Origin of the sequence: Staphylococcus sp. HGB0015, assembly GCF_000411275.1 — a bacterium.
GTDB classification, from domain to species: domain Bacteria; phylum Bacillota; class Bacilli; order Staphylococcales; family Staphylococcaceae; genus Staphylococcus; species Staphylococcus schleiferi.
In genome coordinates this window covers 1,366,549-1,424,219 of the sequence record NZ_KE150417.1, presented here as the reverse complement: position 1 = coordinate 1,424,219, position 57,671 = coordinate 1,366,549, and the positions used below count along the sequence as shown (strand labels likewise).

57 protein-coding genes and 2 pseudogenes (1 of these 59 running past the window's edge) are annotated in these 57,671 nt (G+C 35.2%); 34 read left to right on the top strand and 25 right to left on the bottom strand.

Features of this window, described 5'->3' with window-relative positions:
• The 5 genes in view from HMPREF1208_RS06710 to ilvD are tightly spaced (at most 28 nt apart) and all read right to left on the bottom strand, a layout consistent with a single transcriptional unit that may run on beyond the window.
• A protein-coding gene (locus HMPREF1208_RS06710; RefSeq protein WP_016425590.1) for a 2-isopropylmalate synthase crosses the window boundary here: on the bottom strand, positions 1–802 show its 5' portion. The gene continues 731 nt to the left of window position 1, outside the view; the window shows 802 of its 1,533 coding nt (coding positions 1–802); its start codon is at positions 800–802; its stop codon lies beyond the left edge, outside the window.
• 19 nt (positions 803–821) lie between these two features.
• Positions 822–1,826: a ketol-acid reductoisomerase gene (ilvC, locus tag HMPREF1208_RS06705; RefSeq protein WP_016425589.1), complete on the bottom strand. Its 1,005-nt coding sequence runs from the start codon at positions 1,824–1,826 to the stop codon at positions 822–824.
• Between the two features lie 28 nt (positions 1,827–1,854).
• On the bottom strand, positions 1,855–2,328 hold the full coding sequence (gene ilvN / locus HMPREF1208_RS06700) for an acetolactate synthase small subunit (protein ID WP_016425588.1): 474 nt from the start codon (positions 2,326–2,328) through the stop codon (positions 1,855–1,857).
• Positions 2,325–4,079, bottom strand: coding sequence for a biosynthetic-type acetolactate synthase large subunit (gene ilvB / locus HMPREF1208_RS06695; RefSeq protein ID WP_016425587.1), 1,755 nt, complete (start codon positions 4,077–4,079; stop codon positions 2,325–2,327). Before ilvB ends, ilvN begins: the two co-directional genes overlap by 4 nt.
• A gap of 19 nt (positions 4,080–4,098) precedes the next feature.
• Positions 4,099–5,787 carry a dihydroxy-acid dehydratase gene (gene ilvD / locus HMPREF1208_RS06690; RefSeq protein WP_016425586.1) on the bottom strand — a complete coding sequence of 563 codons (1,689 nt, stop codon included), beginning with the start codon at positions 5,785–5,787 and terminating at the stop codon, positions 4,099–4,101.
• A 495-nt stretch (positions 5,788–6,282) separates the two neighbouring features.
• Here ilvD and tsaE point away from each other — a divergent pair, with 495 nt between their 5' ends.
• The 4 genes from tsaE to tsaD are packed head-to-tail and all read left to right on the top strand — an operon-like array spanning position 6,283 to position 8,848.
• The gene (gene tsaE, locus HMPREF1208_RS06685; RefSeq protein ID WP_016425585.1) at positions 6,283–6,729 is read left to right on the top strand and encodes a tRNA (adenosine(37)-N6)-threonylcarbamoyltransferase complex ATPase subunit type 1 TsaE; all 447 of its coding nucleotides are present in this window, start codon (positions 6,283–6,285) and stop codon (positions 6,727–6,729) included.
• Positions 6,722–7,378, top strand: a complete 657-nt coding sequence (gene tsaB / locus HMPREF1208_RS06680; RefSeq protein WP_016425584.1) for a tRNA (adenosine(37)-N6)-threonylcarbamoyltransferase complex dimerization subunit type 1 TsaB — start codon at positions 6,722–6,724, stop codon at positions 7,376–7,378. The genes tsaE and tsaB overlap by 8 nt, the downstream gene beginning before the upstream one ends.
• Positions 7,357–7,827 carry a ribosomal protein S18-alanine N-acetyltransferase gene (gene rimI, locus HMPREF1208_RS06675; protein WP_016425583.1) on the top strand — a complete coding sequence of 157 codons (471 nt, stop codon included), beginning with the start codon at positions 7,357–7,359 and terminating at the stop codon, positions 7,825–7,827. The genes tsaB and rimI overlap by 22 nt, the downstream gene beginning before the upstream one ends.
• Positions 7,820–8,848 carry a tRNA (adenosine(37)-N6)-threonylcarbamoyltransferase complex transferase subunit TsaD gene (gene tsaD / locus HMPREF1208_RS06670; protein ID WP_016425582.1) on the top strand — a complete coding sequence of 343 codons (1,029 nt, stop codon included), beginning with the start codon at positions 7,820–7,822 and terminating at the stop codon, positions 8,846–8,848. The genes rimI and tsaD overlap by 8 nt, the downstream gene beginning before the upstream one ends.
• A 445-nt stretch (positions 8,849–9,293) precedes the next feature.
• On the opposite strand, the gene HMPREF1208_RS06665 is transcribed toward tsaD, so the two are convergent.
• Positions 9,294–11,237 carry an ABC-F family ATP-binding cassette domain-containing protein gene (locus tag HMPREF1208_RS06665; protein ID WP_016425581.1) on the bottom strand — a complete coding sequence of 648 codons (1,944 nt, stop codon included), beginning with the start codon at positions 11,235–11,237 and terminating at the stop codon, positions 9,294–9,296.
• A gap of 152 nt (positions 11,238–11,389) precedes the next feature.
• Between HMPREF1208_RS06665 and HMPREF1208_RS06660 the strand changes: the two genes are divergently transcribed.
• From HMPREF1208_RS06660 to HMPREF1208_RS06645, 4 genes and pseudogenes are all read left to right on the top strand, one after another.
• Positions 11,390–12,028: a redox-sensing transcriptional repressor Rex gene (locus HMPREF1208_RS06660; RefSeq protein WP_016425580.1), complete on the top strand. Its 639-nt coding sequence runs from the start codon at positions 11,390–11,392 to the stop codon at positions 12,026–12,028.
• Between the two features lie 295 nt (positions 12,029–12,323).
• Positions 12,324–13,406: pseudogene (locus HMPREF1208_RS06655) on the top strand (YeeE/YedE family protein).
• A 24-nt stretch (positions 13,407–13,430) separates the two neighbouring features.
• Positions 13,431–13,655, top strand: a complete 225-nt coding sequence (locus HMPREF1208_RS06650) for a sulfurtransferase TusA family protein (protein WP_016425578.1) — start codon at positions 13,431–13,433, stop codon at positions 13,653–13,655.
• Positions 13,656–14,053: 398 nt separating this feature from the next.
• Positions 14,054–15,541 carry a sucrose-6-phosphate hydrolase gene (locus tag HMPREF1208_RS06645; RefSeq protein WP_016425577.1) on the top strand — a complete coding sequence of 496 codons (1,488 nt, stop codon included), beginning with the start codon at positions 14,054–14,056 and terminating at the stop codon, positions 15,539–15,541.
• Positions 15,542–15,598: 57 nt separating this feature from the next.
• On the opposite strand, the gene agrA is transcribed toward HMPREF1208_RS06645, so the two are convergent.
• The 4 genes from agrA to HMPREF1208_RS06625 are packed head-to-tail and all read right to left on the bottom strand — an operon-like array spanning position 15,599 to position 18,352.
• Positions 15,599–16,315, bottom strand: coding sequence for a quorum-sensing response regulator AgrA (agrA, locus tag HMPREF1208_RS06640; protein WP_016425576.1), 717 nt, complete (start codon positions 16,313–16,315; stop codon positions 15,599–15,601).
• 14 nt (positions 16,316–16,329) lie between these two features.
• Positions 16,330–17,622: a quorum-sensing sensor histidine kinase AgrC gene (gene agrC, locus HMPREF1208_RS06635; RefSeq protein WP_016425575.1), complete on the bottom strand. Its 1,293-nt coding sequence runs from the start codon at positions 17,620–17,622 to the stop codon at positions 16,330–16,332.
• A gap of 23 nt (positions 17,623–17,645) precedes the next feature.
• Positions 17,646–17,783, bottom strand: coding sequence for a cyclic lactone autoinducer peptide AgrD (gene agrD / locus HMPREF1208_RS06630; RefSeq protein WP_016425574.1), 138 nt, complete (start codon positions 17,781–17,783; stop codon positions 17,646–17,648).
• Between the two features lie 2 nt (positions 17,784–17,785).
• Positions 17,786–18,352, bottom strand: coding sequence for an accessory gene regulator AgrB (locus tag HMPREF1208_RS06625; protein ID WP_016425573.1), 567 nt, complete (start codon positions 18,350–18,352; stop codon positions 17,786–17,788).
• Positions 18,353–18,758: 406 nt separating this feature from the next.
• On the opposite strand from HMPREF1208_RS06625, the gene HMPREF1208_RS12645 reads away from it, so the two are divergent.
• Positions 18,759–18,839, top strand: coding sequence for a delta-lysin family phenol-soluble modulin (locus HMPREF1208_RS12645; protein ID WP_154840309.1), 81 nt, complete (start codon positions 18,759–18,761; stop codon positions 18,837–18,839).
• 241 nt (positions 18,840–19,080) lie between these two features.
• Here the strand turns inward: HMPREF1208_RS12645 and HMPREF1208_RS06620 are convergent, their stop codons facing one another.
• A complete protein-coding gene (locus tag HMPREF1208_RS06620) occupies positions 19,081–19,884 on the bottom strand; it encodes a carbon-nitrogen family hydrolase (RefSeq protein ID WP_016425572.1) in 804 nt (267 codons plus the stop codon).
• Between the two features lie 165 nt (positions 19,885–20,049).
• Here HMPREF1208_RS06620 and HMPREF1208_RS11525 point away from each other — a divergent pair, with 165 nt between their 5' ends.
• Positions 20,050–21,558, top strand: a complete 1,509-nt coding sequence (locus tag HMPREF1208_RS11525; protein ID WP_016425571.1) for an SdrH family protein — start codon at positions 20,050–20,052, stop codon at positions 21,556–21,558.
• A 111-nt stretch (positions 21,559–21,669) separates the two neighbouring features.
• Here HMPREF1208_RS11525 and mroQ read toward each other — a convergent pair whose 3' ends face one another.
• Positions 21,670–22,422 (bottom strand): intramembrane glutamic endopeptidase MroQ, encoded by a 753-nt coding sequence (gene mroQ, locus HMPREF1208_RS06610; RefSeq protein WP_016425570.1) that lies wholly within the window; start codon positions 22,420–22,422, stop codon positions 21,670–21,672.
• 204 nt (positions 22,423–22,626) lie between these two features.
• Here mroQ and groES point away from each other — a divergent pair, with 204 nt between their 5' ends.
• From groES to HMPREF1208_RS06590, 5 genes are all read left to right on the top strand, one after another.
• Positions 22,627–22,911, top strand: coding sequence for a co-chaperone GroES (gene groES, locus HMPREF1208_RS06605; protein WP_016425569.1), 285 nt, complete (start codon positions 22,627–22,629; stop codon positions 22,909–22,911).
• Between the two features lie 45 nt (positions 22,912–22,956).
• A complete protein-coding gene (gene groL, locus HMPREF1208_RS06600; protein WP_016425568.1) occupies positions 22,957–24,576 on the top strand; it encodes a chaperonin GroEL in 1,620 nt (539 codons plus the stop codon).
• Between the two features lie 392 nt (positions 24,577–24,968).
• The gene (locus HMPREF1208_RS12365; RefSeq protein WP_228480303.1) at positions 24,969–25,202 is read left to right on the top strand and encodes a patatin-like phospholipase family protein; all 234 of its coding nucleotides are present in this window, start codon (positions 24,969–24,971) and stop codon (positions 25,200–25,202) included.
• 827 nt (positions 25,203–26,029) lie between these two features.
• Positions 26,030–26,857, top strand: a complete 828-nt coding sequence (locus HMPREF1208_RS06595) for a MetQ/NlpA family ABC transporter substrate-binding protein (RefSeq protein WP_016425567.1) — start codon at positions 26,030–26,032, stop codon at positions 26,855–26,857.
• A 5-nt stretch (positions 26,858–26,862) separates the two neighbouring features.
• Positions 26,863–27,669: a MetQ/NlpA family ABC transporter substrate-binding protein gene (locus tag HMPREF1208_RS06590; RefSeq protein WP_016425566.1), complete on the top strand. Its 807-nt coding sequence runs from the start codon at positions 26,863–26,865 to the stop codon at positions 27,667–27,669.
• A gap of 152 nt (positions 27,670–27,821) precedes the next feature.
• Here HMPREF1208_RS06590 and HMPREF1208_RS06585 read toward each other — a convergent pair whose 3' ends face one another.
• The 4 genes from HMPREF1208_RS06585 to HMPREF1208_RS06570 all read right to left on the bottom strand — a co-directional run bounded on the left by HMPREF1208_RS06585 (position 27,822) and on the right by HMPREF1208_RS06570 (position 31,771).
• Positions 27,822–29,069, bottom strand: coding sequence for an acetylornithine deacetylase (locus HMPREF1208_RS06585; protein WP_016425565.1), 1,248 nt, complete (start codon positions 29,067–29,069; stop codon positions 27,822–27,824).
• Positions 29,062–29,574, bottom strand: coding sequence for a methylated-DNA--[protein]-cysteine S-methyltransferase (locus HMPREF1208_RS06580; RefSeq protein ID WP_016425564.1), 513 nt, complete (start codon positions 29,572–29,574; stop codon positions 29,062–29,064). The genes HMPREF1208_RS06585 and HMPREF1208_RS06580 overlap by 8 nt, the downstream gene beginning before the upstream one ends.
• Positions 29,575–29,597: 23 nt before the next feature.
• Positions 29,598–30,419 (bottom strand): SPL family radical SAM protein, encoded by an 822-nt coding sequence (locus tag HMPREF1208_RS06575; protein ID WP_016425563.1) that lies wholly within the window; start codon positions 30,417–30,419, stop codon positions 29,598–29,600.
• A 65-nt stretch (positions 30,420–30,484) separates the two neighbouring features.
• Entirely contained in the window at positions 30,485–31,771 is a 1,287-nt protein-coding gene (locus tag HMPREF1208_RS06570; RefSeq protein WP_016425562.1) for an aminotransferase class I/II-fold pyridoxal phosphate-dependent enzyme, read from the bottom strand.
• A 219-nt stretch (positions 31,772–31,990) separates the two neighbouring features.
• Between HMPREF1208_RS06570 and HMPREF1208_RS12360 the strand changes: the two are divergent.
• From HMPREF1208_RS12360 to HMPREF1208_RS06540, 7 genes and pseudogenes are all read left to right on the top strand, one after another.
• A pseudogene (locus tag HMPREF1208_RS12360) lies at positions 31,991–32,074 on the top strand (Trp-rich small protein); the annotation flags it as partial.
• A gap of 273 nt (positions 32,075–32,347) precedes the next feature.
• A complete protein-coding gene (locus HMPREF1208_RS12205) occupies positions 32,348–32,524 on the top strand; it encodes an SE1626 family protein (RefSeq protein WP_016425560.1) in 177 nt (58 codons plus the stop codon).
• 703 nt (positions 32,525–33,227) lie between these two features.
• Complete coding sequence (gene pmtC, locus HMPREF1208_RS06560) at positions 33,228–34,103, top strand: phenol-soluble modulin export ABC transporter ATP-binding protein PmtC (protein ID WP_016425559.1); 876 nt, start codon at positions 33,228–33,230, stop codon at positions 34,101–34,103.
• On the top strand, positions 34,100–34,828 hold the full coding sequence (gene pmtD, locus HMPREF1208_RS06555) for a phenol-soluble modulin export ABC transporter permease subunit PmtD (protein ID WP_016425558.1): 729 nt from the start codon (positions 34,100–34,102) through the stop codon (positions 34,826–34,828). Before pmtC ends, pmtD begins: the two co-directional genes overlap by 4 nt.
• A gap of 157 nt (positions 34,829–34,985) precedes the next feature.
• On the top strand, positions 34,986–35,663 hold the full coding sequence (locus tag HMPREF1208_RS06550) for a GntR family transcriptional regulator (RefSeq protein ID WP_016425557.1): 678 nt from the start codon (positions 34,986–34,988) through the stop codon (positions 35,661–35,663).
• 22 nt (positions 35,664–35,685) lie between these two features.
• Positions 35,686–37,230, top strand: a complete 1,545-nt coding sequence (gene gntK / locus HMPREF1208_RS06545; RefSeq protein ID WP_016425556.1) for a gluconokinase — start codon at positions 35,686–35,688, stop codon at positions 37,228–37,230.
• 12 nt (positions 37,231–37,242) lie between these two features.
• Positions 37,243–38,604: a gluconate:H+ symporter gene (locus HMPREF1208_RS06540; RefSeq protein ID WP_016425555.1), complete on the top strand. Its 1,362-nt coding sequence runs from the start codon at positions 37,243–37,245 to the stop codon at positions 38,602–38,604.
• Positions 38,605–38,819: 215 nt separating this feature from the next.
• Here the strand turns inward: HMPREF1208_RS06540 and HMPREF1208_RS06535 are convergent, their stop codons facing one another.
• On the bottom strand, positions 38,820–39,377 hold the full coding sequence (locus HMPREF1208_RS06535) for a thioredoxin family protein (protein WP_016425554.1): 558 nt from the start codon (positions 39,375–39,377) through the stop codon (positions 38,820–38,822).
• A gap of 170 nt (positions 39,378–39,547) precedes the next feature.
• Between HMPREF1208_RS06535 and HMPREF1208_RS06530 the strand changes: the two genes are divergently transcribed.
• Both HMPREF1208_RS06530 and HMPREF1208_RS06525 read left to right on the top strand, forming a co-directional pair.
• A complete protein-coding gene (locus HMPREF1208_RS06530; RefSeq protein ID WP_016425553.1) occupies positions 39,548–40,105 on the top strand; it encodes an HAAS signaling domain-containing protein in 558 nt (185 codons plus the stop codon).
• 2 nt (positions 40,106–40,107) lie between these two features.
• Positions 40,108–40,950, top strand: coding sequence for a DUF4097 family beta strand repeat-containing protein (locus HMPREF1208_RS06525; protein ID WP_016425552.1), 843 nt, complete (start codon positions 40,108–40,110; stop codon positions 40,948–40,950).
• A gap of 66 nt (positions 40,951–41,016) precedes the next feature.
• Here the strand turns inward: HMPREF1208_RS06525 and HMPREF1208_RS06520 are convergent, their stop codons facing one another.
• Positions 41,017–42,060: a C45 family autoproteolytic acyltransferase/hydolase gene (locus tag HMPREF1208_RS06520; protein ID WP_016425551.1), complete on the bottom strand. Its 1,044-nt coding sequence runs from the start codon at positions 42,058–42,060 to the stop codon at positions 41,017–41,019.
• A 335-nt stretch (positions 42,061–42,395) separates the two neighbouring features.
• The gene (locus HMPREF1208_RS06515) at positions 42,396–42,782 is read right to left on the bottom strand and encodes a hypothetical protein (protein ID WP_016425550.1); all 387 of its coding nucleotides are present in this window, start codon (positions 42,780–42,782) and stop codon (positions 42,396–42,398) included.
• Positions 42,783–42,946: 164 nt separating this feature from the next.
• On the opposite strand from HMPREF1208_RS06515, the gene HMPREF1208_RS12200 reads away from it, so the two are divergent.
• From HMPREF1208_RS12200 to pglS, 3 genes are all read left to right on the top strand, one after another.
• Positions 42,947–43,120, top strand: coding sequence for a hypothetical protein (locus tag HMPREF1208_RS12200; RefSeq protein WP_016425549.1), 174 nt, complete (start codon positions 42,947–42,949; stop codon positions 43,118–43,120).
• A 244-nt stretch (positions 43,121–43,364) separates the two neighbouring features.
• Complete coding sequence (locus tag HMPREF1208_RS06510; protein WP_016425548.1) at positions 43,365–43,934, top strand: hypothetical protein; 570 nt, start codon at positions 43,365–43,367, stop codon at positions 43,932–43,934.
• 58 nt (positions 43,935–43,992) lie between these two features.
• Positions 43,993–45,042 carry a 6-phosphogluconolactonase gene (gene pglS / locus HMPREF1208_RS06505; protein WP_016425547.1) on the top strand — a complete coding sequence of 350 codons (1,050 nt, stop codon included), beginning with the start codon at positions 43,993–43,995 and terminating at the stop codon, positions 45,040–45,042.
• Positions 45,043–45,154: 112 nt separating this feature from the next.
• Here the strand turns inward: pglS and HMPREF1208_RS06500 are convergent, their stop codons facing one another.
• From HMPREF1208_RS06500 to HMPREF1208_RS06485, 4 genes are all read right to left on the bottom strand, one after another.
• The gene (locus HMPREF1208_RS06500) at positions 45,155–46,534 is read right to left on the bottom strand and encodes an aldehyde dehydrogenase (RefSeq protein ID WP_016425546.1); all 1,380 of its coding nucleotides are present in this window, start codon (positions 46,532–46,534) and stop codon (positions 45,155–45,157) included.
• A 324-nt stretch (positions 46,535–46,858) separates the two neighbouring features.
• Positions 46,859–47,140, bottom strand: a complete 282-nt coding sequence (locus HMPREF1208_RS06495; RefSeq protein ID WP_016425545.1) for a GNAT family N-acetyltransferase — start codon at positions 47,138–47,140, stop codon at positions 46,859–46,861.
• 32 nt (positions 47,141–47,172) lie between these two features.
• Complete coding sequence (locus tag HMPREF1208_RS06490; protein WP_187364099.1) at positions 47,173–48,099, bottom strand: manganese-dependent inorganic pyrophosphatase; 927 nt, start codon at positions 48,097–48,099, stop codon at positions 47,173–47,175.
• 56 nt (positions 48,100–48,155) lie between these two features.
• A complete protein-coding gene (locus HMPREF1208_RS06485; protein WP_016425543.1) occupies positions 48,156–48,707 on the bottom strand; it encodes a cysteine hydrolase family protein in 552 nt (183 codons plus the stop codon).
• 82 nt (positions 48,708–48,789) lie between these two features.
• On the opposite strand from HMPREF1208_RS06485, the gene HMPREF1208_RS06480 reads away from it, so the two are divergent.
• Positions 48,790–49,896, top strand: coding sequence for a glycosyl hydrolase family 28-related protein (locus HMPREF1208_RS06480; protein WP_016425542.1), 1,107 nt, complete (start codon positions 48,790–48,792; stop codon positions 49,894–49,896).
• 127 nt (positions 49,897–50,023) lie between these two features.
• On the opposite strand, the gene HMPREF1208_RS06475 is transcribed toward HMPREF1208_RS06480, so the two are convergent.
• Positions 50,024–50,830, bottom strand: coding sequence for a prephenate dehydratase (locus tag HMPREF1208_RS06475; protein WP_016425541.1), 807 nt, complete (start codon positions 50,828–50,830; stop codon positions 50,024–50,026).
• 44 nt (positions 50,831–50,874) lie between these two features.
• Complete coding sequence (locus tag HMPREF1208_RS06470; protein ID WP_016425540.1) at positions 50,875–51,945, bottom strand: nitric oxide synthase oxygenase; 1,071 nt, start codon at positions 51,943–51,945, stop codon at positions 50,875–50,877.
• Positions 51,946–52,368: 423 nt separating this feature from the next.
• Here HMPREF1208_RS06470 and HMPREF1208_RS06465 point away from each other — a divergent pair, with 423 nt between their 5' ends.
• The 6 genes from HMPREF1208_RS06465 to HMPREF1208_RS06440 all read left to right on the top strand — a co-directional run bounded on the left by HMPREF1208_RS06465 (position 52,369) and on the right by HMPREF1208_RS06440 (position 57,492).
• Positions 52,369–53,844: a nicotinate phosphoribosyltransferase gene (locus HMPREF1208_RS06465; RefSeq protein ID WP_016425539.1), complete on the top strand. Its 1,476-nt coding sequence runs from the start codon at positions 52,369–52,371 to the stop codon at positions 53,842–53,844.
• Complete coding sequence (nadE, locus tag HMPREF1208_RS06460) at positions 53,837–54,658, top strand: ammonia-dependent NAD(+) synthetase (RefSeq protein ID WP_037559307.1); 822 nt, start codon at positions 53,837–53,839, stop codon at positions 54,656–54,658. The genes HMPREF1208_RS06465 and nadE overlap by 8 nt, the downstream gene beginning before the upstream one ends.
• A gap of 66 nt (positions 54,659–54,724) precedes the next feature.
• Positions 54,725–55,294 (top strand): DUF2179 domain-containing protein, encoded by a 570-nt coding sequence (locus HMPREF1208_RS06455; protein WP_016425537.1) that lies wholly within the window; start codon positions 54,725–54,727, stop codon positions 55,292–55,294.
• The gene (locus HMPREF1208_RS06450; protein WP_016425536.1) at positions 55,284–55,463 is read left to right on the top strand and encodes an NETI motif-containing protein; all 180 of its coding nucleotides are present in this window, start codon (positions 55,284–55,286) and stop codon (positions 55,461–55,463) included. The genes HMPREF1208_RS06455 and HMPREF1208_RS06450 overlap by 11 nt, the downstream gene beginning before the upstream one ends.
• Before the next feature lie 364 nt (positions 55,464–55,827).
• On the top strand, positions 55,828–57,123 hold the full coding sequence (gene purB, locus HMPREF1208_RS06445) for an adenylosuccinate lyase (RefSeq protein ID WP_016425535.1): 1,296 nt from the start codon (positions 55,828–55,830) through the stop codon (positions 57,121–57,123).
• A 66-nt stretch (positions 57,124–57,189) separates the two neighbouring features.
• Entirely contained in the window at positions 57,190–57,492 is a 303-nt protein-coding gene (locus tag HMPREF1208_RS06440) for a YerC/YecD family TrpR-related protein (RefSeq protein ID WP_016425534.1), read from the top strand.
• Positions 57,493–57,671 lie beyond the last annotated feature (179 nt).

The following is a 57,671-nucleotide window of genomic DNA, read 5'->3' as shown; positions in this document are numbered from 1 at the left end:
GCTTTGTCAGTTCAAGATTGATTCGACTTTGAATTTGGTAGTGATCTTGTCGGACATATAAGCCTAGTGCAACTTCTTCGAGTGCAGTATTGCCAGCACGTTCGCCAATACCATTGACGGCACCTTCAATACGTGTAGCGCCATTTTCAATAGCGGCCATGCTATTGGCAACTGCTAAACCAAGGTCATCATGACAGTGCGCACTATAAGTAATAGGTTGCGTAGTCTTTACTTTTTCAATTAATGTTTTGAAAATGTAGCCATATTCAGTTGGAAACGTATAACCGACAGTATCAGGTATATTAATTACAGTAGCACCTGCATCAACAGCGGCTTGTACACTTTGAATTAAGAAAGGTAACGGTGTTCTTGTAGCATCTTCAGGTGAAAATTGGACAACTTCAAAACGTTCTTTTGCATAAGTGACATATTTCGTAATCGCAGCTAATACTTCATCTTCCGTCATTTTTAATTTGTACTTCAAATGGATCGGACTTGTCGCAATAAATACATGTATAGAAGGGGAGACTGCGTCTTTAGTCGCTTCGTATACAGCATCGATATCAGCTTCACGACATCGGGCTAATCCAGTCACAGTTGTCTTTTTTAAGGTTTGTGCAATTGCTTTTACAGAATCAAAACTACCTTGACTTGAAGCGGGAAAGCCTGCTTCAATTACATCGACACCCCATTTTTCGAGTTGTTCTGCTATTTTTAACCGTTCTTCAAATGAAAAACTGACGCCAGGTGTTTGTTCGCCATCTCTAAGTGTTGTATCAAAAATTTGAATATGACTAGACATTTTCAATCACTCCTAACAATTATTTCTGAATGCTTTTCGATTTAATAAATGGCATCATCTCACGCAATGATTGTCCTACTTGTGTAATTTGATGATCTTGTTGTGCTTGTCGCATAGATTTAAAGTCTTTAAATCCATTATGATTATCATCAATGAAACGTTGGCTGAAACGACCATCTTGAATATCTTTAAGTACAGCTTTCATGTTGGCTTTCGTATCCTCTGTGATGACACGTGGTCCAGATACATAATCCCCAAATTCTGCAGTATTTGAAATAGAATAGCGCATATTTTCAAGTCCGCCTTCATACATGAGGTCAACAATTAGTTTCATTTCATGTAAAACTTCAAAATATGCAATTTCAGGTTGGTAACCAGCTTCAACTAAAACTTCGAAACCACTTTGAATGAGGCGTGTCACCCCACCACATAAAACTGCTTGCTCACCGAATAAATCTGTCTCTGTTTCCTCTTTATAAGAGGTTTCTAATACACCTGCACGTGTTGCGCCAATACCTTTTGCATAACTTAAGGCCAAATCTCGAGTTTGTCCTGATGCATCTTGGTGAACAGCAAAGAGGGCAGGGACTGCTGAGCCTTCAACAAATGTACGTCGAACTAAATGACCCGGCCCTTTTGGTGCAACTAAAAACACATCGACATCACTTGGTGGATTAATCACATTGAAATGAATATTAAAGCCGTGTGCAAATGCGAGGGCATTACCCGCTTCTAAATGAGGTTCAATTTCATTTTTATAGACATCACCTTGGATTTCGTCTGGTAATAAAACCATAACGACATCAGATTGTTGAACGGCTTCACCAACTGTGAATACTTCAAAGCCATCTTCTTTTGCTTGATCAAAAGATTTACCCGGTCTGATTCCAATGACCACGTCGTAACCATTATCTTTTAAGTTTTGTGCATGAGCGTGGCCTTGAGAGCCATAACCAATAATTGCGATTTTTTTTCCTTGTAATGCATCATTTTCAACTGAATTGTCATAATATACTTTTGCCATATTAAACGACCTCCATATGTACATATTTTTAGATAATTGCTGCTGTGCCTGTGCGTGCGACTTGATCAATTTGAAATGATGATAGATCGTCAAGAAGTTGATTTAACGTATATTGAGGGCCTGTCGCTTGAATAAACGTATATTGCCCATCTTCTTTTAATACAGAAACTAGCGCATCATAAGGTTCGATAACTTGCATCAAGTCGGATTGTTGAAAAGGCTTTTTTAACTTAATTAAAAGTAATTCTCTGTTAAAGCTGTTGGTACTTGTTATATCTTGAACAAGAAGAGTATTTACTTGCTTTTCTAATTGTTGAATAATTGTTCTTTGTTTTTCATTATCTGGAACTTCCGCGATAAAAGTAATTTCTGAAATACCTTCCTCTAAAGTAGGGGTAGCTGTAATGCTTACGATATTAATTTGGCGTCTAACAAATAGGCTGGTTAATCGGTTCAACGTTCCTGCTTTGTCAAAGACACGTAACTTAAACGTTCGCTTCATAGTAAGCCCTCCATTTCATGATTTGCTTTACCACTTGGAACCATTGGCAATACAGGTTCCGTTGGTGAAATTCTAACTTCAATTAACGCTGGGCCATCATGAAGAAAGGCTGCATCGATTTGCGATTCTAGTTTCTGATTGTCATCGATTAAAAAGCTTTTAACCCCATAGGCTTCACTTAATTTTCTAAAATCAGGTTGATCATTGAATACAGAATGAGAAAAGCGTTGATTAAAGAATTTGTCTTGCCACTGTTTAACCATACCGAGTGTGCCATTATTAATGAGAACAATTTTGATTTTCAAATTAAATTCATTGAGTAAGGCCATTTCCTGATTCGTCATTTGAAAGCCACCATCACCAACAAAAACCACGACTGTGTCAGAAGGTTTCGCAAATTGAGCGCCTATTGCTGCTGGGATACCAAAGCCCATCGTTCCTAAGCCACCACTTGTAATGAGTTGACCATAGGTTTCAAATGGATAAAATTGAGCCACCCACATTTGATGTTGGCCGACATCAGTTGCGACATAAGCTTTTCCTTTTGTAATCTCACCAATGTATTCAATAACCCGTTGCGGTCGGCTGAATTCGCGTTGTTCAGACGGAAGATATTTGAATGGGTGCTTTGATTTATTGGCATTAACAGTATTGAGCCAATCTTGATGATTGGGAACTTCAATACGATACTTTGATAATGCAGCTAATACGGCACCTACATCAGCAACGATACCTAAATCAGTTCTAATAATTTTGTTAATTTCAGATGGATCAATATCAACATGGACAATTTTGGCATGTGGTGCGAATGATTCTGGTTGGCTTGCAAGACGGTCATCAAAACGAGAACCAAAGTTAATGAGTAAATCGCAATCCGTTAGTGCCATATTGCTCGCATAGGAACCATGCATGCCGCCCATCCCAAGAAATAAGGGGTGGGAAAAAGGAATAGCACCTAAGCCATGTAAAGTAGTCACTACAGGAATTTGATATTTTTCAACAAATTGTAGGAGGGCTTCATTTGATTTTGAAAAGTTCACACCGGCACCCGCTAAAACAATTGGTTGTTTGGCTGATTTTAATAATGCAGTCAATTTTTGAATTTCATCAATTTCAGGTTTGTGGTTCACATAATAGCCAGGCGTATTAACTGTTTTGTCGTTTGTCGTTTCAGTAGAGAGGACGCCCATATCTTTAGGAAAGTCGATAACGACAGGTCCCTTTCGACCATAATTGGCAATATGGAATGCTTCTTTTACAATTCTAGGAATATCCTTTACATCATGAACTTGATAGTTATGTTTCGTAATTGGCGTCGTCATTGATAAAATATCAGCTTCTTGAAAAGCGTCCTTACCGATACCGGGTGTTGCAACTTGACCCGTGATGACAACTAAAGGCAAAGAATCACTATAAGCATCTGCAATACCTGTCATCGCATTTGTCGCACCTGGGCCACTTGTTACTACGACAACGCCGGGTTTACCACTCACACGCGCATAGCCTTCTGCAGCATGTGTGGCACCTTGCTCATGACGGTAAAGGATATGCCGAATTTGTCCGTTATAAAAAGTATCATAGAGTGGTAGAACGGCACCGCCTGGATAACCAAAAATATACTCAACTTCTTCTTCTAAAAATGCTTCGACCAATAATTCTGCACCAGTTTTCAACGTGTGTGTCTGTGGTTGCAATGTTGAAGTCAACTGCTCTGTCTGTGCATAATCCGTTGCTTTTTCAGTGTTTGTCATCTTGAATCCCTCCATCTTTTTAAAGTAACTCATCTGGTACTTTCATGATGCCACCTGTGTTAGCACTCGTTACAAGCGCGGTATATCTTGCTAAATAACCTGTTTTTACTTTTGCTTTAAAGGATTGTTGTTGCGCATCTCGTTTTTCAAGTTCGTCTTGTGATACATTTAAGGATAAAGTGCGGTGAGTGAGGTCGATTGTAATTTCATCGCCGTCTTCGATTAAGCGAATAGGGCCACCTGAAGCGGCTTCTGGTGAAATATGACCGACAGCGATACCGCGTGTTGCTCCTGAAAAACGACCATCTGTAATTAATGCCACATCTTTGCCTAAACCTCGTCCTACAATCGATGAAGTAGGGGCTAACATTTCAGGCATTCCTGGACCACCTTTAGGGCCTTCATAACGAATGACAACGACATGTCCTGCACGCACAGTATGATTATCAATAGCTGCGACCGCTTCGTCATGACTATCAAAACAAATCGCTTTTCCTGTAAAGGTTTTGATGGATGGATCTACACCGCCAACTTTAATGACTGCACCATCTGGAGCGATATTGCCATATAAAATAGATAGCCCACCTTGCTGATCATAAGGTGAATCTAAGTGTCGAATGACTTGATCATTCGTGATTTCTTTGTCTTGATTGTTTTCTCGAAGTGTTCGTCCTGTGACAGTTATCCGGTCAGGATGTAAGACACCGTCTTTTTTCATTAATTCATTGATAATTGCCGGTACGCCGCCCGCTTGATGGACATCTTCCATTGAATATGCTGAACTAGGTGCAATTTTAGATAAATACGGTGTTTTTTTAGCGATATTATTAATCCGTTGAAGGTCGTAATCAATGCCTGCTTCATTGGCAATCGCTAACGTATGTAGTACAGTGTTTGTAGATCCACCCATCGCCATATCAAGTGCAAATGCATCATCAATTGCTTCTTTCGTGATAATGTCTTTAGGCTTTAAATCATTTTTGACATTTTCTACCAACTGTTTTGCGGCTTCTTTTATCATCTCTCTTCTTTGATCACTCACTGCTAATGCTGTGCCGTTATATGGTAATGCCAGTCCTAAAATCTCCATTAGACAATTCATTGAATTTGCAGTGAACATTCCTGCACATGAGCCACAAGTCGGACATGCGTTTTGTTCCATTTCTAAAAAGTCTTCTTTACTCATTGAACCTTCTTTAAATGCACCAACTGCTTCAAACATAGATGAGAGTGTCAATGCTTTACCTTGGGAAGACAATCCTGCTTTCATAGGACCGCCAGAACAAAATATAGCTGGGACATTCGTTCTCACTGCTGCAAGTAACATACCAGGAGTGATTTTGTCACAGTTTGGAATGTAAAAGACACCATCGAACCAATGGGCATTGATAACTGTTTCTGCTGCATCTGCGATAATTTCACGGCTTGGTAATGAGTAACGCATCCCAATATGGCCCATCGCAATGCCATCATCGACACCAATTGTATTAAATTCAAATGGAATGCCACCCGCTTCTCTAATCGCTTCTTTGGCGATATCAGCTAATTCTCTTAAATGTACATGACCAGGAACAATATCGATATATGAATTACAAATAGCGATAAAAGGTTTGTTCATGTCAGTAGGGGATTTAATTTGTCCCGTCGCATGTAATAAACTTCTGGCCGGTGCTTGTTGATCTCCTTTTTTAATCATGTCACTTCTCATCTGTATGGCCTCCCTTGATTTTTGAAAATAAAAAAAGATACGCCCCAATTGGTGTTGGGACGTATCTTTAAGTCCCATTCAATTAGAAATAGGACTTAAGCGATTAGTAAAATTTCTACTAATGCTCCAGTCCTGAGCGTAAAATTAAAATGACAATATTATTTTGTTGTGTATGGGTCATACATGGATATGTTTTCATTGTCTAACGCTCCCTTCAAAATCGAATGTGATGTATGTTGAATTATATTGGTTTTATCAATTACGAGAATGAGTAAAATTTAGAATTTAGAGAATTGTCTAAAAAATACGTGTTATAAATTTAACGCATCTTTTCTTCTAAGTCAACAGTAAATGTAAAATTTTCTGAAAATAATCTTAAAACACATTAATTAAGCGTCATTCTTATTTCAAAGTAAATGTCAAGAATCAGATAAGGTCAAATAGAAAAAAATTTGTTACAATAGATAGGAAAATTAAGTCAGGAGTGCGGAAAGTATGAGAATAAAAAATATAGCAGAAATGCAGAGGTTCGCTAATTTACTGACACCACTTCTAAAAGCGCAAGATGTGTTGTTATTAGATGGTGATCTTGGCGCTGGTAAAACAACTTTAAGTCAATTTATCGGAAAAGCGTTGGGGGTCAAACGTCACATCAGTTCACCGACCTTTAACATTATTAAGTCATATAAAGGAGACACTTTAAAATTTCATCATATGGATTGCTACCGACTTGAGAACTCCGATGAAGATTTAGGGTTTGATGAATTTTTTAATGACCACGCAGTTACAGTCGTTGAATGGAGTACGTTTATTAAAGATTATTTACCGGATGTATTTTTAAAAATTAACATTAAAGTGATCAATGAAGATGAACGAGAAATCGAACTCGAGGCAAAAGGTCAACATTTTGAAGAAATCAAGGAGCAAATGACACATGTATAGTTTACTTATTAATAGCGCGAATCAACCTTTATCAGTTGCTGTTTTACAAGATGGCAAAGTTTTAGTCACACATACTACAACGGTTAAACGCAATCATTCTATACAATTAATGCCATTAATCGAGTTTTTACTTGCGCAATGTGAAATTAAAGCAAAAGATTTAGATGAAATTATTGTGGCAGAAGGGCCAGGTTCTTATACAGGATTGCGTATTGGTGTCACTACGGCTAAAACATTAGCGTACACTTTAGGCATACAGTTATATGGTGTCTCTTCATTAAAGGCAATTGCTGCGAATATCGAATATTCAGATGCCTATATTATCCCAATCATTGATGCCCGAAGAGGGAATGTCTTTGCAGGTGTTTATCAATGGCAAGATGAACAGTTAGTCGCTGTTATGGAAGATCAACATATTGCGTTATCTCAATTAATTTCACAATGGTCTAATAATGAGAATATTATCTTTATTGGTGATGATGTCACACATTTCACAAATGAACTCGAAGGATATCAATGTATCGCTGAACCGCCTAGAGCGGATAAAATGTATCGATATAAAGGTGAACCGCGTGAGATTCATACGTTTGTACCGCAATATTTAAAGTTATCGGAGGCAGAACAAAATTGGATGGATCAACAGAAATAAAAGAGAAACTTCAAATAAGACATATGATGCTTGAAGATGTTCCAGCTGTTTTTGACCTTGAACAGATAAGCTTTAAAAAGAGTTCGTGGACGATTGACGCGTTTTATTATGAATTGGAGCAAAATCATTTTGCCCATTATTTTGTTGTAGAGTTCGAAAATAAAATTATCGGATACTTAGGCTTATGGATCGTAGTTGACCAAGCCCAAATTACAACAGTTGCTATTGATCCGGAGTATAGAGATTACGGATTAGGTCAATTATTATTGAAATATGTTATTAATTTTGCATCTTCAATCGCAACGGTTATGAGTTTGGAAGTACGTGAAGATAATCATGTCGCACAGCATGTTTATCAAAAACTTGGTTTTGAATATGGCGGTAAACGAAAAAATTATTATGGTGATGGAGAGGATGCGTTAGTCATGTGGGTGAGTTTAAATGACTGAGAATACAACGATTTTGGCACTTGAAACAAGTTGTGATGAAACAAGTGTCAGTGTAATAGAAAACGGTACAGAAATTTTAAGTAATAGTGTGTTAAGTCAAATTGACAGTCATAAACGATTTGGCGGTGTTGTCCCTGAGGTCGCAAGTCGTCATCATGTTGAAAATATAACATTAATCATTGAAGATGCATTGCAACAAGCAGACAAATCAATGGACCAGATTGATGCAGTTGCTGTAACGCAAGGCCCAGGTCTTATTGGTGCGTTACTGGTGGGTGTCAATGCTGCTAAGTCGCTAGCTTTTGCTAATGATAAACCGCTTATACCGGTCCATCATATAGCGGGGCACGTGTATGCAAACCAACTTGGAACAGGTTTGAAATTCCCATTAATTGCATTAATTGTTTCGGGTGGACATACGGAGCTTGTCTATATGAAAGATCATTTACAATTTGAGATTATTGGTGAAACACGAGATGATGCAGTAGGCGAAGCTTATGATAAAGTCGCACGGACTATTGGCTTACCTTACCCTGGTGGCCCGGCGGTTGATCGATTAGCCGCGCAAGGTGAGGACACATACCAATTTCCTCGTGTATGGCTAGAGCCTGAGAGTTATGACTTTAGCTTTAGTGGTTTGAAAAGTGCAGTGATTAATAAATTGCATAATCTAAAGCAAAAGGGTGAACAAGTGATTCCTGAAAATGTAGCGACAAGTTTTCAAAATAGCGTAGTGGAAGTGCTCGTTGGAAAAGCGATGCGTGCTTGTGAAGATTACAACGTTAAACAGTTGATAGTAGCTGGAGGTGTAGCAAGTAACAAAGGGCTTCGCAAAGCTTTAGAGCAAGCTACGCGTGAAAGAGGCATAGAACTCGCGATTCCAGAACCACGTTTATGTACGGATAATGCTGCGATGATTGGAGCAGCAGCCCATTATATTTACGAAAAAGGAATACGTGGGGATATGGCGTTAAATGGTAAAAGCAGTATGGATATTGAAATGTATTTAGATCATGAATAATGAATGCTTTACGTTTTTAAACTGCAACTTTATTTTGAGGGTGAGACAACGAAATCAAACGATTTCTGTCTCACCTTTTTTATCAAAGAAAAGTGATACATTCTAATCACCATTAAAAATTAGATGCTTGTTTATATAGACATATAACTCTAAATAGCTTAAATTTCACATTTCAAGATCACTTTTCTGATTAAGCAAAAGTCAATAGAGAACATGCGTACTTATGCACAAGTTGTTAAGAACCTGTGTATAACATTGGCGTAAAATTGGGGATAAGTTGTATATAGTTGTGCATAAGGATAGAATATTCTAGCCTTTAACTTGTGGATAATGAGGATAACTTTGTGGATAGTTGGTGTTATGCCATTTCATATGTGGACGAAATGTAAACAGAAGGTGATTAAAAAAATAAACCGAGTAGAAAATTTTACTCGGTTTACTTCACTTAATCTTCATATTCAGTTAACAAAAGTTGTAATTCTTCCCAGTTTGTCATCACTTGTTCTAATGCTTGTTCGATTTTTTGACGTTCTTCAGCTAGAGATTGTGTTTTTTCGAAATCATTAATGACAGCCTCATCTGTCATTTGCAAATCAATCGCCGCAATCTTGTCTTCTAACTCAGAAATTTGGCTTTCATCATTTTCAATTTGGCGCTCTATTTTACGCTTTTCACGACGAAGCGTCTTTTGATCTTGATAAGTCGTTGGCTGAGTGCTTGAATCTACTTCAACCGTCGCTTGATTTTGTTGGTTATCGTAAGCGGCAAGGGCTTGTTGTTGCTCTAGCTTTTCCAAATAGTATTGATAATCCCCTAAATAAAGCGTGCCACCTTTTTCGTTTAAATCAAAAATTCGATTCGCCAATTGGTTGATAAAATAGCGGTCATGCGAAACAAAAATGAGTGTTCCTTGGAAATGTTTTAAAGCTTGCTCTAACATCTCTTTAGAATCAATGTCTAAGTGGTTTGTCGGTTCGTCTAATATGAGCACATTGTTACGTTCTAACATGAGTAATGCCAATTGCAAGTGTGCTTTTTCACCGCCAGATAAATCATTGATGACTTTTAATACGTCATCTTGCGTAAATAAAAAGCGTCCTAAAACGGCACGCACATCTTTTTCAGGCATTTGACGATATTGATCCCACACAAAATTTAAAATTGTTTTGTTTGAACGAAATTCTGCTTGTTTTTGATCATAGTAGCCAATTTTAAGATTTGCACCGTCAATTACTTGTCCTGACAAAGGTGGAAGACGTTTGGCTAAAGTTTTAATTAAAGTAGATTTACCTACCCCGTTAGGTCCGATAATACCGATATGATCCCCTTTGTTGATTTCAAATCGTATAGGTTGCGTAATAGGGGCGACATATCCAATCGTTAAATCTTGAATGTGCATGACATCATTTCCAGTATTGCGATCAAAATCAAATTGAATGTTCGCACTTTTAGCGTCTAACATCGGCTTTTCAAGGCGTTCCATTTTTTCTAAAGTTTTTCTACGGCTTTTAGCCATACCGCTCGTGGAAGCACGTGTAATGTTCTTTTCCACAAAAGTTTCAAGACGTTTAATTTCATTTTGTTGTCGTTCATATTCAGCTAAACGTTTTTGATAATAATGATCTCTTAATTCGATAAATTTAGCGTAATTGCCGACATAATGTTTAACTTCTCCCAATGAAACATCGTAAACTTGAGTCACGATTTTATCTAAAAAGAATCGGTCGTGCGAAATAATAACGATAGCGCCTTTGAAATATTTTAAATAATCTTCTAGCCATTCTGTTGTGGCCATATCTAAATGGTTCGTCGGTTCATCTAAAAGAAGCAGATCAGGTTCGCTTAATAACATTTGTGCTAATGATAGGCGTGTTTTTTGTCCCCCACTAAAATCATTAATCGGACGATGATAATCTGCTTCACTAAAATCTAGTCCATTTAAAACAGTTTTAATTTTACTTTCATATTGATAACCTTCAAGCTGTTCAAATTCATTTGAGAGCTTTTCGTATTGATCAATATGCGTTTTATATTCTACTGACTCATACATATCCGCATGAGTTGCAAGCCAATCGGTTTCATCTTTCATACGCTCTGAGATGGATTGAACATGCGCAAACGGTTTGGCCATTTCTTCGAAGACTGTATTTTGGGTATTTAATGTCATTTGTTGTGTCAAATAGCCTAATTTCAAGCCTTTGATTTTAGAGATATGGCCTGAATCATAGTTTTCAACACCAGCGATGATTTTCATCAATGTTGATTTACCCGCACCGTTACGTCCTACAATGCCAATTCGTTCGCCGGTTTTTACTTCAAAGTTGACGTCTTCAAAAATCTCTTCACCATCAAACGATTTGGTGACGTGACTTAATTGCATTAAAATCATATGGCATGCTCCTTTCATTCTTAATTATTGTACAATAAACCCTATATGTATCAAGTACTTAATGTTTTCATAACCATAAAATTAAGTTATAATTATTATCACATACTATGTATATGAGTGCACGCATAAGAAAGACTACGGAGGACTTTAAAATGGGAAAAGAAAGCAATAAAATTCCTAGAGCGACCTTAAAACGTCTCCCTTTATATTACCGATTTGTCAATATTTTAAAGGCTAAAGGTGAAGATCGTGTGAATTCAAAAGCGATAAGTGAAGGCTTAAATATAGATTCTGCAACAATTCGCCGAGATTTTTCATATTTTGGAGAGCTTGGGAAAAAAGGTTATGGTTACAATATTGATAGTCTATTGGAATTCTTCAAATCTGAGTTAAGTGATTCTGATGAAATCAAAATAGGCATTGTTGGCGTAGGGAATTTAGGTAAGGCATTAATCACTTATAACTTTTCAATTCACGATGATATGACCATTACTGAAGCCTTTGATATCAGTGAGGAAATAATTGGTACGCAAGTGGGTGATGTGACGGTAAAATCAATGGACGAGATAAAAAGTACCGTTGAAACTGAAGCGTTAGAAGTCATTATTATTGCTACACCAGGAAGGGTGGCACAAGAAGTGGCCGATGCACTTGTAGATGCAGGTGTGAAAGGAATACTTAATTTTACACCGAAACGTGTGCACGTACCTCAATCTGTACAAGTACATCAAATTGATTTAGGTGTGGAATTACAATCATTATTATTCTTTATGAAAAATTATAATGATTAACCTTTTATGATAATTATCCATACATACAAAAAGATTTGTTTGGATGAACAGCAAATTAAAACATAGCGCTTTGAAGAGAGTATAAATGTCTAATGATGATATTAGATTTTTATACTCTTTTTTTAGTGAGAATAGGACAGGTCTTGGAGCATGGATGTCTAAAAATACAAATGTAATCAAATGAACTTGAGAAAAAGATATATATTTTTATATTTATTTTAGAAATGCACTTGAAAAGTAAGATCTTATTTTCTATAATACCTATAATATTAATCGGATATAGGAGGTAGGAATATTGATCTGGACTGTGATAAGTGGATTGATTGTGGGAAGTTTACTCGGTTTTGTCATGCAACGTACGCGTTTTTGTTTAACGGGTGGCTTTAGAGATATGTACGTTCAAAAAAATAATAAGATGTTTTATGCGTTGCTTATTGCGATTAGCATCCAAGCTATTGGCTTATATGTATTAACTTCATTGGGTGTTATCACGATAGATAATGGTACATTTCCAGTCGTAGGCACGATTGTTGGATCATTTATTTTTGGTATTGGGATTGTTCTTGCAGGCGGTTGTGCCACTGGGACATGGTACCGTGCGGGGGAAGGTTTAATTGGTAGTTGGATAGCACTTTTCATGTATGCTCTATTTGCAGCAATCTCAAAATATGGTGTTCTATTACCGCTGAAAGATACTATTAATAAACAAACTGTTTATGAAGCGGACATGGCGACATCTACAGGGATACCCAGTTGGATATGGTTAATCTTATTAACTGGCGTTACGCTATTTTTGGTTATGACCACGTTGAAAAAGCCAAAATCAAAAATTGCTATACCTAAATTAAAACCACGCTATACAGGGATACGTCACTTTTTATTTGAAAAGCGATTTCATCCTTTTGTTGCAGCGATTGCGATTGGTTTCATTGCACTTATCGCTTGGCCAATGAGCATTTCAACAGGTAGAGAAGGTGGGCTAGGTATAACCACACCATCTGCGAACTTAATCGCCTTTTTAACAACAGGAAACGTTTCTTTTATTGACTGGGGTGTTTTTCTTGTTTTAGGTATTTTTATAGGATCGTATATTGCAGCGCGCGGTTCAAGAGAATTTAAGTGGCGACTACCGGATATTAAAACAATACGTAATAGTGTCATTGGTGGTGCTTGTATGGGGTTTGGTGCAGCGCTCGCAGGTGGATGATCAATAGGTAATGGTTTAGTTGCAACTGCTGCATTATCGTGGCAAGGTTGGATTGCTTTAGTGGCTATGATTTTAGGGACATGGTTTATGAGCTATTTCTTATTTGTGAAGCCTTTAAAAGCAGCACGCCAACAACAAAAGCATTCATCAACACAATCTGTTAATTTTTAAAAATGAAACGAAAGGAGCTTCACAATGTTATATGAACTCGGAACGGTGGGTATGGTTTGTCCATTTCCTTTAATTGAAGCACAAAAAAAGATGGAAGAATTAGCACTAGGCGATGAACTGAAAATTGACTTTGACTGTACACAAGCTACAGAGGCTATTCCCAATTGGGCAGCAGAGCAAAATTATCCAGTGACTGAATTTGAACAAGTAGATCATGCGTCTTGGACGATTACGATTCAAAAGGCCTAAAAGATAGCACGATCAATAATAGTTGAATAATCTATATGTTAAAAAGCAGTTGGGGTGTGACTCAGCTGCTTTTTGTACGATATTGTAGTTTAAAATATTAAGATAAAGCAATATAAAAGGGTCTAAGGTCTTAATTTTAGGACATGCTTAAACATTTTTATGATAAAATAGCTACTGAGATCATATGGAGGAGCTAAGGTGGGGACAGCTTACTTTTCCAATGCAAATTAAAATCATGATGCTCAAATGTAGCGTCTTTTTTAATTTTACATAACTCTAACATGTTTAATGCGTCGTATCATATTAACAGCAAATTATCAAAATAGGTGCAAGGTTTGGTTTTATATGTGACAACAGGTGGCATATATGATCAGCAGTATGAGATAAGGAGGATACTTATGGAACAATGGAGTCGCGAAATGCGATATCGTAAATATGAGGAAGTAGATGAAAAGGAAATTTTAGCATTACAGGAAAAAGTAAAGTCTTCTCCATATCGTCAAATTTTTCATATTCAACCACCTACAGGATTACTCAGTCATCCGAGTGGTTTAATTTTTTTTAAAGGCCAATATTATATCGCACATCAGTGGTTTCCTTTAGGACCAGTAGAGGGCTTAAAATATTGGAGACAAGTAACAAGTGAAAACTTAGTGACTTTCAAAGATAAGGGTACGGTTTTACGTCCTGATCAGACATATGACAGTCATGGCGTACTTAGCGGTAGTGCATTTTCTTATCAGTCATCGCTTTATTATATGTATACTGCAAGCCATAGAGATGAAAATTGGGAGCCTGAAAATAGCCAAGTCATTGCTAAAGTACAAGGCGATGGAACAGTAGAAAAATTATCTCCATCAGCAATCAGTACGCCACCTGAAGGTTATACACAGCAGTTTAGTGATCCGAAAGTATTTGAAAAAGGAGATCAATTATATGCTGTGATTGGTGCACAACGTGAAGACTTAACAGGTTGTCTTCTCATGTATGTCGCAAATCAACCAGAAGGACCTTGGCATTTTAAAGGTGAAATTAAAACACAATTACAGAACTTTGGGCATACGTGGACTTCACCAGACTATTTTCAAATTCATGGAAAAGACATTTTACTATTCTGCACTGAAGGTGTGGAATCTGACCCATATCAAAATAACCATTTAAGTGGCTATATTGTAGGAACATTAGATTTTGAAACACTCGTATTCGAACATGGTGATTTTCAAGAATTAGATGCAGGTTTTGATTTTTATGCACCTCAAACGATGGAGGATGAAGCGGGGAGACGCGTTTTAATAGGATGGATGGGTTTACCTGATGTAGAGTACCCAACAGATGCCGATGGTTGGGCACACTGTCTTACACTCCCTCGAACATTGACTATTGAAAATCAAATGTTGAAACAAAAACCTCATATGCATTTGAGAAAATTGCGCAGTAACGAAGAATCAGCACTAGGCTATGCTAATAAATTTATTAAACAGCTCCACCCCTATGAAGGGGTCCAGTATGAACTGGTTGTTGATATTTTAGAAAACGAATCCTCTGCTTTTGAATTACAGTTACGCGCTTCTAGTCATGAAGCGACAGTCATTCGTTATGAGACAGCAACGAAAGAAGTCATACTCGAGCGTTTTGACAGTGGTGCACTACCATTTCCGGTAGAAGGAACATCAAGAAGTACACGTTTGAACTCAGAGTTAAAACAATTACGTATATTTGTAGATACATCGAGTATTGAAATTTTTTGCAACGAAGGTGAACGTGTGTTAACTTCACGCATTTTCCCGAAAACTACATCGAATAAAATTAAAGTCGTTACGGATTCGGGTCAAGTCTATTTAAAAATGACTAAATTTGATATTGCGACAGAAATACCAGAAGAATAATCTAGAAATGAACACAAGGCAATAAAAAAACAAGCAGGTGATTTTTTTCCTGCTTGTTTATATTTTCTTTAAATTACGTACTGAAACATAACAAAACTCTTCATTTTTAAAATATGCAATGCGTTCTTTAGAATCTACACTACTTATGTTATGTCTGTTGAGTACAAAACTATTATGACATCTAAAAAAGCGATCATCAATTTGCGCTAATTCTTTAAGATTGCCATAAAATTCAATTTGACGATTATCTAAATGTGCAATCAAACGATGTGATTTAGGTGATGATTCAAAAAACATCACATCATCATATTGAACATAAACAGAATTGCTGCCGCGTTTCAGTTCTAACGTTTCAACAGTTTTATCTTTCGTTAATAAATCTAAGCGTTTTAATGCAGTTTCTAAACAATCAACAATTCGTGTACGTAATTCTTCAGGATCGTCTTTAAAAATAAAATCCATCGCTGCAACTTTGTACACAAATGTCAAATAAGTCAATTCTGTATGGCTTGTTACAAAAATGATATTACCAACAGGGTCATGCTTACGAATCTCACTTCCGAGTTTAATCCCGTTAATATCAGATTCTAATTGGATATCTAGAAAATAACAGCCAATATCACTCATGTTTTTAGAAGCTTCTAACACTTCATATGGATTATCTGTAGCAATTTCGATTTCCATAGGTTTTTCTTCAATCATGATATAGTTCTCAATAATGGATACCATGCGCTCACGTTGTTTTGGATCGTCTTCACAAATCATTATTTTCATAGTTACGCACATCCTTAATCATCATCGTTCATGACCTCAATTTTTTGTATAAAATATTGGTTTTCAATCGTTGTATCAAGCAAAACATTCTCTGTCTTATCTGTAATTTCTTTCAAAGTCGATAAACCGATACCGCGATTTTTCCCTTTCGTTGAAAAGCCTTCTTGGAAGAGGGTATGTAATTTTGGCATATTTTTTGGCGCTTTGTTCATGATAATAATTAAAACAGAATTCTCTGTTTTAATGAATGCAATTTGAATCATTGGGTCTTCAACCGTCAATGAAGCTTCGATTGCATTGTCCATGATAATACCTAAAACACGACTCAAATCAATAATTTCCATATTAATAGATGAAATCTCATCAGCAACTTCAACGCTAATTTCGATATTATTTTCTTGAGCTGATAAAATTTTAGTAGTGATAACGCCTTTAATTTCGCGCACTTTTAACTTCTCAATCCCATTTAATTTTAAAGAATTTGTTTCAAAATGTCCTTTTAGGGGATTAATATTTTTATGATAATACTCTTTCAGACCTTCTAGATCATCTTCACGCAAGTACTCAGACATTGTTGCTAAAATATTAATGTAATCATGACGGAACTTGCGCATTCGATTATTAACCTTTTCCATTTCTAATGTGTATTTATAATAATCTTCTGCCTCTTGTTTTTTGTGTTGGTATCCGATTTCTCGAGATATCGTTAATGTTGTCATTATGAAAATAATTGTAAAAGCCAATAATAATACAAAATACACAATGCCAAATGTTTTTAATTCATTAATAGAACTTGCTGATTTAGGCATTTGATAGAAGAATATATAAATACCAACTGTTAAAAATAAAATTAAAATAGTTAAATAAAATCTATTTAAGTGAAGCCACGAAAGTTTGAACTTGTTAAATATAACAACAAACAAAATAGCAAAAAAATAACAAAAAATAGTGTAGAATACTATATAAATAATAAACCCAGCGTTAGTACTAATACCATGATTAATAAAAAACGCAAAAACAAGTACGCCTAGAAAATTGCTAACAATTAATACTAGTATAGTTACTAATACTGTTATAATACCCATAATTTTTTGTCGTTTATAGTAAAATACAAAAAATCCAATCACTAAGTAAAATAAACTATTTTGACCAAAAACAAAGTAAAAAACAAGCGAGGGACCTACAATTCCTAATAAAATAAGAATGTAATCCCTTTTTGTATATCTATATTTTGGAATAATACTCGTGATTGAAGTAAATATAATTGTTTGAAATACAATAATTATTGTTGAGATTATTGGATTCAATGTTTATACACGCTTTCCACATTTTATTCTTCTTCTTCTAAAAGTTCATCAGGGATTTCAGGTTCGTAAAAATATCCGATACAAAGTGGATATTTAGCATAAGTACTAATAGAAGCAAAGACATTAGTTAAAAGTTTTAAAAGTGAGTCTAGAAATTTCATAATTAAATTTCCTCCTTATTATTAAATATAGGTAATAACGTTATGGACTGCAATGTAACTGCATAAGTAATTAGCTTGTCAAATGGTGACGGAAAAAATAATGATAATACAAGTAATATTGTTGCAGTAATAATTGATTTAATCTTAAGTCCTTTTATTTTACTTTGCTTTATAGGTTTCTTCTGAGTTGCTGCTGGTGCAAATATAACAACAATAAACCATCCTATTACACTTAAGCATAACAAATAAATAAATGGAATGTCATATTGGATGATTATCCATGGTATAAGAACGAAAGATAGAATATTTTGAACATGGCACATAAGTGAACTTTCTGCATGTGCACCATGAGAAAAAATTCTTAATATAAGAAAAATAATATGAACGAAGAGCGTGTATAAAAAAATATTTAACAGGAGTGCAAGACCGTAAGTTACAATGCCTTTAAATAAATTAATCGCCACTATATGCATGCCTAACCGTACTTTCAAAAATTCAATATGACTAAGATTTTGATGTGCTTGTAACTTTCGTGCAAGTCTTTCAATGACGTCATCTATAATGTGCAAATAGCCTTCCTCCTTAACTACATTATAAATTACATTTAATGTATTAATACATTTTTTGCCTAACTGTTCATTTTATATTCCTAACTGTAGTTTTTATAAAATATATATGTATATTACCATAAATATTAAACAGTTAAGAAGTAAAAATGATAACTTAGGCAATAATTAACACAATTTTATAAAGCCATGTTCTAATATATATAGAATCACAACAGTGATTTGGTAAAGTCATTTTGTTTTAATCATTTTAATTGTGGATTTTAAAGTGATTTAAACAAATTGTACCGAATTAAGTTAAAGTCAGAACATCTTAGTTTATGTATTCTTCGCTCAGCTTACATAACTAAGGCTGCAACAATCTATTAAAGTCTTTGGAATTTATTTATAATTAAGGAGGTGCACTACAATGGCAGGAGATATCATTAGTACTATCTTAGATTTCGTTAAACTTATTGCAGAAACAGTTAAAAAATTCACTAATAAATAATAGTATTTTTTAAGTGCTGTTATTATCTTTTTCCTTACTTAGGCTGAAATAAAAAGTAAAAGTTAGGTTTCTATTTAAGAAGCCATTGTAGCAATATTAATAATCGGTAAATTCACTAAATTTTTTCATAATTAATAACATCCCCAATTAATTGAATAGAATAACTGTAAATTAAACATTCCCTTAATATGGATAAAACAGGCGAGTCCCTCCCAAACTCGCCTGTTTTTTTGTATTCATTTTATTCACTTCGCGTTGCGTATTTGTAAATGCTTGGTCTTATGTTGTCGAATACTGGTATAGCTTTTCTTTGTTCGGTTACAAGATTTAAATCTAATTCGACTGTTAAAACCGCTTCTTGTGCATCTGCTTCCTCTATAATTTGTCCATTTGGATCAATCACCATCGAATGTCCGGCATACGTTGTTTTACCATCATTTCCTGAACCATTAACCGCAACGACATACATATCATTTTCAACTGCTCTAGCTTGTAGTAACTGTCTCCAATGTGAAAGACGAACATCTGGCCATTGGGCGACATAAAAAATAATATTTGCACCTGTTGCAGCAGGGTAGCGACTTAATTCTGGAAATCTTAAGTCATAACAAATAATTTGAGAAACTTTTGTACCGTCTGTTAAGGTATAAACGTAAGGAACGTTTTGTCCGTCAGCTAAGTAATCAGGTTCATCTAACATGGGAACGAGATGGATTTTGTCATATTCATAGATTTTCTCGCCCGCTTGATTCACAGCAAATGCAGTGTTAAAAACGGCGTTATTCTTTTTGTTTGAGACAGAACCGGCAATAATATCGACTTGATACTGTTGTGCTAATTTTTTTATAAATGGGTAACTTTGTGCTAATTCATTATCTGCTTTTGTTTGTAATTCTGAGAGTGCATAGCCATTGTTCCACATTTCAGGTAGTACAATGACATCTGTATTAGACTTAATGTGTTTTTCAAACAATGATGCAATTTTTTCTTGGTTTTTTTCAGCGTCTGCAGGAACAACATTAAATTGAAAAAGTTGGATTTTCATGATCAATTCTCCTCACTTCAATCTTTACTATATATTTTACTAAAGTTAGAAATTTTAAACAAAGTGAGTCTTGTATGCAATTCTATTTCAATAAGGATGGAATTAAGAGAGGATTTTGTATATACTGTCTTTTACGAGCAACTTTAAAAATAGGAGTTGATGTCGATGTCTGGACGTAAAGTGCCTAGTTTTAGGAAAGTGATTACTAAAACAGGGGTCTACACGATGGGATTATTGTGTTTAACCCAACCACTTTTAAATGTAAATGCGCACGCGTATGCGATGACAGATGATGCTCAATCTCATTCTAATGCGTATTTAAGTGAAAGCGGACTGTACAATGAAACGACATTACTAAATAAAGAAACAACAAACAAAGAAAATCAATCTTTACAAAATAACAATGTAAATCATCAATATACTGCGACACCTTCCTCAACACAGGAAAGTTATAATCGCATTGGAAAATCAAATTCTGTGCCTGTTACAAATGTACAAGCACCAACAATAAATAAGAAAGAATCGGAACAATTAAAATCCGAAACTCAACAAGAAAATGAACATGCATCGTCATCAAACAATGCTTCTCAAGAGGAAACACAGAGCGAGGAATCTCAGCAAAATGGTAATAATGGAGGCAACGAACATCCTGCACCCATAAAACCTGAGAATCATACGCAACCATCCGATCAAGGTCAAACGTCACCTCAAGGTGGAGAAACACCTCCTAAAGATGAAACAGGGGATTCATCTCAAGATGGCAATTTACCTTCAAAACCAGATCATGAATCGCCAGATAAAGATGATAAGCCGTCAGACTCAGACCAACAACCGCCTAAACATGACGATAAACCATCAGATTCGGATCAACGACCACCTAAGCATGATGATAAGCCACCAGCTTCAGATCAACAGTCTGACCAAGGACAAAAGCCTAAACCAAAGCCTGATACGCCAAAACCAGAAGATAGTAATACGCAAGGTGGAAACGGAGGAGCCTCAACAAGTCATCCGAACTATCCATCACATCAAAATGGACCGGCGCAACCCAACACGAATGGTCAGTTTCCGTATCCAAACATTCCACATTACCAACCTAATGGGACAGCCGATCATTTTATACCTAAAAATCAAGCAAGTAACAATCAATCAAACAATGATTTCTATCAACGTTATTCAAAATTGATTGGTACGGGTTATAAGTATAATCCATTATTTACAGAACAAATAGAGAATCTTAAGCAAACTGGAAATTTGGCTGATTTCAGTGTTCAACAGCTCAATCAGAAGCAACAGTTTTTAAATAATAGTTATTTAAATCAGTTACAAAAAAATTCGGATTACTTTAGATTTCAATATTTTAATCCGTTATCAACACAAAAATATTATAATAATCTCGATAAACAAGTTTTAGCGTTAATTACAGGTAAAGTTGGCTCTATGCCAGATTTAAAAAAGCCATCAGATAAAACAGTTGAAAACGATCATCAACAAGATAAAGTTGAAAAAATTGAGCAACATGGTGAAAACTTAACAGAAAAGAATATGAATAATGAAGATACTGATACGAAACATACGTTTAGTTTGAAGTCAATCTCATTGGTAGGCGCATTGTCAGTAGGTTGTGTTAGTATAATTAGCTATATATTATGGCGTAGAAGACATCATATTTAAATACTGAATAAAAAAGAGATGAAGCTCAAAATGAACTTCATCTCTTTTTCAATATTACTTTACTAACAAGTAAAAAGATTGATTAGTGCGAGTATCAATATGTGAGATTAATCATAAGAAGTGAATGACAAATAATTGAATGAATTGAACTTGTTTCATCGCATCTTCTAATAGCTTTTCAGGCATTGTTAGCTGGATTAAAGCGACAAGGCCATTTTGAGCCATGTGAATACCGATTGAAACACTTAAACGTTTTGTGTAAATATAAAAGGCAGAAAATATGACACCCATAACAAAATAAACAAGTAAATGTGAAAAATCCATATGTGCAACGGCAAATAATAATGAACTTATTGTCGTTGCGATTAAAAATTTAATCGTTTTATTTGCTCGAATGGCGTTATAGATTTCACCGAATAGCACTTTTCTAAAAACAAATTCTTCTAGTAAAGGGCCAATGATAGCAATTAAAATAATCATAATAGGCATTTCGCGTGCAACTTTTAAAATTCTAAAAGTATTTTCACTTACTGGATTGGTACCAAAAATAAGAACACTTAATACATTCACGATAATTTGTGCAAAATAGACAATCCCTAAACCAGCCAATATCCATGGGATAATATAACGTTTCTTCTCTTTTTGTTCTAATTCAAACTTAAGTTTATTTTTAACAGTATATTGCATCACTAAAATAATAATTGCTGCACATAAAAAAGCAATCAATTGGATGTAAATGGTTTGGTGCAAAGCGGTTGTACGATGTTGTGTATCTATCCATCCTAAAGCGTTTGCGAAAGTAGGTGTGAATAATGCAAGTATGTAAAATACAACCGTTAATATAGAAACTAAAATACGATTCATTTTATTCCTCCATTCAATGCTATCATTTTATCATAGATAGAAAAATAGCGCCGAATTACATAGTTATAAAGCGAAAAAGTTATGATTTAACCGAGATAAACTTATCGCTTGAATTTTTGACCAAATTTGATTATTATAGAAATGTATTAGCACTTAAGAACTTGAAGTGCTAAATTTATGTTCAACATAAGGAGGCACAAACACATGCTTAGACCATTAGGAAACCGTGTGGTTATTGAGAAAAAAGAGCAAGAACAAACAACGAAAAGTGGTATTGTTCTCACTGATTCTGCGAAAGAAAAATCAAATGAAGGTGAAATCGTTGCTGTAGGTCCAGGACGCATTTTAGAAAATGGGGAACGTTTAAAACCTGAATTGAATGTGGGTGACCGTGTTGTGTTTCAACAATATGCAGGTACTGAAATTAAAAGAAACGATACAAAATACTTAGTGTTAAGTGAAGACGAAATTTTAGCAGTTATTGAATAATAGATAAATAAAACAGATGAATATTAAACAACGGAGGGACTCTGAATGGCAAAAGAATTAAAATTCTCTGAAGATGCACGTCAAGCGATGTTACGTGGTGTAGATAAACTTGCAAATGCTGTAAAAGTAACAATCGGACCAAAAGGACGTAATGTCGTATTAGACAAAGAATTTACAGCACCTTTAATTACTAACGATGGGGTAACAATCGCTAAAGAAATCGAATTAGAAGATCCATATGAAAACATGGGTGCAAAATTAGTACAAGAAGTTGCAAATAAAACGAATGAAATAGCTGGTGACGGTACAACAACAGCGACTGTTTTAGCACAAGCTATGATTCAAGAAGGACTTAAAAATGTAACAAGTGGCGCAAACCCAGTAGGTATCCGTCAAGGTATTGATAAAGCGGTAGCTGTAGCGATTGAAGCACTTCATAATATTTCTCAAAAAGTAGAAAATAAAGAAGAAATCGCGCAAGTAGGTGCTATTTCTGCAGCTGATGAAGAAGTAGGTCGTTATATTTCTGAAGCTATGGAAAAAGTAGGTAATGACGGTGTTATCTCTATTGAAGAATCAAGCGGTTTTAATACTGAATTAGATGTAGTGGAAGGTATGCAATTCGATCGTGGATACCAATCTCCATATATGGTTACTGATTCGGATAAAATGACTGCTGAGTTAGAAAAACCTTATATTTTAATCACGGATAAAAAAATCTCATCTTTCCAAGATATCCTACCTTTATTAGAGCAAATCGTTCAATCTAATCGCCCAATTTTAATTGTTGCTGATGAAGTTGAAGGCGACGCTTTAACAAACTTAGTATTGAACCGTATGCGTGGTACATTTACTGCCGTTGCAGTAAAAGCACCAGGATTTGGTGACCGTAGAAAAGCGATGTTAGAAGATTTAGCTATCTTAACAGGTGCTCAAGTCATCACTGACAATCTTGGTTTAGAATTAAAAGAAGCTACAATCGATATGTTAGGTACAGCAAGCAAAGTTGAAGTCACTAAAGACAACACAACTGTTGTTGATGGTGACGGAGATTCAGCAAATATCGATGCACGTGTAAACCAAATTAAAGCACAAATTGAAGAAACTGATTCTGATTTTGACCGTGAAAAATTACAAGAGCGCCTTGCTAAATTAGCAGGTGGTGTTGCTGTAATTAAAGTAGGTGCTGCTTCAGAAACAGAATTAAAAGAACGTAAATTACGTATTGAAGATGCATTGAACTCAACACGCGCTGCGGTAGAAGAAGGTATTGTAGCAGGTGGTGGTACAGCATTAATGAATATCTTCAAAAATGTTGAAGAAATTGATGCAGAAGGCGACGAAGCTACAGGTGTCAATATCGTATTAAAAGCTTTACAAGCCCCAGTACGCCAAATTGCGGAAAACGCTGGTTTAGAAGGTTCTGTCATCGTAGAAAGAATGAAAAATGCAGAACCAGGTGTAGGTTATAATGCAGCAACAGATGAATGGGTCAATATGTTAGAAGCTGGTATCGTGGATCCAACTAAAGTGACACGTTCAGCATTACAACATGCTGCGAGCGTTGCTGCAATGTTCCTTACTACAGAAGCGGTAGTCGCAAATATACCTGAAGAAAAAGGAAATGACATGCCACAAATGGGCGGCATGCCAGGTATGATGTAAAATCACTTATGAATATTGATTTGACGGCGTTTGTAAACTCTATATGACATAATAATGACATAAAAATCCAAAAAAATAAAAATGCCCTTCAACTCAGATGAACTAAACGGACATTTAAAATAATTATTTTGAGACGTTTTCCAAAGACGATTGAACTATTGGGAAGCGTCTTTTTTAGGTTTTATGTCAAATAGAACTGGCAGTTAAATCACCAGTCTCATTTAGCATAGAAACTAAATTAAAAAGACTGTGCGTCATAAAAGCTCGAACTTGTTGCACGGAAAGTGAAGTATAATTTAACTTTATTTGTATTTCCGCTTTGTTAGATTTAAACTTTAAAGAACCAATTATTTCAAAAAAGCGAGTCTTATAATGACAAAAAACAAGCTTTAATTTTAGGTTGCGGAGGTCATTATGGTATAGCTTTTCATTTAGGTGTCCTTAAGGGTTTACATGATAAAAAGATATTTTTAGAGGACTCTGATTATGTAGTGGGTACTTCTGCTGGTTCGCAAGTGAGTACGACAATAACATCATATTCCATGGAACATCCAGATGTGATTGATGATGTTGATAAAGTTATCATCTTTTCAACGAATCTACCTATACCGTGCCATATGAACTAGATAAACTAATAGATAAAATGAAGTCTAAAAGTAAATAAGTTTTTGTAGTAAAACAAAATAATTCGGTTGTAGAAATATTAAAAAAATACGGGTTTAATACGATGAATCCTGATTTGCGAGAAGATATTGCTAATGCTGCTTTACAGCAAGGTCATCATATTGCTAGTGAGTTAGAAGAATTTTTAAAATAATGCTTATAAAGTTAAAACATACTAAACAGAGAGCAGACTGTAATTTAAACTATATATAGAAATTTAAAAACAAAATTGTTTTGCTAGTATCCTTATAGGTGTTTTACTGACAGCCATCTTTTTACTCCATTCTTCCGTAATTTGCAATTTATTTTCGCACTAAAAATTCTATTAATAAAGGCGTTTTCCAAGAGTTTTGTTAGCTTTTGGTGACGCCTTTTTTATGTATTTAAACTATTGCTGTTGAAAGTGCTTATGAAGTAAATCGTGGTTTTCATTACACACACCTCTTACTAAATGGTTTTATTTTATTTTTAACATTTATGCATCTTAAACAAAGAAATGGCCTTTAATAAATATTATGACTAAGTAATCACTAGAAACAAATAGATCATAAAAGTAAACGTATTTTTATAATCATTTTTGAAGTACTTTGTCTATAAAAACGTTTAGATTCTAAATGATTTATGTTACTCAATGATGAAGAATATAACCCTTAACACTGCATGCTCTACCATTTAATTTGATTCAAATTATCATTTAAACTGAATTAAAAACATATTGACTTTAAGGTTTAAAATGCTATTATATTTATAAAACCGATAAGAATAATAAGAATTAAAGGGGTGGAGTCATTTGAAGCGATTTTTATATGTTTTGATTATAGGATTTATCGTTATATCTGTGGCTGGCTGTGGTAAGTCTGACTCAGATAGTAACAGTGATAAAAAATTTACTATTGGGTTTGGTGTGGGGACTTATGAAGAGCAATTTAGAAAAGGAATCTTACCTATTCTTCAAAAAGAAGGTTACGATGTAAAAATTAAAACTTTTTCTCAAAATGATCAAGTTGATCCAGCTTTGGTTGATGAAGAAATTGATGCTACGGTTCATCAAAGTCGGGCTTATATGAATAGTATGAACAAAAAGTTAAATGGAGAAATGATTGTGAACAATCACGTACCGACTGCACCACAATCGATTTGGTCGACGAAACATCATTCTCTAGATGACGTTAAAGATGGTCAAACGATAGCCGTACCTAATGATCCAGTGAACCAAGAACGCGCATTTAGAATTTTGGAAAAGCTAAAATGGGTGAAAATTGATAAAGATGCGGGAACGGTCAATTTCAATGTTAAAAGTGTAAAACCCGATCGTTATCATTTAAAGTTTAAAGAGATTCATTCTGCACAAGTTTTACGTTCCTTAGATGATGTAGATTATGGTATCGTCAATGGAAACTATATTGCAGATGCGCATAAGGTTATCGCAGATGGTTTGATTGTGGAAAAAACGCCAGAACAGCACAAAGTTGTACTGACCATTAATAAAAAAGATCAAAATAAGGCGTGGGCAAAAGCACTTAAAAAAGCATATTACTCAGATGAATTTAAAACTTGGTATGAAAAGCAAAATAAATATAAAGGCTTTATTACACCAAAAGAATGGAATGAGGGGTAAGTGCAATGAGAAAAAATTTATTTCTATTACTGACTTTGCTTTTGTCTTTGATTTTAGTTGCTTGCGGTCATGAAGAGAAAGATAAAAAGGAAATTACAGTTGCCACATCACCTGGACCGTACAGTGAACTCTTTTTAAAAGGAATAAAGCCTGAATTAGAAAAGAAAGGTTATACGGTTAAAAACAAAGATTTTACGGAGTTACTGCAAGCAGACGTTGCTCTGCAGGAAGGTAGTGTTGACGTGAACGTGGATCAACATAAGGCCTATATGGATACTTTTAATCAAGAAAGAGATGCAAATTTAACGAATATCACCAAAATACCAACTGTTCCAACTCAAATCTTTTCGAAACGACATACTTCTTTAGAAGAAATAAAAGAAGGGGACACAATTGCGATTCCGCAAGACCCTTCAAATGCTTCGCGTGCATTTCGTTTATTAGAAAAAGCGGGATGGATTGAAATAGATGCTAAAAAGAACGATATTACTATTACTAAAAAAGATATTATAAAAAATCCTAAACATCTCAATATTAAGGAGATGAATTCTGCAAGTATTCCAAGAGTTTTAGATGATGTCGACTATGGCGTTATTCCTGGTTCAATTGTTTACGCTTCTCATTTAGATGCTTCAAAAGGATTATTAAAAGAAGATTTGATTAATGATTTATATTTACAAGTTGTTGTGAACGAAAAAAATAAAGATCAGCAATGGGTGAAAGACATTGAAAAAGCTTATCATTCTAAAGAATTTAAAAAAGTGCTAGCAAAAGAGAATAAAGATGGTTATTGGATTGTTCCAGAAAAATAGTGTTTTAGATTGAAATATAAACGATTTAGAAAGACAAAAATGAAAATTGGACAATTAAGGATAAGATAAATGATTTAAGGAAGTATAATAATTATAAAGCGTATGATATGAGCGTGTTGTTCATATCATACGCTATTTTAATGTTTAGCATGCTATTGTTCGCTAGTTGCTTTGACTGGATTTTTATACCAGCTTTTCAAAAAGTGATAAAGCACTTCTGTATAATCTTCAAGTGATTTGATTTCAATTTTTTCGTTTGTTCCATGTGCTTCATTTAATTCTCCGGGTCCATATAAAATGGTTGGGATGCCAAAATCTGCTGTCCAACCGCCATCTGTAACAGTGGTACTCATCGTTGATTGAAGCGGGGCTTGATGAATTTTTTCATGTGCCAGTTCCAGTAAATGGTAGCCCGGATGGTTAACGGGAAGGGTAAAGCTAGGGAATATTTCTCCTTTATCTTCTATCATTGAATTGCCACCCCATTCAAACTGAAGTGGGTGGTGTTGCAGCCATAAATCACTTTCTGCAACTTTATTTAAATAGGTTTCAACTTCATTAATAATATCATCATAATTTTCGTGAGGTAGAAAATGCACAGTAATCCAAAGTTTACATTGATCCGCAATAAATGCGGGATGACGTCCACCTTCAATGACTGCTGGATTAATCGTATTGGCACCACTTGGCATACCGGGATAAGATTTCGTCACAGCCCAATGACGCTCAAGTTCTTGTAACGCTTGAATGATTTTCAGCATTTTTTCAATGGCACTGGCGCCATGACGACCACCGCCAGCATGTATAATATGACTCCGAGCACCATCATGGATTGTGACATCACTTTGTATCGTAATCCATCCGGTAATCACGCCACCTTGTCCCATTGCGATAGATTCGCTTGTATCTAGGACGAGTGCTAAATCAGCTTTCGGTGAATGCTCACACGCAATTTTAGTTCCTGCTTCGCCTACTTCTTCACCGACAACTGATTGAACTATGATATCTCCTTCAGGCTGAACGCCATCTTGATAAAGGCGTTCAAGGTTATAAAATAACGCAGACATACCACCTTTCATATCGGCGACACCTCTTCCATACAAATAACCCTCTTTTTCAACAAGTTCAAATGGATTTGTATGCCAAAATGTTTCGCTTTCAACTTCTGCAACATCTACATGTCCATTCAATATGAGTTTTGGGGCCTGTTCATTTTTGCCTTTTAATGTGGCAACAATAATTTCATCATTGTCGTAAAAAGGGATTTGTGTTGTGTCGAATCCTATCGATTTAAGCCATTCTGCAATCTTTTGTTGAAGGGGTTTTGTATTTCTTGCGGGTGGGCTGACAGTAGGTGCTGCAATAAGTGCTGCTAATATTTCAAATTGTCTTTTATTCATTCAAATGACCCTCCAATGTTAATAAACGTATTTTTCTGTTTAATCCACTGTTGAAGCCACCCAACTGGCCATCCTTTCTAATGACCCTGTGACACGGGATGATAATAGATACAGGATTAAGACCAATTGCTGAAGCCACGGCACGGGTACTTTTAGGATGTCTCATCATTTGAGCAATGTCCCCGTAACTTACTTTATTTCCATAAGGGAGTTGTTGTAAGGTACGCCAAACTTTTTGTTGGAAAGGGGTGCCGATTTCAAATGATATTGGCGTTTTAAATGATTGACAGTGTCCGTGAAAATAACTTTCTAATTCGTGAGCAAGTTGATCAATTAAATCATGTTGAGAGCGGTGTATCAACTTATGCTGCCCATTTAATTTGTTCAATAACGTTTGGTAGTCTTTCGAGTCATTAAAAGCTAAACCAACTAATTTATCATGAGCGTTAACAATTGCGGTCATGACGCCAAGTGGTGTGTGTAGATGTTGATAATAATATGACAAGTTGTTTCATCTCCGTTCAGTAATTAGAATTCAGTCGGTTTAAAACCATCAACACTAACTGAAATATGTGTTTTAGAAAAGCGAGATTGCATCAATTTCAATACATATTGATAGGCGTCAGGTTGATACCAATCTTCTAAATGTAATGCTTGATACATATGACGCATACCTAATGATTCAGTTCTACGACCATTTGACCCATCGCCCATAAAGTAATCATCTATTGTGACATAATCTGTATAATGCGCTAAGATTTCAGGAAAGTTTGTCGTACAAGGTAAAAGAGGTGCCACAGCGACTTGCGTTGGGATACCTGCCTGACGTAATTTTTTGAGCGCATTGAATCTTGATTGAATGCTAGGTGCTTGTGGTGTGAAATAACGCACCATATCTTCTCGGTCTGTCTCAATGGTCATACTTACAATAAATCGACCGGGATAGGTTTTTAAAATGTCGATATCACGTTGGATGAGTGGGCTACGTGTTTGAATAAATAAAAAGTCAGGTGGATGACTGGCCATTGATGTGAGTAGTATTCTTGTAATTTCGTATTTCTTTTCAAGCGGCTGGTAAGGATCTGTTGAAGAGGACATAAAAATCGTCACGGGTCCTTTTCTTTTAGCACGTTGTAACTCATTTTGAAATTGATGGTTAACGTTATTTTTAACTGTCACCCAATCACCCCAATTTTTACCAGAAAATAACGAGATTGGCGACTTCCTCACATAACAATACGAACACGCATATTGGCAGCCCATATATGGATTGAGCGTATGCGTATAATCCTTTAGGAATCCACTTGCTTTTGTTAAAAATTGTTTAGGTTGTTTGACATTGATTTCCATTGCAACCCCCAAATTTGATAAAAAAGACAGGAAACATTGTAAGAGATGTCCCTGTCTATAGTTGATTATTGTAACGCTTTAATTGCTTCTGCTATTGAGTTGAAAACATGTGATAAATCATCTTTTTCGATACAACTAAAGGCGACACGAATATCTGTGTCATTTAAAGCAATGATACCAATTGAATAATGTTCGATGAGGTGTAATCTTAATTGTTCTGGGTCAACACCATTTACTTTAAGTGCCATGAAATAGCCGGAGTTAAAGTCGTAAGGTTGCCATAGTGATTTAAAAGCATCTTGATAAACGATTTCCTTAGTCACTTCGTAACGTTCTTTAAGTGTATCGATATTTTCTTGAATTTCTTGATCAAAATTAGCTTTGTTTTTTAGTGCGTGTTGTACTGCCGCTTGCGTTGGTGAAGCACCGCTAGAAATATTGCTACGGATTAATCCTTTCATTTTAGCTTCTAACACTTCTTTTGTTGTGTCATTAGAAAGACCGAATGTAAGGAAACCTACACGGAATCCCCATGCGAAAAATTCTTTCGTCGCGCCGTCTAAACGAACGGGTAATACACGAGAATTGTTGAGTTGTGTCAATGCTGTGAAGATAGATTGTGTATACACATCTTCATAAAATAAGCCATAATATGCATCATCAACTATTGTCACAACATTCACGCCACGACGTCCTAAGTCATCAATGGCTTTAACAATGGCTTTAACTTCACTCTCAGTAGGGGTATAACCTGTTGGATTGTTAGGGTAGTTGAGTACCATGATGACTTTGTCTTGATTAATTTGATTAAGTGTATTCACAAGTTCAGTTGTTGTGAAGTGACCCTGTTCATCAAAAATAGGGTAAGTATTGATTTCTGCTTGATGACGCACACCAAAAACAAGTTTGTAGTTCCCCCAGTTATGCGTTGGAAGTAAAACCGTATCTCCGGGATTTACAAAAAGGTCGCCAACCAAAGAAAGCCCGTGTGTAAGTGCGTTAGTGACTATCGGTAAACTTATCGCATCAGCAGAAAGATCAGGATTTTCTTTCAACATTTTTTGTTGCCAAAGCTCACGTAACTCACCTAAACCTTGGGGAGGCGCATATGAAAAAACTTCGTCTGTATTAAGCTCATTAAACATACTGTAGAGTGACTCAGTGTATAATTTCCCCTTAGAATTTGTTGCCATTCCAATCGTTGCATTATACTGCGTAGATTTTGCTTCAGCAGATTGCGTTAAAATGCCTTTTGGATAATACATGTTTTTCCCTAAATCAGAAAGCATATCTAAAATAATAGGTTGATTCTCTGTTAATTGTTCATTCAATTGCAGCGCTAAAGGGTTCATCTCATTTCGACCTCTTTCTTAAAATTCATAATATATATGTCTATCATACAGTGAAAAGTTATAAATTTAAAGTTACAGTTAGTGTGGGTTTAAAAAAATTAAATACCAAAACAGAACACACGTTCGCTATTTTGTGTTAAAATAAATTTAGCCACCTTTCCCTACATTTTTGGTGCTAAAAATAAAAATGGCTTCGCAAAGTAGGAGGTGTTCTTAATCATGCAGTGGACAGAGTTTTTAATGTCATTAATCACTGGTGGTATTTTAATTATTTTTAGATGTTGGTTTGAGTCTAAATGGCGACAATATGATCACCATTCAGACGATGAGGATGACGAAACTACCTCAAAAACCAAAAAGTAAAGTATTTAAAAAGCCCCAAGCTTGCGGCAACAAGTTTGGGGTTCTTAATCATGTGTGGATACAACTTTATATTAGCATGTGTGATATTTTGAAGCAAACAATATAATGATGAATTAAAAGTAGTTACAAACTTAACTATAAGTCAAATAAACGATTGACAAATAAATTGGCTTTTTCTAAAGTGAAATCAATGAATAAAAAGAGGTGAAATGATTGAAACATCTAACTAAAATATTTGTAGTGATTGCACTCATCATTTTTATTTTAGGTATTATTTTACAATTTATAAATCAAGAAGGTGCAGCGATTAAATTATTCGTTGCAACGATTTTATTTATGATTTGTGCTTTTATTAGTCGGAATAATGATCGTAAAAAGCAACAAAAGTAAGGCCATTTTTAAAATAATCCATTCAAATTCTCATAATAGCTTGTTGCATTTAGCATCAATGCAATCTAATGTTGTCAAAAATGACTGTGAAGTCAAATACTATAGCACTTGATAGTCATTTTGACCCTCCTACTTGTGTCATTCAGCACTAAGACGCTACTTTACCTTTCTGCTATTTGCTTTCCAATTACCAATCATTAACACTGTCAATAATTGATTTTAAGTCTTATTAAAATGACTTAATCATATGGTATCAAAAGAGTTAATCTTTTAAATTTAGCCTTAACACAAAAGTAATAACAATCAAATAAATGAGGTTCATTGTAAAAATGATGTAAAAATGAGCTCGAATCCTATCTATCAGTAGAAAAAATATGTCACAATATAGGGGAAGACTTTAATATTTTGTTGATATTATATATAAGAAGAATTAATTATTCTTTCAGTTTATTTGTCAACTTTGCTATTATTGTCATAATTTGGGTATGTTAAATAAAAGTAATTTAAATTGAAAAGATATTGTTTTCATTTTAAATGAGCAGAGAATTTTTTGGAGCGAAATCAAAGAAATAATATATAATAGAATCTAAATGATATTACGATTTAATTTATCATTTTGTCTTATTCATTATAAATGTTATTGTTGAAAGAGACGTTTATTATTTTAACTAAAAGCTTTTAGAGATGGTAGGAGGGCATGTGAATGGAGTTAAAGCAGATTACAAAGCGTTATAACAACAATACTGTCATCGATCAAATTGATTTTACTTTTAATGATAGTCATATTGTTGGTCTTATAGGAAAAAACGGTGTAGGTAAAACGACACTTATGAAAATTATGAACGGTAATATTATTAATTATTCGGGTGAAGTCAAAACCTCAAGTGATGAGCGTATTGGTTATTTAATTGAACATCCTAAACTTTATGATAATAAGACAGGATTGTATAACTTAAAACTTTTCGCTCAAGTGTTAGGGAAAGGCTTTGATAAACAATATACAGATGAAATTGTTAAAGCTTTTGGCATGGAATCTTATATTAAGAAAAAAGTGAAAAAGTATTCAATGGGGATGAAACAAAAATTAGCAATTGCAGTTTCTTTAATGAATAAACCGAAATATTTAATATTGGATGAGCCAACAAATGGGATGGACCCAGACGGTTCCATCGATGTTTTAAAAACAATTCAACAACTTGTAAAACAATTAGATATGAAGATTTTAATATCTAGTCATAAATTAGAAGATATAGAATTAATTTGTGATCGTGCTGTTTTCTTAAGAGATGGTCACTTTGTTCAAGATGTCGATATGTCAAATGGTCAATCTGCAAATCAAACGATTGTCAAAGTTGATTCAAAAGACTTTGAAGAAGCCCTTTACTATTTAACAGATCATTTTAAAGTAGCACAATCACACAAAGATTCAGGAGAAATTATTTTGAATGCGCAAAGTAATTATCAAGCGTTTTTAGAAGGTTTAGCACAAAAACAAATATTTCCAACGTATATTGAAACAAGAAAAATTTCATTGCGTGACACATACTTTAATATTAATCAACGAGGTGACGAACAATGAGAATATTGCAATTAGTTAAATTCGATATGATTAGCATATTGAAGAGTCCACTTACATATTTAGCGATTATTTTGGGTGTCGCACCGCTGATTACTACAATGGCAATCCTTGTTACGCACGATAAACCTGTCAATGCGAATACACTTTTTAGTGTGGGGAAATGGTTCTTTTCGTTAATTGGTTTACTATTTGTAATCAAAACGATTACACGTGATAGTGGTCAAGGCACAATTCAACTCTTTTTGAATCACTATCGAAATCGCGTTGGTTATTTTATTGCAAAATGTTGTTCAATCGCGCTTATTTCAATAATTACAACTGCTGTTGTTTTAATCGTGACATATTTAATTCAATGGACAACCAAAGGCGAAGAACTTAATAATCAGAATATATGGAAGTTGCTTGTCTTTTATTTAATTCTTTTCTTTGTGTATGGTTTACTGTTATTTTTAATTAATTTAATTGTTCAAAAACCAGCACTAGTCTATACATTAGGTATTTTACTGTTGCTTATATTACCAGTCATGAAACCATTTATTCCGTTGATTCCTGTCATCGGGGATGATATTCAAAAATCGTTGAAATACATTCCGTTTAGCTATTTAAGTGAAAAATCTTTAGACAGTGGGTTAACTTTTTCAAACTGGCAATGGTTTATCAATGCGGCATCCATCGTCGTATTATTTATTGCTAATTTTCTTTTAATTAGTAAGAAAGATATCTAAAATCATCTATTTAAAATAGAAAGCGATATAAATTGTAAATGAGATTGAGATCTAAGCATGTTTTAGATTTCAATCTTATTTTTTAGTTTTACATAGAAAGCGTTTACAAAAAGGAGGATTTAGACTAGAATACTTGTATACAAGTTGAGGTGATCGAATGGAATTTCCAAAAAAATGGTTAACAGAAGTATCAAAAGGCGAAGCAATCGCGGCACAAATACGCCTTGATATTATTAACGGGGATCGCTCAGCAGAACAGATTTTAACTGAAAATCAAGTGGCTGCTGAATTTCATGTGAGTCGTTCACCTGTTAGAGATGCATTTAAAATTTTAAAACAAGAGCGCTTGATTCGCTTAGAACGTATGGGAGCAGAAATTGTGCCTTTTACAGAGCAGCAACGACAGGAATTGACGGATATACGGTTAATGATTGAATCATTTGCTTTTACAAAGGTCGTTCAACGTGATGATTTGGATACAATTGTGCGAGCGATGTATCAAGCGCTTGAAATGATGAAAGTAAGCTTGAAGTTTGAAGATGCGATAAGCTTTACGGAAAATGATTTAAACTTCCATGAAACTATGGTACGGGCATGTGAACATCATTATTTAACACACTTATGGAAACAAATGAAGCCGACAATGCTTTGTATGATTTATATCAGTATGCAGCGCAGAATGGACACAAATGTCATCGATTTTAAGCGAATTATTACGAACCATGAACTCTTTGTAAAAGCCATTGAAGCACAAGATAGAAAAAAGATGTATCAAGCATTTGAGCTGAATTTTAAAGATTTAAATGATGATATCGGTGCTTTTTGGGCACAGTAGTGAGAGAAAGGAGCATGAAAATATGAAAGATTTTATGATGGGTGTAGATATTGGTACGACGAGCACAAAAGCGGTCTTATATCGTACGAATGGACGTATACAATTAAAAAAACAAATTGAATACCCATTACTGACACCTGAAGTAGATATTTCTGAACAAGATCCGGAAGTGATTTTTAAAGCAGTGATTGAAACGATACAGTCCGTTTTAATTGAAAGTGAAGTTTCGAGTGAAGACGTTGCATTTATTTCATTCAGCGCACAAATGCACAGTCTTTTACTTATTGATGAAAATAACCAACCTTTAACAAACAGTATGACATGGGCAGACAATCGTGCTCGTTTTGCTACTGAAGACTTGCGTAAGCATTATGAGGGCCATGAGATTTATAAACGTACAGGCACGCCACTTCATGCGATGTCACCACTTTCTAAACTGTGGTGGTTAAAAAATGAGTCTCTAGATCTTTTTAATCAAGCACGTTACTTTGTAGATATTAAGTCATATGTATTATTCAGATTAACTGGAGAATGGGTGATGGATGAATCTATTGCTTCAGCCACAGGGCTCTATCATTTGAAAAATAGAGATTGGGACTCATCCGTTTTAGATTTACTAAATATCTCAGCTTCCCAACTACCACGATTGGTAGAAACTACCAAAGTATTAACTATAGAAAATAATTTTACTGTCCAACAACTTGGTCTTTCAATTCAAACACCGATTGTTGTTGGGGCGAGCGATGGCGTTCTTTCTAATTTAGGTGTCAATAGTATAGAAAAAGGAGAAGTCGCCATCACGATTGGGACATCGGGTGCAATACGAACGGTAGTTGACCATCCAGTTATAGATGAAAAGGGACGTATATTTTGCTATGTCCTTGATGAACATCATTATGTTATTGGAGGACCCGTTAATAATGGTGGTGTTGTGTTGAAATGGTTAAGAGACGAGTTGCTTGCCAGTGAAATTGAAACAGCAAAGCGACTCGGAATTGATACATACGATGTCATGTCCCGTATTGCACAAACTGTGCCGCCCGGTTCAAATGGTTTACTTTTTCATCCTTATCTGACAGGTGAACGCGCGCCGTTGTGGGATTCTAATGCGCGAGGCTCTTTTATTGGTCTAACGTTGTCACATAAAAAAGAGCATATGATACGCGCTGTAATGGAAGGTGTCTTGTTTAATCTTTACACAGTATTTTTAGCTTTAGTTGAAGTCATGGAGGAAGTCTCTCAAAAAATTAAGGCGACAGGTGGATTTTCAAAAAGTCATTTATGGAGACAAATGATGGCTGATATTTTTGATTGTACAGTAGAAATTCCTAAAAGTTATGAGAGTTCATGTCTCGGCGCTTGTGTTTTAGGTTTAAAAGCGCTCAATCATATTGAAGATTATTCTATCGTTGAAACATGGATGGGCGCTACCCACCAACATGTCCCTCATGATAAGAATGTCAATCTCTATCAAGAATTAGCATCTGCTTTTATACAGATTAGTCGTGATTTGAATTATGCTTATCAAACTTTATCTCAATTTCAAAATCAGTTAAAAGATAAATAGGGAGGGAACACAATGTTACATGAATTTTGGCCACTAATCAGCGTCTTCATCGGTATCATCGTTTTATTATTACTCATTATGCAATTCCAATTAAATACTTTTATTGCGCTTATTATTACAGCCATGTTGACGGGTATTTTACTAGGAATGCCATACAATAAAATTGTAACAACTATTGAAGCGGGCATAGGCGGAACTTTAGGTCATATTGCTTTAATATTTGGTTTAGGCGCAATGTTAGGTAAATTATTAGCGGACGGTGGTGGGGCGACACAAATCGCCGACACCCTCATTGCAAAGTTAGGTAAAAAATATGTGCAATGGGCGATGGTGATTGCATCTTTTATGATTGGAATTGCTTTATTTTTTGAAGTCGGACTCGTTTTATTAATTCCGTTAGTTTTTACCATTGCTAAACGAATGAATGTATCTCAATTAAAAATGGGCTTACCCATGGTTACAGCACTTTCTGTTACACATGGCTTTTTGCCTCCGCATCCAGGGCCAGTTGTTATTTCTAAAGAGTTAAATGCACCTATTGGGAAAGTGCTCCTTTATGGCTTTATCATTGCAATACCAGTCACTTTGATTGCTGGACCACTATTCGTAAAGATTGCACCTTATTTGTCGCGAAGTGCTTTTGAAAGAGAAGGAGATATATCATCACTCGGTGCAACCAAGTCCTTTGAAGATGAAAAATTGCCCAATTTTGCATTGAGTACATTTACAGCGCTGTTACCGGTTCTTTTAATGTTATTTGCTACCATTTGGCAATTAGTGACAGGTCATGAGTCAGGACCGAAAAACCACCTAGAAAGAATCATATATTTTGTAGGGAATGCAGGTACCGCCATGTTAATAGCAGTGATATTTGCAATCTTTAGTATGGGAATTTTGCGTGGTAAGTCGACTAAACAGGTCATGAATACGTTGACAGAAGCGATTTATCCAATTGGCATGATGCTGCTTATCATTGGCGCTGGTGGTGCGTTCAAGCAAATTTTAATTGATGGTGGTGTAGGTGGTGCCGTTGAGCATATTTTTACGGATGTTCGCATATCACCCATTTTACTCGCTTGGTTAGTGGCGGCACTACTGAGACTGGCACTTGGTTCAGCGACAGTTGCGGCAATTTCGACAACAGGAATCATCTTACCCTTATTGCAAACGACAGACGTGAATTTAGCATTAGTTGTGTTAGCAATAGGAGCAGGCAGTATCTTTTGTTCACATGTGAATGACGCAGGATTTTGGATGTTTAAAGAATATTTTGGACTGACTGTAAAAGAAACATTTTTAACATGGTCACTTGTCGAAACCATTATTTCTGTGAGCGGCTTAGGATTTGTTTATCTCATGAGTGTTATCATCTAATAAAAGTGAGGTTATCCAAAAAGGGTTATAAGCGGAATAACAATTAAAAAAGGTAGAATCAATTAAAAATGAAAGATAATATTAAGATTATTTAACAACGATGCCTCGAATTGAGAACGGTTTGGTTAAACGTATACTCGATTCGAGGCGTTAGTTTTTTGAAACCTTCAGTGCATTAAATCCATCATCATGTCCGAACATGTGAGTGATTATATTTAAATAAGTCGAGATAAGATAGATTCATAGACTTCATTCCAAAACGAAGGATCTGTCGCATAACGATTATGAATCGTTTGATGGACTTCTTTTTGTTTATCATCAAAACTTGGATCATTTTTATCAGGTAAATATTCCGAACGGACTTGTTCTACAAATTTTTGAACTGTGTGTGCACGCGGGCCCCATACCGCTTTTTGTTCAAAATTCTCATTCATAAAAATGTAAATGGGTATTGAACGTGATTTACCATTGGTTAAATATTGGTCGATGAGATCTGTATTCTCATCTCGATAAAAAGCGCGCACTTCTAAATCTGCACCCTCAGCGATATGCTTTAGAATTGCATTATTCATCATAGCGTCACCGCACCAATCTTCTGTAATGACAAGAACATAACGATAACCTTTTTCTTTAAGTTGCTCAATGCGACTATCGTTTGAAGGTAATTCAAATTGATGATAAATCGATTGGAGTTCGGACTGATTTTGAGACATGTCTTGAATATACTGATCGAAAGGTTTAGATTGTGCGTAATATGTTTTTAAATGTGCCATAATAACCCCTCCCTTGACTTACATTATAACAGTATAATAATTTGATGAAAATTAAAAAGATTACGACAAATTAAGAATATGACATTTACAATACAAATTTAATCAAACTATTTAATTTTAAAGTATGAGTCCTTATAATTTTTAATATCAGAGTTAAAAGGGGGAAGACGATGGATAAAATCACATTTTTAAATGAATTAGAATATCAACTACATCGTTTACCCGATGATAAAATTGATGAAGTGATGAATACGTACGAGAATTATTTTTATCAAGAAGGACGTAAAGGGAAAACTGACCACGCCATTGTTAAAACTTTAGATACACCTAAGCAAATTGCAAAGCAGCAATATGCTAAATATGCTGTTAAAAATGCGGAAAATAAACCTGATGTAGCACACATTGCGCATGCTGTTTTTGCGACAATAGGGATGAGTGTCATCACTTTATTTTTCATTCTGGTACCTTTGTTTTTTGTAATGATTATTACATTGTTAGGCACTTTTATTGCATTAGGAATGTTGCTATCCCCGTTACTCTTACTCATTATGAACATATGGTCAGGGTTATACAGCTTTTCATTAAGCAATTATCTTTTTAGCTTTGCTTATTTAGGACTGGGTGCTATGTTCCTGGTCATGATTATAAAATTCATCATTGCAATTCGAAACTTACTCATAAGATATTTGAAATGGAATGTCAATTTTATTAAAAAAGGAACATCGTAGCCATGAAAAAATTATTTATATTTGGTTTGAGTTGTTTTTTAGTCTCTTTTATATTAGGCACCATCGTATGGTTTGGATTTGAAAAAAAGCAACAATCCATTGAAAAAGTAGAAAAAACATATGCTAAAAATGAAATTAATCAACTTATCGTGAATATGGCATCAGCTGATGTCAAAATTGTTGAAGGCAACCAGTTTCATGTCACATATAAAGGTAAAGAAGATTTGAGCGTTTCGAAGCAGAACAAAACGTTAAATATCGCAGAAATTAAACATTCTAGAGGAAAGGAACCTAATTTAAATCCTTTCAATAGAGAAGATAATTACATTGTGATTACTGTTCCATCAGCACAATTGAAAGAGCTGAATGTTTCAACTGGTTTCGCTAAAATACAAGCTGATGGGATTGATAGCCAGAATGCGAAGTTTTGGAACGAACGCTCAGGTGAAGTGACGATTAATCATAGTCAATTTTCACATACTAAAATCATTGGTCATGAATCGTTAGTGAACATTCATGATAGTCACTTGAATCAAAGTGAAATCAGTGTTGAAAATGGTCAGATTAATGCTAACCGATCCGCACTTCATAGAAGTATTTTTAAAATTAAGCAAGGAAATATCGTCATGAATGATATGGAAACAGAATGTGATTTTAAAGGCTCTACGCAAAAAGGGAATATCGATTTAAATTATCGAAAAACGCCTCATAATGTCATGCTATCGTTAAATCCAGAACATGGTCATGCACATATTAAAAATCAACATTTAAAGCATGGTAAAAATGGTAAAGGAGAGCATAAAGTTGAACTTTACACAAATCATGGGGACATTACGGTAGATTAATGAATGAAATCGATTAAGCGCCATAAATGGATGACAACTGTGTCATCTATTTATGGCGTGTTTTATTTATTCTGTCGCAAATTGAATTTCTGTATCAATGCGACCTTCAATTTGATTTGCCGTTAGATCATGGCCTTTTAACCAAGCGCCAAAATCAATTTTAATCGGATCTCGACTTTCACCTAATGCAATCCAAGCGTGTAATTGATGGGGGTCATACATAGAAGTATGAATAGTCCCACTCCAGCTTTTAAATAATTTACTATATATTTCGTATTGGGGTTGATTGAACCGCTTAAAGACTTCAAAGCGGTCTTCATGTGCTTGTGAAATTTGATTTTCAAGGCGACCTAATCGTTCTTTAGATTCTTTTGTATAGTTGCGATTTTCATGCGTCAACAATTTAAAGTGATTGGTGCAAGTTTGATCATAACGAACCTCTATACTTCTCGGAGAAACTTCAACGATGGCATGTGCGCCAGTTGCATCCTTAACGATATAACTAAATGAACTCCGGTTAGGAATTTCTTTTAAAAAGGCCACGGCTTCTTCTACATTTTTGCAATTTTCTAAGGCAAGACGGCCAACCATATAACAAACAAATCCATTCGCTGGCTTTTTACGATGCATAAAATTGTAAGCCATAACTAAACCACATTCGTTCATTCCGTCCATGCGACCTGTCACTCGAGACATAGGACCAATTTGAGCATAACCGTCATCATGCGGTTCAAACAACTGATACCTAGCATCGTATGTTGCAGGGTGATAATCGTAATTTCTCACTAAATAATCTTGTCCAATGTAAACCGAACACCCACTATCTGGCAGTGTTGTGAAGCGGTAGTGTGCGAAATTTAAAATCGCTTGTCGTGTTGGAATTTTTAATACATCTTGAATTCCCATTATTTCTTCCCAAATCCGAGGTGCATATTGTTGATAAATGTGATAAGTTTCTTCGATATCTATATCGAAGCGAGGCACTCGTTTCTTCCATTCTTTATTTCTATTTTTTAATAACGCTGTCGTTTGAAGCCACTGCCCTGTCATTACACCGTAATCGTAATGGTTTCCTCTAAAGCTTAAAATATCCGATATGACATTTTGCATAAAAATCGTCCTCTCTGAAATCTCGCTAACATAATTTGTTAAATGGTTGTAATCATTCTTTAATGGTATTCACTTCATGGCGCTACTATAATAAATTTAACATCATATTAAGTCGTATGTGAATAGGGATAAGGGGGGAGTTTTATGTGGAATTACTATATTAAGGTTAAACATTGGTTTTACAAAAATTATACACGGTGATGATTGTATTGAGGACTAACTATAAATGGATGATATAAAACTCGGACGAAAGGTTATGTATCGTCCGAGTTTGTGTTTAATATCATAAATAGTTATGTTTGAAATATGTGGTGCTATTACGCGACATTCCTCATTTATTGATTGACATCTATTACATTTGGTGTGATATAGACTGTTTTAATACGATGTTGTTCACCTGAAGCCCCTCCAAAAGTCATTGTAACCATTGTTTTAGAAGTGCGCTTGTAGTCAGGATTTTCTAACGAATAAACGTAAAAAATAATTAATTGACTGCCTCGCACATGGGCACGATGGATAATTTCAAAGTTCCATTGGAGGTCATTTTTCTCCATCACTTGCTGCATGCGTTTTCGTAACATGTGAATGAGCGTTGACTTTGATAATGATTGTGCCTCACCTAGCTCATTAATATAGTATGCTAATACGCGATCATCTACCATATTTTCTATACTCTCGATATCATTGCTTTTCCACGAACTCATTAATGATATGTATGGCATTTAACAAACCTCTTTCACAATTAAGTTAATCTTAATGTAACATATTGCTTATAAAAATTAAATTGATTTCTGATTAATACAGTCAAGAATAGGGTATGTAGTTAATGATTGTAATATTTTATGTTATGATGATATTAAATAAATGATGATGAGGTGAAATATTTATGTGGAACTTTATTAAGGGCTTATTTAAGTTTATCTTTATTTTCACAGCTACAGTGACTGTTGTCTTCGGTGTGGGTGCAGCTGTACTCGCATATGTTTTCAAAAAGGACTTTGAAGATATCGAAAATAAAACAAAAGAGATTGTATCTGACATTGAGTCTAATGTTAACTAAAGCATAACAACTGAACAATTCAATTTTAATGCGCGTTGAAAAAGATCACATTTAGTTATTTTGAGCTCGTCTTTATACGTTGCTCCAATGTGATTTTTGATTTGCCGGATTAACATTTACGGGAGGTAGCGACTTTGAAATCAAAATCAAATTTTAGATTTCGGTCCTACCTCTTTTTTATACAGACAATTAGAACACTGAATGAATAAAGGCTTTGAAAATTTTTATTATAAAGGTGATCAGTTTGTATCAAACACGTAATGCATTAATTTCATATCAACTTAATGAATCGACAAACTTTCAATTAGCATTGTTAAATCAACAATTATTAAATGAGCGCTATCAAGAACAACGCTTTCTTGATATGATTCAGGCCGTTTTCCAGACACACTATGAGACAAGCAATATTACAATTGGTGTCAGTGATGATAGACAATTAAGAGAAAATGCTTACCAATTTAAAGACTTATTAGAACAGGCCTTGATGCATACGGGATGTTCAGAGTTTGTAATCAGAGTTGTCGAGTGGAAAGAAGATTGTAAAAGTATGAAAAAATTTGAGCGTGCTTTTGTTGAAAATGAGCCAGATATATGGTTTGTCTTTTCGAAACCGCTCAGTTTTTGTCGATTGTTAAAAAGATTATATCGAAATCCTCTATTTGATCCTCGTCGTACATATTGCATGAGTAATTTATGTTCAAATCATTTAGTTCAAACATTGGGGTTTAAATATTTTGAAGGTATGAAAGGCATCACATCAATGGGGAAAGTGTGGACAGCTGAAGACGGTGAGTTGCGCATTATACCTTCGTAATGGGACAGCGTGTTAAAATTTGATAAAATAGCATTAAGAAATTTGAGAGGGGTACAACATGACAAAAGGATATATTGGTTCTTATACTAAGAAAAATGGAAAAGGTATTTTTCGATTTGAGTTAGATGATCAACAAGGTATTGTTGAGAAAGTTGAAACAGGATATGAATTAAATGCCTCGACCTATTTGACACAGTATCAAGATATGTTACTCGCCATTACGAAAGACGATCAAAACGCTGGCCTCGCTTCTTTCAAGATTAATAAAGATGGAAGCTTAGAAAAAAAGAGTACTTGTTTGGAATCTTTTAAAGGCTCTGGCTGTTATGTAGCGGTATCACCAGATGGAAAATATGCTTTTGAAGCGGTTTATGGAGATGGTGTCGCACGTATTTATGAATTAGATGCTGAAAACCACACTGTTAAACGCTTAATTAGAGAAATCAGCCATGATTATCCGCATGGGCCGAACATAGAGCGTCAAGAAAAATCCCATGTGCATTATTTAGATGTCACACCTGATCATCAATATGCGGTAGCTGTTGATTTAGGTTCGGATTTGTTAGTGACATATCAATATGGTTCTGAAGGTATGGAAGTTGCATATCGCACACAATTAGAACCTGGTGATGGCCCTAGACATATTGCTTATCATCAAACAGGACGTTACGCCTATGTGGTTAATGAACTTTCAAATACGGTTGTTGTAATGCAATATGAAGACGGTCGATTCACTGAATTGGAACGTCATTTAACGATTCCTGAAGATTTCTTACATCCGACTAAATTAGCTGCAGTACATCTTTCACATGACCAACGTTACTTATATATTAGTAACCGCGGGCATGATAGTCTTGCAATTTTCAAAGTATTAGCTGAGGGTAGCAAACTAGAATTGGTTGATATTGTCTCAAGTGGCGGTGTATTTCCAAGAGATTTCAATATTACTCCTGACGATGCATATCTCGTTGTGGCACATCAAGAAGAAGACTCTAAAATTGTCGTATTTGAAAGAAATCGAGACACGGGATTGTTGACATTAAAAGATGATCAACAAGTTGCAGAGGAAGGTGTTTGTGTTAAATTTTTAGACGAAACCGACCTCTAATAGCGAATAAAAGCACAAAAAGATAACGAAAAAGCACATGCTGAGAATGGCAAAAATGATGATTGTCATATTCTCGCATGTGCTTTTATGTTAACGCATTTGAAAGAGAAGATTACTTTTTAAATAACTTTTTAACGTAGCCCAGTTTACCTTTATAAGGGGGAAATAGTAACCCAGTCTCCAATTTAGTTGTTTTAAAAATATAAGGTTTTTGATGTGAAAATGTTTCAAATGAATAACGTCCATGGTAGCGCCCGATGCCTGACGCACCTACACCACCAAAAGGAAGGTTTGGATTTGCTAATTGAAGTAAAGTATCGTTAATGGCACCGCCACCAAACGATAGTTCAGTAAGTATTCGATTAGTTGTATTTTCATCTTCACTAAATAAGTATAACGATAATGGTTTAGGTTTTGATTGAACATATTGAATGGCTTCATCAAGATTTTGATAAGTCATAATTGGTAAAATTGGACCAAATATTTCATCAGCCATAATGGCATCTGAAGCTACTACGTTATCAATCAGAGTCGGTGCAATATAACGGTCAGTCGCGTCCGTTTCACCACCTAAAATAATTTTAGTTTCATGGGTTTGAATCAATTGTGCTAAACGATTAAAATGACGTTCGTTTACAATACGCCCGAAATCCTCACTCTCATGGGGCGCGCGTCCATAAAACTCACGTATTGTCGTCGTCAAAGCTTTAATAAAATCCGCTTTTACTGTTTCATCAATCAGCACATAATCAGGTGCTACACAAGTTTGACCCGCATTCATAAATTTACCAAAACAAATTCGTTCACTTGCTACTTTTAAGTTAGCGGATTTATCTATAATTGTAGGTGATTTTCCGCCAAGTTCTAATGTCACTGGTATAAGTTGTTTTGCAGCCGCTTCATAAACAATTTGGCCAACTTTTGCACTACCGGTAAAAAAGATATGATCAAAAGGTAATTGTAAAAGTGCTTGAATCACATCTGCACCACCTTGCACGACGCTGACGTATTCTGGCTCAAAACTATTTGCGATAATAGTTTCAACGACTTCGGCCACATGAGGTGTGAGTTCTGACGGTTTCACGATAGCGGTGTTGCCTGCAGCAATTGCACCAAGTAAAGGTTCAAAAATTAATTGAAAAGGATAGTTAAATGGACCAATAATCAACACGGTACCTAAAGGCTCACTAATGACAAAGCTTTTAGTAGGGAAGAGAAATAAAGGGGTGTCTACAGATTGTTTTTTGGCCCATTTATTCAATGATTTACGGGTATGTTTAATGCTATTCAATGTATAGCCCACTTCAGTTGCATAAGCTTCTACTTCATTTTTGCCTAGATCCTTTTTTAAAGCCTCTAGTATGGCATCTTCATGTAATTTAATTTGCTTTGATAATTGCTTTAATGCTTTTTTACGATATTTGAGGGACACGGTGATGCCTGATCGAAAATAGTCTTTCGTTGCATCAAATTGCTTCTGGTAGCTGTTCAATGAGATAACTCCTTTCAAATGATGTTTTATTAATGAGAGGGTATGCTAGTTATCTTTGTATGAGATGTGTATTCAATCAAATATAAATGACACAGCATAAGGTGAGTATCGATTTGATGGTAACATCAGATACAAAGAAAGGGACCAGAATAGAAATCTGACTACACGTTTAGATTTCGTATTCTCGGCCCCAAGTTAAAAAGATAAAATATTTGTGTATAACATAAAAATGACATGGACACTTAAAATGGCTCAATCATTTAGATAGAATGCACAACCATGCACCTTGTGAGTCATCAAGAAACACTTGTATTAAAGTTCTCCTTACTCAGCTAAAAGCGGTGCAAGAGATTTATCTTTTTCAAATTGACGCGCCACATAACTACAAGATGGAACAATTTTTAAGTTTTCATCTTCGGCTTTTTGAATGACTTCGTTGAATAATTTTTTTGCAACGCCACCGCCACGGAGTGATGGATCAACAAAAGTTTTGTTGACATCGATTGTATTTTCATCAAGATACTTAAATGTAATCTCAGCTTGCGGTGTGTTTTCATTTTCACCAATATAAAACTTGTGATGTCCTGCTTTAATTTGATTTGTCATGCAACCACATCCTATTCATTTGATTTTAAACTTTATGATAAAGCTTCAGTAATAGGTGGAACAATTTGTTTCTTACGTGATACAACACCAGGTAAGAATGCTGTATTGTTATCGAGAGCAGTGTTGAAAGCTTCTCCGACTTTATCTTTTTCTGCACCAACAACAATAATTTTAGAATTGCTGTTTAAAATGTCTGTAATAACAAGAACGAAGATATCATAACCGTTTTCAGCGCTTGCTTTATTCATTGCATTTTCAAGTGCTTCTTGGCGCGCGATAACTTCATCGATATCGACAGTGTTGACTTGTGCAATACGTACAGTATGTTCACCCATACTGAAAGATTTCGCATCTGTGTTTAAAATGCTATCTTCTGTTTTGTTTGTAGTAGAAGCGCCTGCTTTTAACATGTTCAAGCCATATTCTTCTAAATTCACATCTGCAATTTTTGCTAATGCTTTTGCAGCATTAACATCTTGTTCTGTACATGTTGGTGATTTGAATAAAAGGCTATCTGATACAATAGCAGACACCATTAACCCTGCAATTTGAGGGCGGATTTCATAGTTGCGCTCATTATACATTTTGTATAAAATCGTCGCTGTACAACCAACAGGTTCAGCGCGGTAATATAATGGACCAGCAGTTTGGAAGTTTGAAATTCTATGGTGATCAATTACGTGATGAATTTTTGCTTTCTCGATTGTTTTAGCACTTTGTTGGAACTCGTTGTGGTCCACTAAAATAACGTCTTTTCCTGTTAAATCATCTGTCAACAATTCAGGTACTTCCACATTAAAATAATCTAATGCATATTGTGTCTCTGGACCTAACTCTCCAATACGGAAGGCTTTGGCCTCTTTATTACCGTGTTGTTGTTCAAAGTCAGCCATGATGATTGCCGAACAAATGGCATCAGTATCTGGGTTTTGATGACCAAAAATATATGTTGTCATTATTCAATCTCCTTATTATTTTACTATATTCATATCTATTTTAGCATGGCAAACAGTAATTATTCTACCGCTGCGCCTAAAGTATCTTTAAAATGTGTTAAAGCCCATTCATGGCCCGTTAAATTGAATGATGCCACGCCATTTTTAGGTATAATCAGTTGATAGTTTAAATTATATGCGCTTGCTGCAGTGTGAAGGACACAGATATCTGTACAAACACCTACAATTTCAAGTGTATCAACATGGCGTTCACGTAATAAGCTATCTAACGGAGTACCATAAAAGGCATCGTAACGTCGTTTATCTATAAAATAGACGTGTGATTCGTCTTTAATTTGGTTATATATTTCTTGTACACGACCATAAAGATCACGTCCATGTGTTCCCTCAATGTTGTGTGGTGGGAAACTTTTCGTCTCAGGATGATAAGGATCATTTTCATAATGTAAATCCATCATAAAGAAAATGTTCTCTTTTGATTGATGGTAAGACTGAATGCGCTCTACGATAAAAGGCTCAATCGCTTGACCCGCTTCACCGCAAGTCAATTTCCCATCATCAGCCACAAAGTCATAAGAATAATCCACTACAATTAAAGCTTTTTTTGACATTAAACATCCTCCTAAAAAGGGTATATAGAAATTAAACAACATTATTCATAGTATAACTTAATTCAGAAAGGATGGCACGAAAATGATTTTAAATATTTTAGATTTTGGTGCAACTGGAAAAAATAAATTGCGCGACACGATCGGCATTCAACGTGCTTTAAATAAAGGTAAAAAAAGGAACGTGACTGTTTATATCCCTGAAGGTACATATCATATCGCTAAAGCCTTAAAAATATATGAAGGTACAACTTTAATATTAGATGCAGAAGCGGAATTATTAAGGGTTGGTCGAGACGCATTATTAAAAAATGGCTCAAGTCGAAAAAAGTACTATCAATATGATGGTAATAGCCATATTAAGATAGAAGGTGGCACATTCAATATGAATGGTGTGCACTATCCTTATAATAATACAGCAATGTGCATAGGTCATGCCCGAGATATTGAATTAAGCCATATCACTTTTAAAAATATTGTAGGTGGGCATGGTGTGGACGCTTGTGGATTAGATGGTGTCTATATTCATGATTGTAACTTTTTAGGTTTTTATGATGTGAATGGGGATCGTTGGTTCTCAGAAGCAATTCAACTTGATATGTTTGTCGAAGGTGCTTTTCCAAAATTTGGAGTGAATGATGGCACGATTACTAAAAATGTAGTGATTGAGAATTGTTATTTTGGAAATTCATTCGAAGGGCAAATGCAATCATGGAATCGTGCAATTGGTTCACATGCAAGACGTTATAATTATTTTTATGAGAATATTGTTATCCAAAATAATATCTTTGATTCAACGCAAGATTATGCGCTCACACCTTTAAAAGGGAAAGATATCTTGATTCATAATAATTTGTTTTTAAATTGTAGTGGGGGAATTCGTTATTTAGGTGTTTATAAAGGCCAAGATATGCAAACTTTAGATGGTACTTTTGAAGGGAAACAAGGGGGAGAAGCGTTTTACGTCATGCACAATCAATTCGTCAATATTTCTGAGAAAAATCCACTGCATATTAGAAGCCATAAAGATGCGCCACACAAAGGTGTCTATATCATCGGGAATGAATTTTTAGGAGACAATCAAGCGAATCAAATGACTGCTATTAATGAATTGACGATTGCAGAAAACAGACAGTTACCTCATCTCAATCAACACGATGTCAGTCAACTCATATTGGATGAACTAGAATGAGCGCATAGGATGTAAAAGAGAGAGTGGATGATAGCGACATTGAATGACTTGAATTGGAAATGCTAAAGATAAAAGCAAATCCAATTACGTCATTTGATATGGTATGAAAAGGGAATAAATAAAGTGATTAATTGAACCGACCCAAGTTTTTTAGTTCAAAGTCGAGCGTTTTTAAAATGGTTGTGATTTTATTGACCGTTTCATCAAGAGGACACTCGGCCTGTACAAAAAAGCGATACATACCGAGTTTCGTTTTTAAAGGTCGAGATTCCACCCATTTTAAGTTGACCTGGAACATCGCAAAAGTATTTAAAATATTTGCGAGAAGTCCTGGTTTGTCTTCAGTAGGTGTAATGACTAGCAACCAATCTTTACCTGACTGGTGCGCCACTTCAGATGCATGTTTGAGTACAAGGAAGCGTGTCATATTATGTGGATAGTCTTCGATATGCGTTTGAAGAGCATGATAACCATACATTTCTCCGCTTCCAATGGGCGCAATCGCACCGGTCGTTGCATTGATTTCTCTCAATGAAGCGACAGTACTCGGTGTATAATCATAATCAAATTGATGCGCATGGATAAATCTTTGCGTTTGACTTATCGCTGGACTAATCGAATAAACTTTTGTAATATCCGCAAGCGATTGCTCAGGTAATCCATATAAAGCAAACGCAATATCTAACAAAATTTCATCCACGACGACAAAGGGATAATCAGTCAATGTATCTGCAATGACATTGATTGTTCCTTCTATCGAATTTTCTATTGGGACAATGGCAGTTGCTGTTGTTTCTTTTTGGAGTGAAGTCATGACCTCATATAAATTATCTTTTTCAACTAAGCAGTCGTCGTCTTGTTGTGATTGAGCCATCAATTTGAGTGCGGCTAAATAGGAAAATGTCCCTTTAGGACCTAAATAATAAAGTGTCATGCAATCATTCCCTTACCGATATTTGTACTTTATTGTACACGAATTTAGTGAAATGGACACCCAGATGATGACGATTTTTTATAAAAAAAGTTAGGGACTCTTATCTCATTTTGATAACCATGATGATAATTTGAAGTTAAAGTTGGAGATAATGGGGGTGCTAACCATGACCATTTTCCTGTTACAGTTCGTCCTTGTTGTTGTTCGGCTTGTTCAAATTTTTCAAATTGCTTAGCTGCAGTTAAATGGTCAACCATAGAAACGCCTGCATTTTTAAAAGATTGGTAGACAGCATCATTGATTTCAACTAACACCCGATCTTTATTAAAAGAAGTGTTTCGTAAATTAGAAAATCCCATGGCTGTGGCAAATTTTTCTAATAAGTTATAACGATAACTGTCTGTGAAATTTCTAACTGCAATTTCATTCACCATATACCAACCATTGAATGGTGCAGTTGGATAAGTAATCCCACCAATTTTTAAATCCATATTTGATATAATCGGTACCGCATACCATTTTATACCTAACTCAGCAACTTTAGGGAATTGTGTATGACTAATAGGAACCTCTAAGATTAAGTCACTAGGATATTCATAATATTTAATTTTTTGACCCGGTAATTGATATATTAAAGGTAATACATCAAAATCTGTATGCTCACCTGACCATCCGAGATGTTGGGCGAGTTGCGTGATTTCTTTTTCAGATGGATCTCCCTTATCTTCATAGCCCGCATAACGAATCAATTGATTATTAAATATTTTTGGGCCTTCAACGTCAGATTGCGCATAAATTGTAATATAAGGTTTAATACGGCCATGATTCGTCGCTGTAGAAATGTGCGAACAAATCGAATTTATAAATGATGCTTCATCTTTAATATGACGCGCGTCTTCAACGATTAAACTCTCCCAAAAAAGACGACCAATACAACGATTTGAGTTGCGCCATGCCACACGGGCACCATATGTTAATTCTTCTGAAGTATGTGTATAAGTCCCCGTCTCATTAATGGATGCTGCAATTTCCTCTAAACGGCGATCACGCGCTTGTATTGGTAAATTTAATTCTTCATACATTTGTTTAATAAATGCTTGTGCTTCTTTTAACATATGCCCACCTCAATGGATATTATAATGAATTTATATGATGTCGTGACACGTTTAGCTGAATTGTCACAATTTTGTATCAGTTGAACGTGTTAATTTATAATATGGCTTCTTACTCACTCACTTTATCATGCTTTTGAATCTGGTTCGAACTTGTCGAACTTTTAATTTGAATGTGATACACCCAATGCCCATCTCAAGCCGATTTCCTTAACTTTTTAACTGAACCTATTATATGAGCGCACATTCGATCACGTTCATTAATTAAATGATATGAAAGTACTATATTTGTTGGAATGGAAGCCCGAGCCTTTTAAATAGACCAAATTCCACAGAATTGCAGTGTCGAATAAAGAATCCCACGATATTGTGTGATATTATAGGTATGATAAAAACGATTGTTAAAGGAGAAGTGGGAGTAACATCATGTATCAATATAAAGATGATAGTTTAATGTTGCACAACGATTTGTATCAAATCAATATGGCTGAATCTTATTGGTTTGATGGCATTCATGAACGTAAAGCAGTTTTTGATTTATATTTTAGAAATATGCCATTTGGGAGTGGCTATGCTGTTTTTAATGGATTACGTCGTGTCATTGAATTCATAGAAAACTTACATTTTTCTGAATCAGATATGGCTTATTTAAAGTCCATTGGTTATCAAGATGACTTTTTGAGCTATTTAAAAGAATTAAAATTTACGGGTAATATCCGTTCAATGCAAGAGGGTGAGCTTTGTTTCAGTAATGAACCCCTCATGCGTATAGAAGCACCTCTTATTCAAGCACAACTTATTGAAACGGCGCTATTAAATATTATCAATTTCCAGACGTTAATCGCTTCTAAAGCAAGTTTAATTAAACAAGTTGCGGTAGACGACGTTTTAATGGAATTTGGGACAAGACGTGCACATGAATTTGATGCTGCGGTTTGGGGTGCGAGAGCAGCTATTATTGGTGGTTTTGATTCAACAAGTAATGTCCGTGCAGGAAAATTATTTAATATACCGGTCTCTGGTACACATGCGCATGCATTTGTACAAACTTATGGCGATGAATACACAGCTTTCAAGAAATACGCTGAAAGACATAAAAATTGTGTCTTCCTCGTTGATACATTCCATACGTTAAAATCAGGCGTACCAAATGCGATTAGAGTCGCTAAGGAACTCGGTGATCAAATTAACTTTATCGGCATTCGACTGGATTCTGGTGACATTGCTTATTTATCGAAAGAAGCTCGTAAAATGCTCGATGAAGCTGGTTTTAAAGATGCTAAAATTATTGCTTCAAATGACTTAGATGAGCAAACGATTGCTAGTTTAAAAGCTCAAGGTGCTGCAGTAGATTCTTGGGGTGTGGGTACTAAATTAATTACGGGCTACCAACAACCTGCTTTAGGCGCAGTTTATAAAATGGTTGCGGTTGAAGATGCTAATGGCCAGCTTGTGGATCGCATCAAATTATCAAACAATGCTGAAAAAGTAACGACACCAGGCAAAAAGAAAGTTTATCGTATCATTAATACGAAAAACAATAAATCTGAAGGGGATTATATTACTTTAGACCACGAAGACCCAAATCAAGAAGAACGGCTTAAAATGTTTCATCCTATTCATACGTATAAAATGAAGCGTATTAAGCATTTTAAAGCGATTGATTTGCACCATGATATATTTAAAGAAGGGCAACTTGTCTATGACTGTCCGTCAGAATTAGAAGCAAAAGCCTATTTGAAAAACAATTTAAATTATCTATGGGAAGAAAATAAACGCTATTTAAATCCTGAAGAATATCCAGTTGATTTGAGTACCTTATGTTGGGAAAATAAGCAAAAACGTATATTTGAAGTGGCTGAAAATGTGAAGGAGATGGAAGACCGTTATGACTATGAGTAAAATGCAGTCTATCATTGTAGATGAAATGAAGGTGAAACCTGTCATTGATAGTGCTGAAACGATTAAGGAAATTAAACATTTCATAGAACAATATGTTCAATCACATCCATTTGTGCGCACGTTAGTGTTAGGCATCTCTGGAGGGCAAGATTCTACATTAACTGGAAAACTTCTTCAACTTGTAGCAGAAGAAATGCGGGCAAACTCTGGAAGAGATATTCAATTTGTTGCAGTGAAATTACCGTATGGCGTTCAAAAAGATGCCGATGAAGTTGAAGATGCACTCAACTTTATTGCGCCTGACCGTATTATCACTGTGAATATTAAACCAGCTGTCGACCAAAGTGTTGAAACGTTAAAACAAGCCGGTATCAATTTGACTGATTTTCAAAAAGGAAATGAAAAAGCACGTGAACGTATGAAAGCACAGTATGCGATTGCTGCAAATTTATCTGGTATTGTTGTCGGTACAGACCACTCAGCTGAAAATATTACTGGCTTTTTTACGAAACACGGTGATGGTGCAGCTGATATTGCGCCACTTTTCGGTCTTAATAAACGACAAGGTCGTCAACTCTTAGCGTATTTGAACGCGCCAGCACATTTATATGAAAAACAGCCGACTGCAGATTTAGAAGATGACAAGCCACAATTGCCAGATGAAGAGGCGCTGGGTGTCACTTATCATGCAATCGATGATTATTTAGAAGGAAAAACAGTTCGCCCTGAAGAAGCGGCTATCATTGAACAACATTATATAAAAAATGCACATAAACGTGAATTGGCTTACACACGTTATACGTGGCCTAAATAAATGTAATGACAAAATAATGTGAACTTGATACAATGAGCTAGATTTTATTATGAAAAGAGGTTGCGTATGAGTGTAATCAATGATAATCCTTGGATGATGCTCATCTCGATATTCGCCATCAACGTCGCTTATGTGACAGCATTAACAATGCGAATGATATTAACACTTAAAGGTTATCGTTATATCGCAGCTGTTGTCAGCTTTGTAGAAGTACTTGTTTATGTCATTGGTTTAGGAATGGTAATGTCAAATTTAGATCAATTTCAAAACGTGATCGCTTATGCACTCGGTTTTTCTGTTGGTATAATCGTTGGTATGAAAATTGAAGAAAAGTTGGCACTTGGCTATTCTGTAGTGAATGTGACCACAGCAGATTATGAGTTAGATTTACCAAGACAACTCCGTGATTTAGGTTATGGCGTCACGCATTTTGGCGCACATGGTCGTGATGGTGACCGCTTAGTCATGCAAATTTTAACGCCACGTCGCTATGAATTAAAACTGATGGATACCATTAAACAACTGGATCCAAAAGCATTTATTATTGCATATGAGCCACGTAATATCCATGGTGGATTTTGGGTTAAAGGCGTTAGAAGTAAAAAAGTAAAGGCGTATGATACAGATGAAATTTAAAGTGGAAGCGGATGAAACGATTCAAGATTGTTTAGCTAGAATGAGAGCAGCTGGCTATATGCCGGTCAAGCGTTTTGAAAAGCCTGTATTTAAAGAAAATGCAAATGGCGAGATTGAAGTGTTAAGACAAGAAATAGAATTTACAGGTAAGAAAATAGAGCGTCATTAGAATTAAAAAATAAAAATGTAAGAAAATGAGTTGAGATGTGATGTCGTCTTGACTCATTTTTCTTTGCTTTAAATGTCTACGCTTGTCGGGAATGGAGTCATAATAAGCTTTTTTGAGAACTTAAGAATCTTTTGTCCCATACATTAAATCAAAAAATCTGGTAATCCATCCTATATCGAAAGCGTACATTCGTGAACCGAAATAAATTATAGTTCGTGAATTAACCATTTTGAGCATGAGTATAATGTAAGATTAGCTATATTTATACTTGATTGCGAACGATAAATTTGTTTGAATAGACAATGTACATGATTTTTAGTTCTGATATAATGAAACTAAATTAGAAGATTGGAGTTTATATAAGATGATTGAACGTTATTCAAGAGAAGAAATGGCTCAAATTTGGACTGATCAAAACCGTTATGAGGCATGGTTAGAAGTTGAAATTCTTGCTAGTGAAGCTTGGAGTGAACTGGGTTACATTCCAAAAGATGAAGTTAAAAAAATTCGTCAACATGCGCGTGTAGATGTTGAACGAGCAAAAGAAATTGAGCAAGAAACACGCCATGATGTTGTTGCTTTTACAAGACAAGTTTCAGAAACTTTGGGTGAAGAACGCAAATGGGTTCATTATGGTCTAACTTCAACTGACGTGGTTGATACAGCATTAAGCTATCAAATCAAACAAGCGAATGACATTATCGAAAAGGACTTAGAACGTTTTATTGAAATTTTAGCAGCTAAAGCTAAAAAATATAAAACGACTTTGATGATGGGGCGTACGCATGGTGTTCATGCAGAACCGACTACATTCGGTTTGAAAATGGCGCTATGGTATGCGGAAATGGAACGTAATTTAGAACGCTTCAAACGTGTAAGAACAGAAATAGAAGTCGGTAAAATGAGTGGTGCAGTCGGTACTTTTGCGAATATCCCACCTGAAATTGAAGCATACGTTTGTAAACATTTAGGAATTGGAACAGCGCCAATCTCTACACAAACATTGCAACGTGATCGTCACGCATACTATATTGCAACATTAAGTTTAATTGCAACTTCTCTTGAAAAATTTGCTGTCGAAGTGCGTAACCTACAAAAAACAGAAACACGTGAGGTTGAAGAATCATTTGCAAAAGGTCAAAAAGGTTCTTCAGCAATGCCACATAAACGTAATCCAATCGGCTCTGAAAACATCACTGGTATTGCACGTGTTATTCGTGGTTACTTAACAACTGCATACGAAAACGTAGCTTTATGGCATGAACGTGATATTTCTCACTCTTCAGCTGAGCGCATTATGTTACCAGATGTTACAATAGCATTGGACTATGCCTTAAATCGTTTTGCAAATATTATTGACCGATTAACAGTTTATGAAGAAAATATGACTGCAAATATGAATAAAACATTCGGTTTAATTTACTCACAACGCGTCCTTTTAGCTTTAATCGATAAAGGAATGGTTCGTGAAGAAGCTTATGACCTTGTTCAACCAAAAGCGATGGAATCATGGGAAACAAAAACACCATTTAGAGAACTTGTAGAAGCAGATACGCGAATTACTGACAAGTTATCAAAAGAAGCTTTAGATGCTTGCTTTGACCCTAGACATCACCTCAATCAAGTTGATACAATATTTAAAAGAGTCGGCTTAGAGTAAATAAATGGCTCAAAAACGATTTAATTGGTTAAGTAGTGTTAGATTATATAAATAGGGGCTGTTTGCATGCAAATTGAAAAATTACGTGGAAAAGCATTAGATGAGTTGTTTGATGCGATTTTGACATTAGAAACACGAGAAGAATGTTATCAATTTTTCGACGATTTATGTACTGTCAATGAGTTACAATCTTTATCTCAAAGACTTCAAGTTGCCAAAATGATTAAGCAAGGTTATACCTATGCAACAATTGAAAAAGAATCTGGTGCTTCAACAGCTACAATTTCACGTGTGAAGCGCTCTTTACAGTGGGGCAATGATGCCTATACAATGATATTAGAGCGTATGAACATTGAAACAGAAATGTAAAGCACTAAAACACTATATTAATCATGCTCCTTACAGCATTTCCATTAATGGAAGTTGTAAGGAGTATTTTTAAGTGTGCACCATATTTTGTAGAGAAGCATTCATGCTATTTTTGATAAACGAGATCGTATTGCTCACCGTATACGGTCTCACTTTTTGTGAGCAGTGCTTTGCGGATA

Excerpts from the sequence above, each read along its gene's own strand:
- ilvC (WP_016425589.1), bottom strand. The coding sequence starts at position 1,826 with ATGGCAAAAGTATATTATGACAATTCAGTTGAAAATGATGCATTACAA.
- ilvN (WP_016425588.1), bottom strand. The coding sequence starts at position 2,328 with ATGAAGCGAACGTTTAAGTTACGTGTCTTTGACAAAGCAGGAACGTTG.
- ilvB (WP_016425587.1), bottom strand. The coding sequence starts at position 4,079 with ATGACAAACACTGAAAAAGCAACGGATTATGCACAGACAGAGCAGTTG.
- ilvD (WP_016425586.1), bottom strand. The coding sequence starts at position 5,787 with ATGAGAAGTGACATGATTAAAAAAGGAGATCAACAAGCACCGGCCAGA.
- tsaE (WP_016425585.1), top strand. The coding sequence starts at position 6,283 with ATGAGAATAAAAAATATAGCAGAAATGCAGAGGTTCGCTAATTTACTG.
- tsaB (WP_016425584.1), top strand. The coding sequence starts at position 6,722 with ATGTATAGTTTACTTATTAATAGCGCGAATCAACCTTTATCAGTTGCT.
- tsaD (WP_016425582.1), top strand. The coding sequence starts at position 7,820 with ATGACTGAGAATACAACGATTTTGGCACTTGAAACAAGTTGTGATGAA.
- HMPREF1208_RS06665 (WP_016425581.1), bottom strand. The coding sequence starts at position 11,237 with ATGATTTTAATGCAATTAAGTCACGTCACCAAATCGTTTGATGGTGAA.
- HMPREF1208_RS06660 (WP_016425580.1), top strand. The coding sequence starts at position 11,390 with ATGGGAAAAGAAAGCAATAAAATTCCTAGAGCGACCTTAAAACGTCTC.
- HMPREF1208_RS06650 (WP_016425578.1), top strand. The coding sequence starts at position 13,431 with ATGTTATATGAACTCGGAACGGTGGGTATGGTTTGTCCATTTCCTTTA.
- HMPREF1208_RS06645 (WP_016425577.1), top strand. The coding sequence starts at position 14,054 with ATGGAACAATGGAGTCGCGAAATGCGATATCGTAAATATGAGGAAGTA.
- agrA (WP_016425576.1), bottom strand. The coding sequence starts at position 16,315 with ATGAAAATAATGATTTGTGAAGACGATCCAAAACAACGTGAGCGCATG.
- agrD (WP_016425574.1), bottom strand. The coding sequence starts at position 17,783 with ATGAAATTTCTAGACTCACTTTTAAAACTTTTAACTAATGTCTTTGCT.
- HMPREF1208_RS12645 (WP_154840309.1), top strand. The coding sequence starts at position 18,759 with ATGGCAGGAGATATCATTAGTACTATCTTAGATTTCGTTAAACTTATT.
- HMPREF1208_RS06620 (WP_016425572.1), bottom strand. The coding sequence starts at position 19,884 with ATGAAAATCCAACTTTTTCAATTTAATGTTGTTCCTGCAGACGCTGAA.
- HMPREF1208_RS11525 (WP_016425571.1), top strand. The coding sequence starts at position 20,050 with ATGTCTGGACGTAAAGTGCCTAGTTTTAGGAAAGTGATTACTAAAACA.
- mroQ (WP_016425570.1), bottom strand. The coding sequence starts at position 22,422 with ATGAATCGTATTTTAGTTTCTATATTAACGGTTGTATTTTACATACTT.
- groES (WP_016425569.1), top strand. The coding sequence starts at position 22,627 with ATGCTTAGACCATTAGGAAACCGTGTGGTTATTGAGAAAAAAGAGCAA.
- groL (WP_016425568.1), top strand. The coding sequence starts at position 22,957 with ATGGCAAAAGAATTAAAATTCTCTGAAGATGCACGTCAAGCGATGTTA.
- HMPREF1208_RS06590 (WP_016425566.1), top strand. The coding sequence starts at position 26,863 with ATGAGAAAAAATTTATTTCTATTACTGACTTTGCTTTTGTCTTTGATT.
- HMPREF1208_RS06585 (WP_016425565.1), bottom strand. The coding sequence starts at position 29,069 with ATGAATAAAAGACAATTTGAAATATTAGCAGCACTTATTGCAGCACCT.
- HMPREF1208_RS06575 (WP_016425563.1), bottom strand. The coding sequence starts at position 30,419 with ATGGAAATCAATGTCAAACAACCTAAACAATTTTTAACAAAAGCAAGT.
- HMPREF1208_RS06570 (WP_016425562.1), bottom strand. The coding sequence starts at position 31,771 with ATGAACCCTTTAGCGCTGCAATTGAATGAACAATTAACAGAGAATCAA.
- pmtC (WP_016425559.1), top strand. The coding sequence starts at position 33,228 with ATGGAGTTAAAGCAGATTACAAAGCGTTATAACAACAATACTGTCATC.
- pmtD (WP_016425558.1), top strand. The coding sequence starts at position 34,100 with ATGAGAATATTGCAATTAGTTAAATTCGATATGATTAGCATATTGAAG.
- HMPREF1208_RS06550 (WP_016425557.1), top strand. The coding sequence starts at position 34,986 with ATGGAATTTCCAAAAAAATGGTTAACAGAAGTATCAAAAGGCGAAGCA.
- gntK (WP_016425556.1), top strand. The coding sequence starts at position 35,686 with ATGAAAGATTTTATGATGGGTGTAGATATTGGTACGACGAGCACAAAA.
- HMPREF1208_RS06540 (WP_016425555.1), top strand. The coding sequence starts at position 37,243 with ATGTTACATGAATTTTGGCCACTAATCAGCGTCTTCATCGGTATCATC.
- HMPREF1208_RS06535 (WP_016425554.1), bottom strand. The coding sequence starts at position 39,377 with ATGGCACATTTAAAAACATATTACGCACAATCTAAACCTTTCGATCAG.
- HMPREF1208_RS06530 (WP_016425553.1), top strand. The coding sequence starts at position 39,548 with ATGGATAAAATCACATTTTTAAATGAATTAGAATATCAACTACATCGT.
- HMPREF1208_RS06525 (WP_016425552.1), top strand. The coding sequence starts at position 40,108 with ATGAAAAAATTATTTATATTTGGTTTGAGTTGTTTTTTAGTCTCTTTT.
- HMPREF1208_RS06520 (WP_016425551.1), bottom strand. The coding sequence starts at position 42,060 with ATGCAAAATGTCATATCGGATATTTTAAGCTTTAGAGGAAACCATTAC.
- HMPREF1208_RS06515 (WP_016425550.1), bottom strand. The coding sequence starts at position 42,782 with ATGCCATACATATCATTAATGAGTTCGTGGAAAAGCAATGATATCGAG.
- HMPREF1208_RS12200 (WP_016425549.1), top strand. The coding sequence starts at position 42,947 with ATGTGGAACTTTATTAAGGGCTTATTTAAGTTTATCTTTATTTTCACA.
- pglS (WP_016425547.1), top strand. The coding sequence starts at position 43,993 with ATGACAAAAGGATATATTGGTTCTTATACTAAGAAAAATGGAAAAGGT.
- HMPREF1208_RS06495 (WP_016425545.1), bottom strand. The coding sequence starts at position 47,140 with ATGACAAATCAAATTAAAGCAGGACATCACAAGTTTTATATTGGTGAA.
- HMPREF1208_RS06485 (WP_016425543.1), bottom strand. The coding sequence starts at position 48,707 with ATGTCAAAAAAAGCTTTAATTGTAGTGGATTATTCTTATGACTTTGTG.
- HMPREF1208_RS06480 (WP_016425542.1), top strand. The coding sequence starts at position 48,790 with ATGATTTTAAATATTTTAGATTTTGGTGCAACTGGAAAAAATAAATTG.
- HMPREF1208_RS06475 (WP_016425541.1), bottom strand. The coding sequence starts at position 50,830 with ATGACACTTTATTATTTAGGTCCTAAAGGGACATTTTCCTATTTAGCC.
- HMPREF1208_RS06470 (WP_016425540.1), bottom strand. The coding sequence starts at position 51,945 with ATGTTAAAAGAAGCACAAGCATTTATTAAACAAATGTATGAAGAATTA.
- HMPREF1208_RS06465 (WP_016425539.1), top strand. The coding sequence starts at position 52,369 with ATGTATCAATATAAAGATGATAGTTTAATGTTGCACAACGATTTGTAT.
- nadE (WP_037559307.1), top strand. The coding sequence starts at position 53,837 with ATGAGTAAAATGCAGTCTATCATTGTAGATGAAATGAAGGTGAAACCT.
- HMPREF1208_RS06455 (WP_016425537.1), top strand. The coding sequence starts at position 54,725 with ATGAGTGTAATCAATGATAATCCTTGGATGATGCTCATCTCGATATTC.
- HMPREF1208_RS06450 (WP_016425536.1), top strand. The coding sequence starts at position 55,284 with ATGAAATTTAAAGTGGAAGCGGATGAAACGATTCAAGATTGTTTAGCT.
- purB (WP_016425535.1), top strand. The coding sequence starts at position 55,828 with ATGATTGAACGTTATTCAAGAGAAGAAATGGCTCAAATTTGGACTGAT.
- HMPREF1208_RS06440 (WP_016425534.1), top strand. The coding sequence starts at position 57,190 with ATGCAAATTGAAAAATTACGTGGAAAAGCATTAGATGAGTTGTTTGAT.